Below are 57,671 nucleotides of genomic sequence, written 5' to 3'. Positions count from 1 at the left end.
CCAGATACGCGCGTATCCCGGCCGAGCGGGCCGAGGAATGGAGCCAGCGCATCAACGAACTCATCATGGAATTCGCCGGTGAGCCACGGGGCGGTGACGTCACCTACGGTTTCGTCGCCGGTATCTACCCCACGAGTCGCAAGCGTCTTCCCGAGCCCGACCACGTGTCCGGCGCTGCCCCCGAGCAGCTCCCATGAGTTCCGTCGCCGCCAAGCCTCCCCGCCAACGGCTCGGGACGAACTACTGGCGACTGTTCTCCGCCACCACCGTCTCCAATCTCGGAGACGGCCTGATGACCGTCGCCGTGCCGTGGCTGGCCTCGGCCATCACGCGCGATCCCCTCCAGATCGCTCTGGTCACCCTAGCCACCCGGTTGCCCTGGCTGCTGTTCTCACTTCCCGCCGGCGTCATCACCGACCGCTTCGACCGGCGCCGGCTGGTGGCCTTGATGGATGTGGCGCGCAGTATCGCGATGTTCGCCTTCGCCGTCCTGGTCTTCGCCAACCAGGGCAGCCTTTCCATGCCAGAAGACATCGCCGACGGCACGGCGAGCCCGCCGGGCAATGCCGGCCTGCTCCTGGGACTGTTGTACCTGACCGCCCTGTTGATCGGCTTCGCCGAAGTGCTCAGAGACAACTCCGCTCAGACATTACTGCCGTCGATCGTCGCCAAAGACCGGTTGGAGAAGGCCAACGGCCGGATGTGGGGCGCAGAGACGGTGATGAACAACTTCATCGGCCCGCCCCTCGCCGGCGTCCTGCTGGGCGTCGCCTTCGCGCTGCCGTTCGTCATCAACGCCGGCACGTTCGCGGTAGCGGCGGCCCTGGTCTTCGCCCTCGCCGGAACCTTCGTCCCCAAAGGCCAGACCACGAGTGGACAGATCGCCTGGCGGGCCGAGATCGGCGAAGGGTTCCGCTGGCTGTGGAACCATCAGTTGCTCCGGTCGCTCGCGATCATTCTGGGCGGGCTCAACGCGATGTCGGCCACCTGCATGGCCATCATGGTGCTCTTCGCCCAGGAGATACTCGATCTCGACGCCGGGCGCTTCGGCCTGTTGCTGACCGGTGGGGCCGCCGGGGCGGTAGCCGGCTCACTGCTCGCCGACCGGGTCAGCCGGCGGCTGGGGCCTGGCACGTCCTTGTTCGTGTCCATGATCGGGATGGGCGCCGGCCTCGGCGTCATCGGGCTGCTCTCGATCGGCGCGGCAGTATGGGTGATCATGACCGGGACAGGATTCTTGATCGTCCTGTGGAACATCATCACCGTCTCGTTGCGCCAGACGATCATCCCCGATCATCTGCTCGGACGCGTCAACTCGGTCTACCGGTTCTTCGGATGGGGAACTATCTCGCTCGGCAGTTTGCTGGGTGGTGTGGTCGTGACGATCGGCGAGCCCTTGTTCGGCCGGGAATGGGCACTGCGCGCGCCGTTCCTGCTCGCCGCGGCGATCCATGTCGTCCTGCTGGTCTACGCCCTGCCTCGGATCAACACCGCACAGATCGACGCGGCGAGAGCAGCCGCGGAGAGATCGGAAAGCCTATGACGCACTTCCACGACTACCAGCGCCTGCACCGAGAGCGCACACGCGACCTTCACGACGCCGGGCTGCGGCACATCGCCGCCGAGAAACGACGCCTCGAACGCCGGTTGCTACGGCGCGAACGGCGACGTGCCCGCCTCGCCGCGAAGCTCGTCGAACTGGCACGTGCATGCCGAGCTTGATCATTGTCCTTCTTTAGGCGCTATCACACCTAAAGGAGGACAATGATCAAGGAGGCGTCATTCGCCGAAGGCCGCCGGGAGCGTTTCCTCGTGTGCGCGGCGCAGTTCATCCAGTCCGACACTGAACTGGCCCTGCACGTCCAGCACACCTTCGTCGTCGACCACGCCGATCCGCTCGTACGGGAATCCGCGCGCGCCGCACATCCCGGTGAACCGAACCTCTTCGGGGTGTGGCACGGCGACGATAGCCCGGGCCGTGGACTCCGAGAAGAGGAAGACGAACGGATCGAGCCCGGCCGGCGCCCACACCCGGGCACCGACGCCGTGCCGCAATACCGACTCCACGAGCGCTTGGGCGACCCCGCCATCCGACACGTCATGCGCGGCGGCGATCATTCCGTCACTCGCGGCGCTGCGCAGGATGTCCGCCAGCGCCTTCTCCGCACCGAGGTCAACCGCCGGCGGCAGCCCACCGAGATGCCCGTGGACGACGTTGGCCCACTCCGAACCACCGAACTCGTCACGGGTGTCGCCCAGCAGGTAGATGATGTGGCCAGGCGTCTGGAACCCATGGGGGACCCGGCGGCTGACGTCATCGAGGAGGCCGAGCACGCCCACCACCGGGGTGGGGTGGATCGCGGTCTCCGCGGTCTGGTTGTACAGCGATACGTTTCCACCCGTGACCGGCGTACCAAGGGCCTGGCAGCCATCAGCCAGGCCGCGCACCGCCTCGGCGAACTGCCACATCACCGCCGGGTCCTCGGGCGAGCCGAAATTCAGGCAGTTCGTCACCGCTACTGGGCGAGCACCCGTGACCGCCACGTTGCGGTAGGCCTCAGCGAGCGCGAGCTGCGCCCCGGCATAGGGATCAAGCTTGGCGAACCGCCCGTTGGCGTCGGTCGACATCGCGATACCCAGGCCCGTTTCGGCATCGATGCGCAGCACACCAGCGTCCTCCGGCTGGGCCAGCACGGTGTTGCCTAGCACGTACCGGTCGTACTGGTCGGTCACCCACGCCCGTGAGCACAGGTTCGGCGAGGCAACCATCCGCAGCAGCGTCGAGCGCAGTTCGTCACCATCGGCCGGTCGAGCCAGTCCTGCCGGCGATGCCGCCTGCAGCTCGTCCTGCCAGTCCGGGCGCGCGTAGGGACGCTCGTAGACCGGGCCCTCGTGGGCGACGGTGCGTGGAGGCACATCGACGACGGTCTCACCACGCCACTCGATAGTCAGCCGGTCGGAATCGTCAACCTCACCGATGACGTCGGCCTGGACATCCCATTTCGCGCAGATCTTCATGAACCGCTCGACGTTGCCAGGCTCGACGACCGCCATCATCCGTTCCTGCGACTCGCTCATGAGGATCTCCTCGGGAGCAAGCGTGGAGTCTCGCAGCGGAACCCGGTCCAGGACTACGTGCATGCCGCCGTCGCCGGCACTGGCCAGCTCGGAGGTGGCGCATGACAGGCCAGCACCGCCGAGGTCCTGGATGCCCGCGATGAGGTCTTCGGCGAACAGCTCCAGCGTGCACTCGATCAGCAGCTTCTCCATGAAAGGGTCGCCGACCTGAACACTGGGGCGCTTGGCCGGCCCCTCGGACTCGAACGTCTCCGAGGCAAGTACGGAGACACCTCCGATACCGTCTCCGCCGGTACGCGCCCCGTAGAGGATGACCTGGTTCCCCGGCCCCGACGCGTGTGCGAGATGCAGGTCTTCGTGCCGCATCACACCCACACAGAGCGCGTTGACCAGAGGATTGCCGGCATACGAGGCATCGAACACCACTTCGCCGCCGACGTTCGGCAGGCCTAGGCAGTTGCCGTAGCCGCCGACACCGGCGACGACGCCCGGCAAGACGCGCTGGGTATCGGGCGCGTCCAGCGGGCCGAAACGTAGCGAGTCCATGACGCCGACCGGCCGGGCGCCCATCGCCAGGATGTCGCGGACGATGCCGCCGACGCCGGTAGCAGCGCCCTGATACGGCTCGACGTAGGACGGGTGGTTGTGCGACTCGACCTTGAACGTGACCGCGTAGCCCTGTCCTACGTCGACCACGCCGGCGTTCTCACCGATACCCGCGAGCAGTTTGCCGACCGGCGTCTCCTGCTGGAGTTCCCCGAAACGGCGCAGATGCATCTTGCTCGACTTGTACGAGCAGTGCTCGGACCACATCACGCTGTACATCGCCAGCTCGGAGCTGGTCGGGCGGCGCCCGAGGATGTCACGGATGCGCTGGTACTCGTCTTCCTTCAGACCGAGTTCTTTCCACGGCTGAACCAGGTCAGGTGTCTTTGTCGCGTTGTCAACGGTGTCAATGGTCACGCTCGGAACTCCTCACTCGGCCCTCGCTCGTCGCCTCGCCGTTCCGGTCATGCCGCCAGCACCGACTCCAGTACCGAGGTGAAGAAGCCGAGACCGTCAGTGCTCGGCCCGGTCAGCGCCTCGACCGCGTGTTCCGGATGCGGCATCAGGCCGACCACGTTGCCGCGTTCATTGCGGACACCTGCGATCTCGCGGTACGAGCCGTTGGGGTTGCAGTCGAGGTATCGCGCGACAACCTGTCCCTGGGCTTCGAGGCGGTCGAGGGTGAAATCGTCGGCCACGAAACCACCCTCACCGTTCTTCAACGGGATGACGATCTCCTGGCCCTCGCTGTAGGCCGAGGTCCAGGGTGTAGAGGCGTCCTCGATCCGCAGCTTCTGGTCACGGCAGACGAACTTGCGGTGGTCGTTGCGCACAAGAGCGCCCGGCAGGAGGTGAGCTTCGCACAGCACCTGGAAGCCATTGCAGATCCCGAGCACCGGCATGCCACCCCGGGCGGCATCGATCAGCGGCTCCATGATCGGGGCGAACCGGGCGATCGCGCCGCACCGCAGATAGTCGCCGTATGAGAAGCCACCAGGCAGGACTATCGCATCCACACCCTTGAGGTCGGCGTCTCCGTGCCACAGCGAGACAGCGTCGCCAGCGGCGATCCGCACCGCGCGGATGGCATCGCTGTCGTCCAGCGAACCTGGGAAAGTCACGACTCCGATTTTCACGCTCGGGCTCCTCGTTCGTCCCGCGCTTGTCGCCTCGCCGCTCTGATACCAGCGGTCACGGTTCGACTCTTAGCGAGAAGTCTTCGATGACCGGGTTGGAAAGCAGCGTGGACGCGGCTCGCTCGATCTCTGCGACCACCTCAGGGGTGGCTATCCCCTCGAGTTCGATTTCGAACCGCTTCCCCTGCCGCACCGCGGCAACACCGTCGAAGCCCAGGCGGTTCAGGGCACCGTGTACGGCTTTGCCTTGAGGGTCGAGGATTTCGGGCTTGAGCATGACGTCGACGACGACACGTGCCACGGGCAGACGCTCCTTGCGCGGCTTAAGAGACTTGGGCACAGCAAGGATACGTCAAACGAACGCGTGACCGGTCAGGCGCTCGTAGGCTTCGACATAGCGCGCGCGGGTGCGCTGCACTATCTCATCGGGCAGCGGCGGAGGAGGCTCACCGCTCGCGCGGTTCCAGCCCGACGATGCCGAGGTGAGCCAATCGCGTACGAACTGCTTGTCGAACGACGGCTGAGCGCGGCCCGGCTGCCACGAGTCGAGCGGCCAGAACCGCGAGGAGTCCGGCGTCAGGACTTCGTCGGCCAGCACCACCGTGCCGTCGGCGCGCAGTCCGAACTCGACCTTCGTGTCGGCGAGGACGATGCCACGTTGACGGGCAATCGCCTCACCGCGTGAATAGATCTCCAGGGTCAGCTGCCGTAGCTTGTTCGCGAGTTCCGTACCGGCGGCCTTCTCCACGTAAGAGAAGTCCACGCTCTCGTCGTGTTCGCCGATCTCCGCCTTCGTCGTCGGTGTGAAGATCGGCTCGTCGAGCCGGGAGCCGTCGACCAGACCGGCCGGCAGCGCGATGCCGCTCACGGTTTCGCTCTGCCGGTACTCGACCAGCCCGGAACCGGTCAGATACCCACGTGCGATGCACTCCACCGGCACCATCGTGAGCTTTTCCACCAGGACGCCGCGCCCGGCCACGGCGTCCGGAACGTCGGCGGACACGACGTGGTTCGGCAGCACATCGGCAAGTTGTTCGAACCACCACAACGACATCGCGGTGAGGACGCGTCCCTTGTCGGGAATCGGCGAAGCGAGCACGTAGTCATACGCGGAGATCCGGTCGCTGGCGACGATCAACAGCCTGCTGTTGTCGTCCTCGGGCTCGTATAAGTCACGGACTTTGCCCGAGTAGACGTGCCGGTAGCCCGGAAGCGGCGGTGCAGTCACGCATCGCAGCGTACCGGCTGGCCTGAACGGCCGCCCAAAGCAGGGACGACGCCCGTCCCACTCCTCCCGGGTGCTCGTCTCCGCGCATCGCAAATTCTCGAAATTCGAAACCAGTGGACCAGTATTTGGACATGCCAGATACCATCTCCGGTATGCCACGTTTGTCTCGAGCTTTTCTTGCCAGTCTGCCGATAACCGCACTGCTACTCGTCGCCGCCTGCGGGTCCGACGACGACGGGACCGCCGCATCGTCCGGCGACGACGCGGCCGACTCCACAGTAGACGAAAATGATCAGTGCACGCCGGAAAGCCTCGAGACACTGACGCCCGGCACCCTGACCCCCGCGACCGGACAACCCTCCTACGAGCCGTGGATCGTCGGCAACGAACCGGAGAACGGCGAAGGTTTCGAAGGCGCGGTGACGTATGCGGTGGCCGAACGGCTCGGCTTCACCGCTGACGACGTCACCTGGACTCGGGTCGACTTCAATGCCGCCATCCAGCCCGGGCCGAAAGACTTCGACTTCGCCGTCAGCCAGTTCTCCATCACCGAAGAGCGCAAGGCCGCCGTGGACTTCTCGTCGTCGTACTACGACGTCGCCCAGACGGTGATCGCCGTCGAGGGCAACCCGGCCGCGGACGCGGCTTCGCTCGAAGAGCTCCGTGACCTGCGCCTGGGCGCCCAAGTGGGCACCACGAGCCTGCAGGCGCTGGAATCCGCCATCGAACTCGACAACGAACCGTCGGTCTTCAACACCAACGACGACGCCAAGCTCGCCCTGGACAACGGCCAGATCGACGGACTCGTAGTCGACTTGCCCACTGCGTTCTACATGACAGCAGTAGAGATCGAAAACGGTGTGATCGTCGGCCAGCTGCCGGACGCCGGCGGCGAGCCGGAGCAGTTCGGTCTACTGCTGGACAAGGACAGCGCGCTCACCGAGTGTGTCACCCAGGCCGTGGACTCCCTGCGCGAAGACGGCACGCTCGACGCTCTCAAGCAGGAATGGCTGGCCGAGGTAGCCGACGCGCCAGAACTATCCTGACGGCTAGTTGAGTACCACATCCACGTTCGAGCCGAGCGAGCTCGAGCAGAAACGGCGGCAGTACCGCCAGTCGCGGGCCAGGCGATCGACGGCGGTCGCCCTGCTCAGCACACTCGTGTTCGCCGTTGTCGCCTATCTCACGGTCACCAACGCACCCGGCTGGGAGCGGACCAGAGCTACGTTTTTCGACTTCTCGTACGGCTGGGAGGTCCTGCCGACTGTCCTCGAAGGACTGTGGCTGAATATCCGAGTCCTGGTGGTGGCCGCCGTGGCGGTGGTCGTGGTTGCGCTCGCGCTGGCGCTCTTACGGACGTTGCGCGGGCCGATCTTTCTTCCTTTGCGGCTGATGGCCACCCTTTACACGGATCTGTTCCGCGGCATGCCGCTGCTGATCGTGTTGTACCTCGTGGGGTTCGGTTTGCCGGCGCTGCGGCTCGACTGGGTGCCCAGCAGTGCCGCTGTGCTCGGGACGATCGCGCTAGTGCTCACCTACTCGGCGTATGTCGCGGAGGTGTTCCGAGCCGGAATCGAAGCGGTCCATCCGAGCCAGCGCTCGGCGGCTCGTTCGCTCGGCCTGACCTACCGGCAGACCATGCGGATCGTCGTTTTGCCACAAGCGGTCCGCAAAGTCACACCGCCGCTGCTCAATGATTTCGTGGCACTCCAGAAGGACGTGGGGCTGATCTCGGTACTCGGCGCGGTGGATGCCATCCGGCGTGCCCAGATCGAGGTCGCGCAGACGTTCAACTTCACCCCCTATGTGATGGCCGGGCTGCTTTTCGTCCTGTTGGCTGTACCTTCGGCGCGGATCGCGGACTGGGTGACCAATCGGGCGGCTCGCCGCCAGCAAGCCGGAGGTCTGGTGTGAGTCCGCGCATGCCTGTGTTGTCCATCGACGGGGTCGTCAAGTTCTTCGGGGACCATCAGGTGCTGCGTGGCATCAGCCTGGACGTCGCCGAGCATCAAGTCGTGACCGTGATCGGATCGTCCGGGTCCGGCAAGTCGACACTCATGCGCTGCGTCAACCTGCTCGAGGTGATCGACGACGGCGTGATCAGCCTCGATGGTGAGGACATCACCGATCCTCGGGTCGACCCCGATCACGTTCGCCGGCGGATCGGCGTGGTGTTTCAGGCTTACAACCTATTCCCACACATGACCGTCCTGGACAACATCACTCTCGCCCCCCGCGTGGTCCACGGCGCATCCCGGGATGAGGCCGAGGAACGCGCCCGCGAACTGCTCCAGCGAGTTGGACTGAGCGACAAAGCTGGTGAGTACCCCGACCGGCTGTCCGGAGGCCAGCAGCAGCGAGCGGCCATTGTCCGGGCCCTGGCCACCGATCCGCGGCTGCTGCTCCTGGATGAGATCACCAGCGCGCTGGACCCCGAACTGGTCGGAGATGTCCTGCGTCTCGTCCGGGAACTGGCCGAGCAAGGTATGACCATCCTCATGGCCACCCACGAGATGGGGTTCGCCAAACAGGTGGCCGATCACGTGTGTTTCCTCGACCAAGGTGTTGTCCTCGAACATGGCCCGCCCGCGCAGGTACTCGGCGATCCGATCGAAGCACGCACCAGGCAGTTCTTGGCCCGCATCATCGATGCGGGCCGGCTCTAGCACCCGACGATGGGGACCTGGATATGAATCAGCCGCCCGCTTCCGAGCAAACAGTTCGTACAGCCGACGCTCGGACCACTGCCATGCGCTCCATTCTCGGTGGCATGGCAGCTCAGGTCATCGCTACCGCGACCCGCATGGGCGTCCCCGACACGCTAGGTGATGGCCCGACCGCGGCCGAGGACGTCGCCGAGCGATGCGGCGTACCGTCCCAGTCGATGACTCGACTGCTTCGGGCACTGGCCGCGCTGGGGTTGTGCGCCGAAGACCAATCAGATCAGTTCGCGCTTACCGAAGCCGGGAACCTGCTGCGCCGCGATCACCCTGCCTCACTGCATGGCTTCGCCCGAATGTTCACCGATCCCGTGATGCTGGGCGCATGGAACCGGCTGGACACCGCGATGCAGACCGGCGAACCCCAGTTCAACGATGTCTTTGGCGCGCCCTTCTTCGACCATCTGGCCGGGCAGCCAGAGCTTTCCGCCTTGTTCAACACCTCGATGAGTCAGGCCACCCGTGCCGTTGGTGCCACGCTGCCCGGACATTACGACTTCGGCAGCTACGAGACCGTCGTTGATGTTGGAGGAGGCGACGCAACGCTGTTATCAGCCATTCTGACCAGCCATCCGCACCTCCACGGCACGGTGTACGACACCCCCAGCGGCGCCGCTCAGGCTCCTGACACGCTCGACGAGGCTGGACTCGCGCGAAGAGCTGGTGTCGAACATGGAGACTTCTTCGACAGCGTGCCTCACGGAGCAGACCTCTATCTACTCAAGAGCATCGTCCACGACTGGAACGACGCCGACGCGAGCCTGATCCTTCGGAACTGCCGTGCCGCCGCACCCGAACATGGCCGGCTGCTGATCATCGAGCCAGTTCTGCCAGATGTAGTGCCACCGGATGCCCGGCCCGGTATATACCTCAGCGATCTCAACATGCTCGTGAACCTCGGGGGCCGCGAGCGCACGCGAGCGGAATTCACCGAACTGTGCGCGGGCGCGGGATTCGAGATCACCCGGTTTGTGCCGCTCCCACCAAAGGTGGGCTTCTACATCATCGAGGCAGCACCAAGCCCTCGATAACGCGCCTGGCGATCATGTCTCTGACCGCACTCTATCGGTTGGCTGCGTTGTATTGATCACGCCAGGCCACCCACTCGCGCACCGAATCCAGGTTGAAGTCCGGCCCCGATACGCCGATGGTGAACAATGTGGCGCCGGATTCGATCAGCGGGCGGGCAAACGACGCCGGAGGGGTCTTGCCGAGGGCAGGCACCGCTACTGACCTCTCGATGGTGTTCCGGTCGCGGCGCACATCTACGCAGTGGTCGGCCAGAATCCGGCTCTTACGGACCAACGCGTTCACGTCCGAGAAGCTGTGCCAGATATCGGCGTGCTCGGCGACCATTCGTAATGTCTTACGCTCGCCACCACCCCCGATGAGGATCGGGATGTTGCGTGTGGGAAGCGGATTGAGCTTGCGCCACCGGGCACGAATCCGGGGCAGCGCCTGCGCGAGGTCGGCCAGCCGAGTGCCCGGTGTGCCGAATTCGTAGCCGTACTCGTCGTAGTCTCGCTGAAACCAGCCGGCGCCGATGCCGAGGATCAGCCGGCCGTTGCTCATGTGATCGACGGTACGCGCCATGTCAGCCAGCAGATCGGGATTTCGATAGCTGTTGCAGGTGACGAGGGCGCCGATTTCGGCGCGACTCGTCAACTCGGCCCAGGCACCGAGCATGGTCCAGCACTCGAAGTGCAGACCTTCGGAGTCGCCGCTGAGGGGGAAGAAGTGGTCCCAGTTGAAGATGATGTCAACGCCAGTTTCCTCAGCTTCGACCACCGCCATACGGATCCGCTTGTAGTCCGCGTGCTGCGGCTGAATCTGGACACCGATGCGAATCGGACGGTTCACGCGCTTTGCCCTTTCGTCCGGCTGTGACGACTTCAGATACCTGTGTCCTCACGACCTTACCCACGATCGGTGCCGACATCGGCACCGTATCCGCTGCTCGGAACTCGGTACGGGAGAATAGGCGTCGTGCCCGAGAAATCAGTCGTTCGCAATGTCCTCGCCGCCCGCTACGCCTCACCAGAACTCACCCGGCTCTGGTCGGCAGAACAGAAGGTCGTTCTGGAGCGTCAGCTCTGGTTGGCGGTCTTGCGTACCCAGCGCGACCTCGGTGTGGAGGTCCCCGAGGGCGCCATCGACGCCTACGAGGCGGTACTTCACGATGTAGATCTCGAGAGCATCGCTACCCGCGAGCGGATCACCCGGCACGACGTCAAGGCGCGGATCGAGGAGTTCAACGCCCTCGCCGGATATGAGCATATCCACAAAGGCATGACCAGCCGCGATCTCACAGAGAACGTCGAACAGCTACAGATCCGGCTGTCTCTGGAGCACGTCCGTGACCGGATGGTCTCGACACTCGTGCGGCTGGCAGCCAGGGCCGGCGAATACTCAGACCTGGTCCTGGCCGGGCGCAGCCACAACGTTGCCGCCCAAGCCACCACGTTGGGCAAGCGTTTCGCCACCGCGGCCGACGAACTGCTCGTGGCATACGAGCGGGTGAACGAGTTGATCAGCCGCTATCCGCTGCGGGGGATCAAGGGCCCGGTCGGCACCGCCCAGGACATGCTGAACCTCCTTGGCGGCGACCCGGCGCGCTTGGCCGAACTCGAGCACCGGATCGCGGCTCACCTCGGCTTCACCCGGGTGTTGAGTAGCGTCGGCCAGGTCTATCCCCGCTCGCTCGACCACGACGTATTGTCGGCGCTCGTCCAGGTGGCAGCCGGTCCGTCCAGCCTGGCGGTCACCATCCGGTTGATGGCCGGTCACGAACTCGCCACCGAAGGTTTCCAGGCCGGTCAGGTGGGCTCCAGCGCGATGCCGCACAAGATGAACACCCGCTCCTGTGAACGGGTCAACGGCCTCGCCGTCGTACTTCGCGGATATGCGTCAATGGCAGCGGAGCTCTCGGGAGCTCAATGGAACGAAGGCGACGTCTTCTGCTCGGTGGTCCGCCGGGTCGCATTGCCCGATGGCTTCTTCGCTGTCGACGGGCTGTTCGAGACCTTCCTGACCGTGCTGGACGAGTTCGGCGCATACCCCGCCGTCATCGGCCGCGAACTCGACCGCTACCTGCCCTTCCTGGCCACCACGGCCGTCCTGATGGCGGCCGTCAAGGCAGGTGTCGGGCGCGAGACCGCCCATGAAGCGATCAAGAAGCACGCCGTGGATGTCGCACTAGACATGCGTGAGCGTGGCGCAGAACGCAACGACCTCCTCGACCGGCTGGCGGCCGACACTCGTCTGAACATCAGCCACGACCAGCTCGACGCGCTGGTCGGCTCCCCGCTGACCTTCACTGGCGCAGCCACCACCCAGGTCGCGCAGGTCCTCCAACGGGTAGAGGACGTCGCGGCGGCTTACCCCGAAGCCGCAGCCTATACACCTGCCCCCATCCTCTGACCCGACCCCAGCAGACATACCCAGCAGACATGTCCAGGTAGACAGCTGCGGGTCGTGCGACACCGGAGTGAGACACACACCCCTTCGGGTTCGGTGACATAGACGCCAACTGTTGGCCTCCGTGTCACCGACTTCGAAGTGCGGTAGCCAGGTCTCACGAGTTATCCACAGGCTAGCGACAAGCCCTTGGCCGATGCCGTGGCAGACCGGCATGCTCGGGGCATGGAAGCGGCCTCCTTGATCCTCGAAGCCCGGCACTCCGCCGGCCTGACACAGGTCGAGCTGGCCGCCCGTGCGGGTATCAGCCGGTACACGTTGTCGCACTACGAACGCGGGCGTCGTGTTCCGACGATAGCGACGCTAGAAATAGTGCTGGCTGCCGCCGGGCGACAACTTCGGGTCGACCTCGAGTTGTTGAACGCCGATGTCAGGGCGGCGATCGAGCGCCAGGCCGCGGAGCCGATAGGAGCATGCGAAGCGGCCGCCGCATGGGAGTACTTGACCTGGATGTCCAGGCTGGAATATCGCTTCGAGGGCTTGGCGGCCGCAAATCTCCTGGGCGCACCGGTGCCAGTTGACGTCATTGACATCGGTGTGGCCGACGAGCCGGCCACCTTCGAGGCCTTGGCCCTGTGGTTGCGGGATGAGGCAGGGATGCTCCGCTCACCAGACATGCCGAGGTATGAGATGTGGCATCCGGAGGGCGATCCGAAAACCGCGGGCGAGACCATGACCCGGATCATCGGCGACAGCTGTCCGGACCGATGGTTCTGGATCCGTGCTGGCCTGCATCACATTCGGCTTCGACTTTCACCATCAGCGAGCCTGGCTCGATACGTCCGGCTGAGCACTCCCCATGGATCGATCAAGGTGCAGCCTTTCCATGAGATCGAGAGCCCTGGCGCCAGCCGCGAGGTCGCCCGGGTGTTGGGCGTGATGCGCGACTGGTTGACCGAACAAGCAACCGCGACGGCAGCCACAGCCACCGCGGCAGCCGAGCCAGAACGGCCTACCGGCACGGCTACCGGCCGATGATCAGGCTCATTGCTTCCGAACGCGTCGCAGGATCACGCAACTGCCCGCGTACGGCGCTCGTGACGGTCTTGGATCCGGGCTTGCGGACCCCGCGCATCGTCATACACAGGTGTTCCGCCTCGACGACCACGATGACTCCGGTCGGCTTGAGCAGGTCCACCATAGAGTCCGCCACCTGGGTGGTCAGCCGCTCTTGAACCTGGGGCCGCTTGGCAAACACGTCTACCAGCCGGGCCAGCTTCGACAGGCCGGTGATCCGGCCGTCGTCACCCGGGATGTAGCCGACGTGGGCATACCCGTAGAACGGCACCAGGTGATGCTCACACATGGAGGCCAGCTCGATGTCCTTGACCAGGATGAGTTCGTCGTGCCCGAGCTCGAAAGTCGTGGTCAAAGCCTGTGCTGGGTCCTGGCCGAGGCCACGGAACATCTCCTCATAGGCGCGGGCTACCCGGGCGGGCGTGTCCAGTAGCCCTTCACGCTCGGGGTCCTCGCCGATGCCCGCAAGGAGTTCGCGGACGGCTTGTTCGACCCTCGCGTGATCGAACGCGCCGCCCGCGGCCTGAGCGCGCGCCGGAACCTCGCCCACGAGATCAGCTCCCGGATGTCTCGTCGGCCGACCCGCTCCCACCGAGGCTAGGCTGGTCGGCTCCCACTGTGGCCGTTTCTTCGCTGTGGTCTGCTTCGGAGCCGTTGCTGGAGATCTTCACCGGAACATCGACAGGACCGAGCTCGGACGGCTTACGTGTGGCTGACCCGGTCCAGGCCGGGCGACGCCCGAGTTTGCGGACCTCCAGGAAGAGTTCGGCGACCTCTTCCTTGTTGAGGGTCTCACGCTCGAGCAACGCGACCACCAGCGAGTCGAGGATGTCGCGGTTCTCCACAAGTATGTCGAACGCCTCTTGGTGGGCGGTCTCGATCAGCTTGCGGACCTCTTCGTCCACCTGCCCCGCGACCTCTTCGGAGTAGTCGCGCTGATGGCCCATCTCCTTGCCGAGGAACGGCTCGGAGCTGTCGGAGCCGAACTTGATGGCACCCAGCCGCTCGGTCATGCCGTACTGGGTCACCATCCGCCGGGCCAAGGTGGTGGCTTTGTCGATGTCGTTGGCCGCGCCGGTTGTGGGGTCGTGGAACACGAGCTCTTCGGCTGCTCGCCCGCCCATCATGTAGGCGAGCTGGTCGAGCATCTCGTTGCGCGTGGTGGAGTACTTGTCCTCGTCAGGCAGCACCATGGTGTAGCCGAGCGCACCGCCGCGGGGCAGGATCGTCACTTTGTGAACGGGGTCGGTGTGGTGCAGCGCCGCCGCTACCAGAGCGTGGCCGCCCTCGTGGTATGCGGTGATGCGCTTCTCTTCGTCCTTCATCAGCCGCGAACTCTTCTGCGGACCCGCGATGACCCGATCGATCGCTTCGTCCATGAACTTGGGCGTGATGACCTTGGCGTCGTTGCGGGCACTCAGCAGCGCGGCTTCGTTCAACACGTTGGCGAGGTCAGCACCGCTGAAACCCGGCGTACGGCGAGCGACCGTCATGAGGTCGACATCAGGTGCCAGCGGCTTGCCACGGGCGTGGACCTCGAGGATTTTGCGCCGGCCGTCGAGATCAGGAGCGGCCACGGTGATCTGGCGATCGAACCGGCCCGGCCGCAGCAGCGCCGGGTCGAGAATGTCCGGCCGGTTGGTAGCCGCGATCAAGATCACGTTGGTCTTGACGTCGAAGCCGTCCATCTCCACGAGAAGCTGGTTCAGCGTCTGCTCACGCTCGTCGTGCCCGCCGCCCATGCCGGCGCCACGGTGCCGCCCGACGGCGTCGATCTCGTCGACGAAGACGATGGCCGGTGCGTTCTCCTTGGCCTCCTTGAAGAGGTCACGGACCCGCGAAGCACCTACACCGACGAACATCTCGACGAAGTCCGAACCCGAGATCGAGTAGAACGGCACACCGGCTTCACCGGCGACAGCCCGGGCGAGCAGTGTCTTACCGGTGCCGGGCGGGCCGTAGAGCAGAACACCCTTGGGAATCTTGGCCCCGACGGCCTGGAACTTCGCGGGCTCCTGCAAGAACTCTTTGATCTCGTGCAGTTCTTCGATGGCCTCGTTGGCACCGGCGACGTCGGCGAACGTCGTCTTCGGCGCGTCCTTCGAGGCGAGCTTGGCCTTGTTCTTACCGAACTGCATCATCCGCCCGCCGGCGCCCTGCATGCGGCTGATGAAGAAGATGATCAGCGCGACGAGCAGCAGCAGCGGCAGGACCGTACCCAGCACCGCCATCCATGGGTTGGACTGCGGAATGTCGACGTCGTAGCCCTCGGCCAATGTGCCGTCGCGGGCCTGCTGGCGCAGCTCACTCTCGAGTTCGAGGTCCTGACCCTCGACGTAGTACGCCCAGATCTCTTCGCCGTCGTTGAGGGTCAGCTCGATCCGCTGGACGTCACCACCGATGATCAAGGCCGACGAGACATTGCCGTCCTCGACCTCATGTATCGCGCGGGCAGTATCGACATGCTCCGGGCTGTCGCCATTGGACAGGAAGTTGTTCAGCATGACCGCCACGAGGACGAACATGATGAACCATATCGCCGGTCGGAGAAATCGCTTAGCGTTCATGATGCGGGGTCAGGACCCCGTTCCTCCTGCTGAGTCGGGTCCACCTCCGGCTGGCACGACATAGCGGTAGGCCGCACACATCCCAAGGTGTCGGATCGTTACGACGATACCCTGCACAGCATTGCCGCGACCATTCGCACAGGGCCTTACCCGCACGTCACGAATACATATGGGGCGCGAGGGTCGCGACGACCCGGAGATTGCGGTATCGCTCGGCGTAATCAAGTCCGTAACCCACGACGAACGAGTTCGGGATGTCGAAACCGACGTACTTCACGTCCACGTCGGTCTTCGCCGCCTCCGGCTTGCGCAACATGGTGCAGATCTCCACCGAAGCGGGCCCCCGGGACCGGAGATTGGAGACCAGCCACGAGAGCGTGAGGCCGGTGTCGATGATGTCCTCGACCACGAGGACATGGCGCCCGGAGATGTCCGCGTCCAGATCCTTGATAATCCGCACAACACCACTGGAGCGGGTGCCTGAGCCGTATGAGGAGACGTCCATCCAGTCGATCTCGACGTGACGTGAAAGGTGGCGAGACAAGTCGGCCATCACCATGACCGCACCCTTGAGCACGCCTACGAGCAGTACGTCCTTGCCCTCGTAGTCTCTCTGGATGTCCGCGGCCATCTCGGCCAGCCGACTCTGGATTTCCTGCTCGGAAAGGACGACCTTCTCGAGATCGCCGTCAATATGCTGCGGATCCACGAAAAGAAGCCTGCCATACGGTGCCGCTCCCAGTCTGCCGGGAGTGACATGCCGGCCCGAAACCGGTGCCCGGATCAGGACCCTGGGAGCGGCCCGAAGGTCAGGACGCCGCGTCGCCGGCTCGCCCTGACGGCGCCGGGCAAGTCCACCCCTTTCTGCCCGTGCCACGCCGTGAGCAGCTTGTCAACCGCCTCTGCGTGCGCGGCGGTCAGGTCGGTAGGCGGGCAGCCCGCCGAGATCGCGGCCGTGCGCAGCACCCGCCAGCGCACTGCTTGCGGCAGGCCCGAAAGGTGACCGATGTCATACGCCGAACCCGGCGACGATCCGGGAGCCGGCCGAGTGGCGGCTTGCAGCGCCTGATCAGCGAGCACATCCAAGGCCTCGGCATCGGCCCGGAGCAACTCACCGGTGCGGGCCAGCGCGGCGGTGATACCGGGCCCGAGTTCTTTCTCCAGAACCGGCAGCACACGGTGCCGCACCCGGGCACGGGCATAAGCGGGGTCCACGTTGTGGGGGTCTTCCCATGGCTCCAATCCGGGTGGGACGGCAGCCCGGACGATCCCTCGAGACAGGCGCAACAAAGGACGCCTGTACAGTCCGAGCCGCGTTGCCATCCCCGCCAGCGAACGCGCCCCCGACCCCCGGGCCAGGCCGAGCAGAACTGTCTCTGCCTGATCCTCCAACGTGTGCCCGAGGAACACCGCATCGGCTCCGTGCCGGGTGGCCGCATGGTCGAGCACTGCGTATCGCGCGGAGCGTGCGCTGGCTTCCGGACCGGCCGGACTGCGACCGATGCGTACGTGCACCGTCTCGACCGGCTCGAGGCCCATACCCGCCAGCGCGGCCGCCACCGCGCGGGCCCGATGCGCCGAACCTTCCTGCAGACCGTGATCGACGCTCACCCCGCCCGCGAGGATCCCGGCTCGCGGAGCCTCATGCGCCAGGGCAGCCGCGAGTGATAGCGAGTCGGCGCCACCGGAGCAGGCGACCAGGACGCACGGGCGTTCCAGAGACGCCTCGCGGCGGGCAGCGACCGACGCGTGCTCATTGAGAACATCAGCCAGCTCATCGCGAACGGCGCGCCGTACGAGCAGATGCGGCGCGTCCCCTCGACGTTCAACCACTCACGCCGCGCTTCCGTGTACCCGGTCGACCCATTGCCGCGGTTCTGCGATCTCCCCCGGCGTGGGCAGCGTCTCCGCAGATTCCCAGATCCGGTTGAATCCGTCCATGCCGACGAGCTCGACGACCGCGTTGACGAAGGCGGCGCCGTCGCGGTACTGACGCATCTTCGCCTCCATTCCCAGCACCCGTCGCACAGCGCGGTCAACGCCGGAGTTCCCGCGGCGGCGCTGCTGGAAACGCCGCCGGATGGTGTCGACGGTGGGAATGACCTCCGGTCCGACGCGATCCATCACGACGTCGGCGTGCCCCTCCAGCAACGACATCAACGCGGTGACGCGCTTGACGATCGCCTTCTGCTCCGGCGTCTGTAGAACATCCAAGAGGTTCAGTCCATCGCCCTCCCCCCGCACCGCGCGGATCAAGGCTTGGAGGACTTCTCGGACATTTGCGGTCAGGACGCTGGCGTCCACCTGGGTGGACGCCACGAACTCCTTGATCTCCGCCTTGAGGTGCTCCCGGAGCCACGGCACCGCGGTGAACTGCACGCGGTGGGTCTCCTCATGCAGGCACACCCACAGCCGGAAATCGCGGGGCACAACGTCGAGCTCGCGCTCGACGTGCACGACGTTGGGCGCGACCAGCAGCAGCCGCCCTGACTCAGCCGCTGCGTTGGCGCCGTTGTAGAACGGGTCGAACTGTCCCAGCACCCGGCCGGCGATGAAAGCCAGGAAAGCTCCCGTCTCCATCCCAGTGGCTTTGGGACCGATGTAGTCGAGCGGTCCGAAGCTGCGGCCCTGCCGGGCTTCGTGGATCTTCTCGGTCAGCGGAGCGACGACGGTCCGCAGACTCTCGGTGTTGGCCGTCACCCAACCTCCACGGTCGACGACCATGACCGGCGCGACCACAGCAGACCCGTCGAGACCGGTCACCTCCTGGACATAGCCTTCGGCCTTGCTCGCGAACCTATGCAGTTCCGCGACGGTTTCCTGGGCTTCCATGGCATTGACCTGAGGCCCCGACCCGGCAAGGCGTTTGCCCGTCCTGGCAGCAAGATCCCAATCGACGAGCTCAGGGCCCGAATCGCGAGTCGACATGCCTTCACGCTACGTGAGAGCCGGTTCCTCGACCACCTGCTGTGCCTAGATGCCAGCGTTTCAGGAGACGAGGGCGGCGGCGAACCGGTCCAGCGCTGCCCGCGCGGCAAGTGCGTCGTCAGCGTCGTCGGCCAGGATGGCGAATATGTACGCCGCGCCGTCGGGTGCCACGGCCAGACCGGCCAGGCTGTGCACGCCGGTGAGCGTACCGGTCTTGGCGCGAACGTATCCGGCGCTCCCGTCCGGCGCACGCTCCGCCAGCGTCCCGGTGAAGCCGGCCACCGGCAGCCCGGCCAGCACGGTGCGTAGATCCGGGTGGTCCGGATCAGCCGCCCGACCGAGCGCACTAGTCAGGGCAGCAGCTGTGGCCGCGTTTCCACGGGCTAGCCCGCTGCCGTCACGGATGTCCAGTCCGCCGGGCTCGATGCCGAGCCCGGCTAGCACCTCGACGGTGGCCTCACCAGCTTCGTTCGACGTCGCAGGACGCCCGAGGCCCAACGCCACGTGCCGGCCCAGGACCTCGGCGGCGTCGTTGTCACTGGTACGCATCACGTGCTCCACGATCGCGGACAGTGGCGGCGACGCGACAGCTGCCAGCTCGGGAAGATCGGCTCCGGCGTCGGTCCGCTCTGGCGACGCGTCCGCCACCGGGACGTCGTGATCGGCGAGAAAGCCGGCGAAGAGTTCGGCGGCGCTCAGGGCAGGATCGTCAGCGCGGTCGCGAAACCCCGCTCGGATCCGGCCGCCATCGGCGGCCAATGCGCTCACTGGGGCGACAACGCCATTGGGAACGTAGGTTGGCAGCCAGTCGGGATCGATGGCCGGACCGGTGAACAGGCTGTCGTCGAAGGTCAGCCGCACCGACTCGGCGCCTGTCTCGGCCACCGCTTCCGCGGTAGCGGCGGCCAGCCCTTCGAGGCTCGCGGAGGCAGCGCTCACGGCGCCGTCGTCGGTGGAGGCCAGCATCGGGTCGCCCCCGCCGACGAGTGCGATGGTGACCTCTCCCGCGTCGTCGTCGACCAGCACGGTCTTGGTCTCGAACCGGTGGTCAGGGCCAAGCACGTCCAGAACAGCCACCGACGTGAGGATTTTCATGGTGCTGGCCGGGACGAACGCATCCGTGGCGTTGGACTCGTAGATCGTGGCTCCGGATCCCAAGTCGATCACGACGGCCCCGACGTTTCCCCCGAGCTCGGACGCTCCGGCCAGCGACGCGAGCCGGTTGCTGAGATCGGCGCCGGTGTCGGCATCCGGTCCGGCAGCCGCCAGCACTGCCTCGGCCGGCTCCCACGATGCCGCCAGAGCCTTGTCGAGCTGCTGCGACGCCTTCGGGGGGCCATCCGTGGGCGTCAGCTGGCCGGTGCCCACCAGCACCGCGCTGACCAACACAGCTGTGGCCGCGACGGAAACGGCGACCCACAACTTGACACGACGAGGCTTGGCGCGCCGGAATCGGGCCCGCCCGGGCGGACCGTTCTCATTGCTCATCGTGGCAACTCACAAGATGGTGACGAACAGAACACCCACCAATGATCCGTCATGTGCCAAGGTACGGGACACTGGCATCATGAGCAGCAGCGGCAACCAGAAGGGCGCGACCGTGGAGTTCGACGTCACCATCGAGATCCCGGCAGGCAGCCGGAACAAGTACGAGATGGATCACGACACCGGCCGGATCCGGCTCGACAGGAGGCTGTTCACGTCAACACGCTACCCACACGACTACGGCTTCATCGACAACACTCTCGGGTTGGACGGTGATCCGCTCGACGCCCTGGTGTTCATCGAAGAGCCGACCTTCCCGGGCTGCTTGATCCGCTGCCGGGCAATAGCCATGTTCCGGATGACGGACGAGGCCGGGGGCGACGACAAAGTGCTGTGTGTGCCGTCGGACGATCCTCGCAAAGACCCGTTCATCGACATCGGCGATCTGCCCGAGTTCGATCGCCTCGAGATCCAGCACTTCTTCGAGGTGTACAAGGATCTCGAGCCCGGCAAGTCGGTGGAAGGGGCGTCGTGGGTAGACCGGGCCGCCGCTGAGGAGGAGATCCGCGCTTCTTACGAACGCGCCAAGAACGCAAGTCACTGACGAGGTCGGCCTCATCTGTGCAGTTCGGCACCTTTGAGTATCTTGTCAACCATGTTCTTCGGACCGTGAAGCGCCAGCCCGACCAGGTCCAGCTGGTCGCGGGCGACGGCGCGTACAGCGGCCCGATTGTCACGGTCGTTGCCGGTGGTGAACAGGTCGGCGGTGAAGACCGCGAATCTCAGACCGCGGCTGAGCGCCTTGGTGTGAGCGCTGGTGAGCGTCTCCTTCGAGCCGGAGAAGATCAGCACCGGCTGGCGGAACATGGAGAGATAACGCGTGCCGTCCGCGTCTTCGTACGGCTCACCGATCAGCTCGGTGTCCGCACTGGCCACGCCACTGATCATGAACGCCGTGACATTGAGCCGCTGCCAGGTCTCGAGGTCGTCGCGCAGCAGCACGGCGATCTTCGTGTCGAATCGGATTTGCTCTGCCACCGTACTCATCTCCTACTCGTGCCAATCTGACTTAAAGGGCACCGCCATCCGGGATTCACCGGAAGGCACCGCGGAACCCTGCCTCAACTCTGCTGGCCGCTAACCCTGCCGGTCTTGTACGTTCTTTGCGTGGACGAGGCGGGTTCGCAGCGCGGCCGGCCCACGGCCTGGCGACCGGCGGTGCCCGGCATCGCCGAGGTTTTCCATGCGCATTTCGTCGATCACATCTATCCGGTCCACACTCACAGCGCGTGGACCCTGTTGATCGTCGACGACGGCGCGATCCGCTTCGACCTGGACCGCCAGCAGCACGGCACCGCCGGCTCGATGGTCACCGTGCTGCCGCCTGACGTGCCCCACGACGGCCGCTCGGCCACCGCGCACGGGTTCCGCAAGCGCGTGCTGTACCTGGAGCCGTCCGTCCTGGGCAGCGGCCTGGTCGGCGCGGCCGTGGACTCGCCGGGATTCGACGACGCCGTTCTCTGGCACCGGATCCACCAGCTACATGTGTCGCTGTCACATCCAGGTGATGCCTTCGAGGCGGAGAGCCGACTGGCGTTCATCCGGGAAAGGTTGCGCCGCCATCTGCGCCACCTGGCTCCGGCGGCGACCCGCCGCTACGCGCCCGCCCCGCAGCGCCTCGCCGGGCAGCTACGCGATCTGCTCGACGCGCGGACGACCACCGGGTTGACTCTCGCGGACGCGGCTGAGCACCTGCACGCTCATCCGGCGCACCTGGTGCGCTCGTTCACGATGTCCTTCGGGTTACCGCCACATCTGTACCTGACTGGCCGGCGCATCGACATCGCGCGCAGGCTGCTGCTGGCCGGGCAACGCCCGTCGGAAGTCGCCCTCGCGGCCGGCTTCTACGACCAGTCCCATTTCACTCGCCACTTCAGACGATACGTGGGCACCACTCCGGCCCGCTTCGCATCCGGCCGGGACTCGGCTCAGATTCACACCCGGCCGTAGAAAGCCGGGTCACGCCAGTAGAAGACGCTCTGGACCTCGACGTTCTTGCCCGGGCGGGGAGCGTGGATCATCTGCCCGCCACCGATGTACAGGCCGACGTGATACACCCCTGATGCCTGACCGTTGTCCGACCAGAAGATCAGGTCTCCGCGCTCGATCTGCGAATAGGGAATCCGGGTGACCTGCTGGGCCTGTGCAACGCTCCAATGCGGAAGGCTCTTGCCTCCGGCTTGCCAGGCGCGCATCGTCAATCCGGAGCAGTCGAAGCCATGTGGACCGGATCCACCCCACTCGTACGGCTTACCGATCTGCTGCCTGGCGTACTCGATGGCGGCCTCGGCCCCGTCAGGTTGTTGCGGCGGCTGTGTCGGAGTGGGGGTGGGCGTCGGAGTCGGGGTGCGCGTGGGGGTCTGGGTGGGCGTAGGCGATTGTGTCGGAGTCGGAGTCGGGGTTGACGTGGGTGTGGGCGAGGAGGACGGTGTCTGGGTCGGCGTCGGCTCGTTTCGGTCTTCGTCGGAGTCTTCGTCCGGATCGCTGGTCGGCTCCCGGGTCGGCTCGGTGGTTGGCTGCGGGTCCTCCACCTCTTCCCGGTCTTCCCGGTCTTGCCGGTCTTCCCGAGCCTCGCGCTCACGCTCAGCGGCTTCCTCGTCCGCGATCGCTTGCTGACGCTCTTCTTCGAGGGCCACAGTGGTTCCACGCGCGGCCGCCAGTTCGCCGATCAGCTCCTGCCGCTCGGCCTCCGCCGCGGCTGCGGCCGCCTCGTGCTGTTCGGCCAACCGCGCGGCAGCTTGGAACGCTTCCTCCGCCGCTTCCGTGGCACGCTGGCGCTCTTCCAGAGCCAACTGGGCGTCGGCCGCGGCTTCTTCGGCAATCGCGGTCTTGACCGTCGCCCGCTGGAACGCGCCGGCCTGTGACTCCGTGACGGAACGGAACGCGGCGAAGCTGTCGTAGAGCTCGGTGCTGTCCTCGGCCGACAAGATGATGCCGATGCGGGCCAGGTCGCCGCCTTGCCGGTAGGAAGCAGCCACCACCTGGCCGAGCACGTCGCGAGCTTCCTCGGCTCGGTCCTCGGCGCGTTCAGCGTTACGCCGGCTGCTGTCCTCGGCTTCTTCGGCCTCCTCGAGAGCCAACCGGGCGCCGTTGTAATTCTCACCCGCCTTGGCGACATCCACTCGCAGCTGGTCGAGTTCGGCGTTGATCGACGCGAGGCGTCCCTCTGTCGCGGCTACCGCATGCTCGGCCTGACGCTCGGACTCGCGCGCGTCGTCAATGTCCTGCTCCGTGGGGAAGCTCCGCTCCGCAGCGGCCGGGACGATGACAGGCGCCACAACAAGACCCGCGAGCACGCTGATGAACACGCCACCCACCACAGGCGCCCAGGTCTTGTTGCGACTACGCACGTGACCGACCTCCCCGCTATCAGACGTCACAGGGGATGAGCCTAACCACTCTCATCACATCAGGGAACACAGACCACAAGATTCTCACAAGCCACTCGGCGTGTCGCCTTGACGAAGAACATGCGTGTAATTATGAAAGGCCAGGCCCTGCCCACGAACGCGCAGCGGCGCACCCACAAAGGCGCCATCTCACATACTGAGAAAATCCCGGCGCAACAGCGGCGACAACACCAGGACACTACGGGTTCGCGCTACAAACGGCTCGGCCGAGACCTGACTCAGAACGCGCTCGAAGTGCTGCATGTCGGCAGCGAAGACATGCAGCAACGTGTCGGCATCGCCGGTCACGGTGAATGCCTCGACCACCTCGGGATATGTCTCCACCCGCCGGAGGACCTCCGCACCGGACGTGCTCCGGTTACAGAACAGTTCGACGTAAGCCTCGGTGGTCCAGCCCGTCGCGGCGGGGTCAACCCGCACGGTGAACCCACTGATCACGCCGCGGTCGCGGAGCCGGTCGATCCGCCGCTTGACCGCCGGAGCGGAAAGGTTGACCTCAGCGCCGATCGTGCCGTAACTGGCCCGCCCGTCCGCCATCAGAAGTTGGATGATGCGGCGGTCGATCTGGTCGAGTTCCACTGGGACATCGTCCAGCAACCGGCTCGCCCACGCAAGATTCGAGCGTGTCAGCATCAGAATGCGCAAGAAATCGCCCCCATGTATGCAACAGACGAGTATCGCGTTGCACCACCGGCGCCGCTTAAGTTCTTCACGTGACCAGCATCGAATCGCGGCACTACGTCATGTGCCCCCCAACGCATTTCGCCGTGACCTACGCCATCAACCCCTGGATGGACCCGGGGCAGCCGGTGGACAGGGACTTAGCGGTGGCGCAATGGACGACCTTGCGCGAGGCCTACACGGGTCTCGGTCATCGAGTCGATGTCATCGATCCCGTTCCGGGCCTGCCCGACATGGTGTTCACCGCAAACGGAGCGTTCGTCCTCGGGCGCCGGGCTCTGGGCGCCCGGTTCCGCGAAGAAGTCCGCACTCCAGAAGCGCCTGTTCACCGGGAATGGCTGACCAGCCGCGGATTCGACGTACATGTCCCACAGGCGATCAACGAAGGCGAGGGCGACCTCGCCTGGACCGGCAAGCACATCCTGGTGGGGACCGGATTCCGTTCCAGCCCGGAGGCACTGGCGGAGATCGCTTCCGTCTTCGGTGTGCCGGTTATCGCGCTCGACCTGGTCGATCCTCGCTTCTATCATCTCGACACCGCGCTGACCGTGCTCGATGAACACACGATCGCGTACTTCCCACCGGCGTTCTCTGCCGCCAGCTGCCGGCAACTCGACGCGCTCTACCCGGACGCAATCGTCGTCGGCGAAGAGGATGCCATGCACCTTGGCCTGAACGCGACGAGCGATGGGCAGAACGTCGTCATGGCGGCGCAGGCCAAGAAGATGGCCGATCAGCTCGCCGAAAGAGGGTTCATTCCGGTCCCGGTCGATGTTTCTGAGCTACTCAAGGCCGGCGGCGGAGTCAAATGCGCCACCCTTGAACTACACACGTAGACGAGGAGCACGACGATGACCGATCTTCAGCGCAGCGCCGAGCTTATTTCCCTGACCGAGCGCAGCACGGCCCACAACTACCACCCGCTGCCCGTCGTGATCTCCGAGGGTGACGGTTCGTGGGTGACCGACGTGGACGGCCGCCGATACCTCGATTGCCTGGCCGCGTATTCCGCGGTGAACTTCGGCCATCGGCATCCGCGCATCGTTGACGCGGTACGTGCACAGCTCGAGCGTGTGACGCTGACCAGCCGCGCTTTCCACCACGACGTGCTCGGCCCGTTCGCGAGGGAACTCGCCGATCTCGCCGGCAAGGATCTCGTGCTGCCGATGAACACCGGAGCAGAGGCCGTCGAAACCGCGCTGAAGGTGGCGCGTAAATGGGGTTATGAAGTAAAAGGCGTACCAGAAGATCAAGCCACGATCGTCGTCATGGACGGCAATTTCCACGGCCGGACCATCAGTATCGTGAGCTTCTCGACAGATCCGGTCGCCCGCACTAATTTCGGTCCCTTTACGCCGGGCTTCCGGGTAGTCGAATATGGCAACCCGCCCGCCTTGGCCGACGCGATCGACGACACTACTGTGGCCGTACTCATCGAGCCAATCCAAGGCGAAGCCGGCGTCGTTGTTCCGCCTGCTGGATATCTGTCGCAGGTGCGCCAGCTCTGCGACGCACGACAGATGTTGTTCATCGCAGACGAGATCCAATCCGGGTTGGGCAGGACCGGCACCACGTTCGCTTGCGAGCATGAGGATGTCGTTCCCGATCTCTACATTCTGGGCAAGGCACTCGGCGGCGGGATCGTGCCGGTGTCGGCGGTCATCGGCGACGCCGACGTGCTCGGTGTCATCCATCCTGGCGAGCATGGCAGCACCTTCGGCGGCAACCCGCTGGCATGTGCCGCCGGCCGGGCCGTCGTCGACATGCTGACGACCGGTGACTGGCAGCGCACTGCCACCGAGCTGGGGCAGCACCTGTTCGAAGGGTTGGGCCGGCTGGCCGACAAGGGCATGATCGATGTCCGGGGCCGCGGCCTGTGGGCGGGGATAGATATCGATCCGGATCTGATGACCGGGCGCGCGGCATGCGAGGCGCTTCTCGCCGAGGGAATTCTGGCGAAGGACACCCACGGTTCGACCATCCGATTGGCGCCGCCTTTGGTCATAACGCCCGAGGAGATCGACATGGTCATCGACGCACTCTCCCGAGTTCTCACAGCTAAATAATGCAGTGTTTGAATCGGCTCCCCAGACGTCTTAGACAGCGGCCGAAGCAGTGTTATCGGTACCCCAGATGACGTTCGGCGACCGTACCGAGTAACGTGGGAAATGTGGGGAAAGAATCCAAGCAGAGTGTTTCGGTTTTCCAAGTCAACCCGACGGTATGGGCGCAAGCTCTCGACCTTGCCGACGGCGATGGCCGCCGCATTGAGATACGCGGCGAATTCGATGTGGTCGTCCACAACGAGCCACTGCCGCCGAGCAAACGCATGACCTACGCAGCAGCGGAATGAAATCGGTTTGAGAGGTCACTGACCTCTCAAATCCCCGTGGTTCCCGCCAAGCCAGGCGCCCGGCGGACCACACCGGCCCGCTCGGATCAGGCCTGGGTGGAATCCCGCATGGCCTCCCGGTAGCGGTGAGCCACGAGATCGACGACCGCAGGATGAATCCCGATGGGCGGGGCAACGACGTCGGCACCCACATCGGCCAGCCGGCGGAGAAAAAGCCCGGGCGCCAGCAGATAGGACGCGACCCCCACCCGCTTGAATCCGGCGTCACGCAGAGTGCGAACGGCATCGCCGACCGACGGCTCGGCCGTGGTGACGTATGCCGCCACCACCTCCCGATCGAGAGCCGCGGCCAGCTTCGCGGCAGCCACCTCCACCTCACGGAGGGCGTTGCGATCCGCCGAACCCGCGGCGGCCATCACCACGGCATCAGGCAGTTCTCCCTCCGAACGCAGGCGGTCGGCTACAGCCTCGACAACGGCATCGTCCGGACCGAGGGCCGGCGTCACGACGGCGCGCCCACCAGTCGATTCCACGGCTGCGGGTACGTCGGAACGCACGTGGTAGCCCGAGGCCAGGAACATGGGGACCACCACCGGCGTGCCCGGCACCTCGGCAAGGACTTCATCGAGCATCGGCCCAATGACGTCGACGTAGGCGATCCTGACATCGACGCCCGGTACCCGGGTGCGGACTTCTTCGAGCAGCTTCTCCAACACGACGGGCCCTTCCGGGTCCCGCGTGCCGTGTGCGACTGCGACTAAGGGCCGGACACTCTCATTCATGATCCCAGCATGCCAAACCACACGTGGCTGAGGGATTGGTGTCGCCATAGCGACACCAATCCCTCAACCACCAAGGTTGATCGGCTCGCCGTACTTGTCAGCGGCCGACTCCGGCTCGTACGCCAACCGGTAGCCCCGCTTCACCACGGTCTGGACCACCTTCGAACCGAGTACACCCCGTAGCCGGGTGATCGCCATCTCGACGGCATGCTCATCGCTCCCGCCACCGGGAAGCACGCCGAGCAGCTCGGCCCGGGAGACCACCACGCCGGGCCGCCGGACCAGCTCGCGCAGCACAGCCATCGGGCCAGGCGGGAGCTCGCGCGCCGTCGCGTCGACCAGGACCGCGTGACCACGGATCTGGATATCGTGCCCGGCCACTCGCAAGGTACGGCAGCGCGCGGGCAACTCCGCGACGATCTCCCGGACCAGCGCACCCAGCCGGGCCCGCTGCGGCTGGGTGGTCGTGATGCCGATTCGCTCCAGGCGGGCCGCCGTCACGGGGCCCACGCACGCGGGCACGACGTCAGCGCGGAACGCCGAAACGATCTCTTCGGTCATGCCGGCCTTCTCGGCCAGGGACATCAAACTCGCCACGGCCGGCGCGCTGGTGAATGCCACACAGTCGACGCCGCGCGACACGACTGATTCGATGAGACGTTCCAGCGGCGCGACATCATCCGGCAGCACCCAGCGGTACACGGGCACGGGCACCACCGTGGCGCCGGCCGCTTCCAGCGCGTCGGTGAAGTCCGGCAAGGGCTCGCCATGCAACTGCACGGCGATTCGCCTGCCTTGCAAGTCCTGCGCCAACAGGTGGTCGAGAACCTCGGCGGAAGACTCCGACGCCGGAGACCAGTCGTCGACCAGACCAGCAGCACGGATCGCGCCGCGGGTTTTCGGCCCCCTAGCCAGCAGGGTGGCCGAGCCCAGCCGGTCCAGTAGCGGCTCACCGAGGCCCCAGCCGTCGGCCGCCTCCATCCAGCCGCGGAACCCGATGCCCGTGGTGGCGACCGCGATGTCGGGCGGGTGATCCACACACTCCTTGGTGGCCGCCAACAACTCCGCGTCGTCGTCCAGCGGAACGATCCGGATCGCCGGAGCCTGGACGACCCGTGCGCCGCGTCGCTCCAGCAACGCACCGAGCTCCTCCCGGCGACGTGCCGCCGTCAGCGCCACCGTGAATCCCTCCAACGGCAAGGCCGCCGTCATGAGACCGCCACATCGGACCCGCGGCCGGTGGCATCGACCTGGCGCGGAGGCGTCGTGCCCGGAACAAGCACCTCGATCCGTCCTTCCCGCACGCGGGCGCCGAACGCCTGCACACCGATGACCGGGTTGTCCAGGCACTCCCCCGTACGGAGGTCGAATACCTCCTTGTGCATGGGCGAGGCCACGGTCGGGATATCTCCGCGGGTTCCGATGATCCCCCGCGACAGCACGTACGCTCCAGAGAATGGATCCCGGTTGGACAGGGCGTACACGTCGCCGCCGTAGGTCCGGAACACGGCGATCTGCTGACCGTCCACCAGCGCGGCGACACCGCGCTCCGGCGCCAGCCGCTCGTCCTCGCACACTGCGTGCCACTGGTTGTGTCCTGCAGAGGGAGCGTTCGGGGCCACATTGTGCAGGACGCTGTGGAGGGCTTCCAGGTCGGTTGTCATCGGCGCATCACCTCGAGTGTCGGGCCCGCGATCGGCACCGGATCCGCGGGCTGGTCGGCGGGACGGATCTGGTCGCGCTCGGTGACGAACTGGATGCTCGGGTCCGGCACGTCCGGCGCATTCACGAAGGACACGAATCTGCTGAGTTTCTCTTCGTCCTCCAGGACCGCCGCCCATTCGTCGGCATAGGTGTCGACATGGGCATACATCGCGGCGTCGAGATCGCCGCAGATGCCGAGCTCGTCGTCGACGATCACCCTGCGCAGGTAGCCCAGCCCGTCGCCGTGCTCGTCGTTGAGCGCCTCCAGCCAGGCCGACGTCCGCTGCAGCCGGTCGGCGGTACGGATGTAGAACATGAGGAAGCGGTCGATCAGCCGCACGAGCTCGTCACTGCCGAGATCCGAGGCGAACAGCTCCGCATGCCGGGGCGTGAAACCGCCGTTCCCACCGAGATAGAGGTTCCAGCCGGTCTCGCTGGCGATCACCCCGAAGTCTTTCCCCCTCGCCTCCGCACACTCCCGGGCACATCCCGAGACACCGGCCTTGATCTTGTGCGGTGACCGCAGCCCGCGGTATCGCAGCTCCAGCATGATGGCCAGCGACGTCGAGTCCTGCACTCCGAACCGGCACCACGTGGAGCCCACGCAGGATTTCACCGTCCGCAGCGCCTTGCCGTAGGCGTGGCCCGACTCGAACCCGGCATCCACCAGCCGCCGCCAGATGGCCGGCAGCTGGTCCACCCGGGCGCCGAACATGTCGATGCGCTGGCCACCGGTGATTTTGGTGTACAGACCGAAGTCGCGTGCGACCTCACCGATCACGATGAGCTTTTCCGGAGTGAGTTCACCTCCGGGAACCCGGGGTACCACCGAGTACGTGCCGTTGCGCTGGATGTTCGCCAGGAACCGGTCGTTGGTGTCCTGCAGCGCCGCCTGCTCGCCGTCGAGAATATGCCCGGATCCCAGGCTGGCCAGGATCGACGCCACGGCCGGCTTGCAGATGTCGCAGCCGCGGCCCCGGCCGTGCCGGGTGATGATCTCGCTGAACGTGCGGATGCCCGTGGCCCGGATGACATCGAACAGCTCGGCCCGGCTCAGGTCGAAATGCTCACACAGCGCGGTGCTCGCCTCGACGCCGGACTGTGCCAGCAACGTCTTGATGAGCGGCACACAGCTCCCGCACACGGTTCCCGCCTTGGTGCACGCCTTGACCGACGCGACATCACAGCAGCCCTCGTCACCAATCGCCGAGCGGATCGCCCCGGCGCTGACGTTCTGGCACGAGCACACCTGGGCGGTGTCGTCCAGACCCGACGCGGCCGGACCGGCCATCAGCAGCTGTTCCGGTGCATCCTGCAGCGGCCGGCCGACCATGGTCCGCAACGCGGCATACAGCGAGGCGTCCCCCACCAGCACGCCACCCAGCACCGTCGAGGCGTCGTCGGTCACCACCAGCTTCTTGTACACACCGCCGACCGGATCGGCGTAGACCACCTCGAGCGCGCCCGCCGCCGCGCCGTGTGCGTCACCGAAGCTGGCGACATCCACCCCGAGCAGCTTCAGCTTGGCCGACGTGTCACATTCGGTGAACACAGCCGCCCCACCGACTACCCGGTCGGCCGCGACCTCGGCCATCTCGTAGCCCGGCGCCACCAGGCCGTAGATCTTCCCGCCCGCCAGGGCACACTCCCCGACAGCCCAGATCGCCGGATCGGAGGTGCGGCAGCCGTCGTCGACGACGATGCCGCCGCGCTCGCCGACGTCCAAGCCCGCGTCTCGAGCCAGCTGGTCACGTGGCCGGATGCCGGCGGAGAAGACGACCATGCCCACCTCGATCGGATCCGCGTCGGCGAACACCAACCGCAGCCGGCCGCCGTCCAGCTGCTCGATCCGTTCGGTGGCCGTGCCCGTATGCACACTCAGCCCGAGATCCTCGACCTTGCGGCGCAGCATCTCCCCGCCGCCCTGGTCGACCTGCGCCGGCATCAGGCGAGGCGCGAACTCGACGACGTGGGTGTCGACACCCAGCGAACGCAGCGCGTTGGCCGCTTCCAGCCCCAGGAGACCACCGCCGATCACGACGCCCGTCCCAGCGACGCCCGCACGTTCCCGGATCGCGTCCAGGTCGTCGATGGTGCGGTAGACGAAGCAACCGTCCAGGTCCGCACCGGGAACCGGAGGCACGAACGGCGACGATCCCGTGGCCAGGACGAGGGCGTCGTAGCCGACGACGCGACCGGCCGCCGTGGTCACCGTCTTCGCGTGCCGATCGATCGATGCGACTGCCTCGCCGACGTGCAGGACGCAGCCGTCGTCGTAGCAACCGTCCGGCACCACGCAGAGTTCTTCCTCGCTGGTCCCGGTCAGGTACGACGTCAGCGCCACGCGATCGTAAGCCGGTCGCGGCTCTTCGCCCAGAACGGTGATCCGCCAGCGACGGTCCACGTCCCGTTCCCGGACCGCCTCCACGAGCCGTTGGCCGACCATTCCGTTGCCGACCACCACCAGCCGGTGTGTCGCGTCCTGGCTCATGCCGGTACCTCCACGAGTTCGGTTGTCTCCGCTCTTCCGGCAGCGTTGGTGCCGGAAGGTCCGGCGGTTCCCGCAGTGGCCGCGACGAGACCCGCGACATCGTCGCGGCAGCCTCCGCATCCTGTCGTCGCGCGGGTGCACATCGCGATCTCGGCGACGGTGCCCGCTCCGTCGGCGCAGGCCCGGCGGATCTGACCGGCCGTCACGGTGTTGCAGCGGCAGATCACCGAGTCGTCGGCGAGATCAGCTGGATCTGTCACCGCGACCCCGTCCGCGACCCCGGGGAAGATCAGCGCCCTTCGGTCGGCCGGGATCCGGCCGGCCCGGTCGAAGAGCTGGGTGACGGTCCCGACGGTCTCGGCGCCCCCGAGCATGATGGCGCCGGTGATCCTGTCGTCTCGGATGACGATCTTCTGGTAGAAGCCGCGAGTGGGGTCGGCGAAGCGGAGCACTTCGAGCCCCTCGTCGGTCGCGTCGGGGATGTCGCTGACGTCGGTCTCGCCCATGGCGGCCAAGTCGACGTCGGCCGCCTTCAGCCGGGTGACCAGCTGGGAGCCGCGGTAACGGGCAGCGCCGCCGGTGAGCACGTCCGCCAGCACGCCGGCCTGTTCCCACGCGGGCGCCACGAGGCCGTACACCTGACCGTCGTGTTGGGCGCATTCGCCGATCGCATGGATCCGCGGATCACTCACCGAGGTCATTTGGTCGTCGACGACGACGGCCCGGTCCACGCGCAATCTGGCCGCCCGCGCCAGCCCCGCGTTCGGGCGCACACCACAGGCGACGATCAGCAGGTCGGCCGCGACCCTGGTGCCGTCGTCGAGGACAAGAACCCGCTGGCCGGCGACATGATCGAAGGCCTTCGCCTGCGCCTCCAGCCGGACCCGCACCCCGACCTTGCCCAGCGTCCGCTCCAGAACTCGCCCGGCGTCAAGGTCCAGCTGGCGTTCCATCAGCCGGTTCACGGGGTGGACCACCTCGACCTCGACGCCACGTCCAGCCAGCCCGCGTGCCGCTTCGAGTCCCAGCAGCCCGCCCCCCAGCACTACGGCGCGCCGCGGTCCGTCCGGGCGGCTGTTCCCGCGGGACGAACTCAGCCTGGCCATGATGTCGCGGCAATCTTGCAACGTGCGGAAGACCGCCACGTCGCGATCCAGCTCGTCGCCGTCCACCACACCCTCGATCGGGGGCACCCACGGACGGCTGCCGGTGGCGAGCACCAGATGGTCGTAGCTGACGTATCGTCCCTCGCTGGTCAGCACCCGCCCGCGTTTCCGGTCGATGTGCTCCACCTCGACACCCAGCTGGAGATCGATGTCCTCGGCGGCGTACCAGGCCGACGGGACCATCTCGGTGTCCTCCGGAGTCAGCGAACCCGCCAGCACGGATGACAAGAGCACCCGGTTGTACGCGGCTTCGCGCTCCGCGCCGAGGACCGTCACGTGAAACTGCCGCAGCGGGTCACGTGTGCGTAGCTCCTGGACGAAGCGCGCCCCCGCCATGCCGTGTCCGACAACGACGATCTTCTTGCTCATATTCACGACGTCCCTCCCGCGGGTTCGAGCCGAACTGCGCATACTTTGAACTCGGGCATCTTCGACGTGGGGTCCAGCGCCGGGTTGGTGACCCGGTTGACCGCCTGTTCTCCGCCCCAGTGGAACGGCATGAACACGGTGTCGGCGCGGATCGAGGTGGTCAGCAGCACCCGGGCGAGTGCGTCACCACGCCGGCTGCGGACCCGGACCAGATGACCGTTGGCGAAGCCGTTGTCCGCCGCGAGGTCAGGGTGCATCTCCACCCGCGGCTCCGCGGCCCCTTCGGCCAGCGCTTCCACCCGGCGCGTCTGGGTACCGCTCTGGTAGTGCTGCAAGATCCGCCCGGTCGTGAGGTAGATCGGATATTCCGGGTCGACGTCCTCGGCCACCGCGCGGTGATCGACCGCTACGCAGCGCGCCCGGCCGTCGGGGGTCGGGAAAGTGTCCCTGAACAGCCGCGACTCACCCGGCTCACGCTCGGAGGGGCACGGCCAGAAGACGCCACCCTCCTCGTCGATGCGATCCCACGTGATGCCGGAGTAGTCGGCTACGCCGCCGGCGCTGGCACGGCGCAGCTCGTCGAATACGACTCTGGGATCCGGCGAGAACTTGTCCCCGTGTCCGAGCCGGGCAGCGAGTCCGGACAAGACCTCCAGTTCAGTACGGACACCTGGTGGCGGGTCCACGGCTGCACGACGGCGGATCACCCGCCCTTCCAGGTTGGTCATGGTGCCGTCCTCCTCGGCCCACTGCGTCACGGGCAGCACGACGTCGGCCAGCGCCGCCGTCTCCGACATGAACAGGTCGCAGACAACGAGCTGGTCCAGCCCGGCCAACCGCTCGGCGACCCTCCGTCCGCGCGGTGAGGAGACGACGAGGTTGGATCCGTGCACCAACAGCGACCTCGGGCCGTCCTCAGTGCCCAGAGCCTCGATGAGTTCGTACGCGGACGGGCCAGGCCCAGGCAGAGTGTCGGGCAACACACCCCAGACCTCCGCCACGTGGTCGCGCGCGACGGGGTCGTCGATCTTGCGGTAACCGGGAAGCTGGTCCGCCTTCTGCCCGTGCTCGCGTCCGCCTTGTCCGTTGCCCTGGCCGGTGATACACCCGTAGCCGCTGCGCGGCCGGCCGGGCAGACCCAGCGCCAGGCTGAGATTGATCAAGGCGGTGACCGTGTCGGTCCCCTTGCTGTGCTGCTCGGCGCCGCGCGCGGTCAGGATCACAGCGCCGCGTCCGTCCCGGCCGGTGGCCAGCGCGCGTACCACCGTGCGCTGCACGGCCACCGGCACTCCGGTGATCCGCTCGACCCGTTCCGGCCACCATCCGGTCACCACCCGCCAGACGTCGTCGAATCCCGTCGTCCGGTTCTCGATGTAGGCCCGATCGACGTGCCCGTCGGCGACGGCGATGTGCAGCAGCCCGAGCGCGAGCGCCAGGTCGGTGCCGGGCATGAGCTGGATATGCGTGGTGGCTTGCTCGGCGGTGACCGTGCGCCGCGGGTCGGCCACGATCAGCGTGCCGCCGTTGTCCTTGACCGCGTTCAAGTGCTGCATGAACGGTGGCATCGTCTCCGCGACATTGCCACCCATGACGAGCACTGTCCCGGTCTCGGCGAGGTCCGGCAGCGGGAACGGCAGTCCCCGGTCGATGCCGAACGCACGGTTCGACGCGGCTGCGGCGGACGACATGCAGTACCGGCCGTTGTAGTCGATGTTCTTCGTCCGCAGCGCAACCCGGGCGAACTTGCCGAGCTGGTAGGCCTTCTCGTTGGTGAGACCGCCGCCACCGAAGACGGCGACAGCATCATGGCCGTGGGCGCCTTGGACGGCCCGGATTCCATCGGCGACCTTGTCGAGAGCGGTCTCCCAGGACACCGGCCGGAACGGTTCCGAGCGGTGGTCGCGCAGCAGGGGCATGGTCAGCCGCTGCGGCGATGTCAGCAGCTCCGCGGCGGTCCATCCCTTCTGGCACAGTCCACCGCGGTTCGTCGGGAAATCGCGCGGAGTGACCTCGACGTGCGCCCGCGGCCCGCTGAGCGTCATACCGCACTGCAATGCGCAATACGGGCAATGGGTGTCCACCTTTGCGATGGTGTAAGCACTGGGTTTCTCTGGCGCGTCTCCGGTGTTACCGGCGGAATAAATGCCATGCACGACGATCAGCTCCCGAGGGTGAGGATCGGTCCGGCGCTGAATCACCCGGAGACGTTCCTAGATGTCGACCATGGAGAGGTTGGGCGCACGCTGGATCATGAACGTCCGCCGCCGGTAGTGCCACCAGGTCAGCAGGATGCACGTCGCGTAGAAGACCAGGAACAGCCCGAACGCGGTGGCTATGCTGCCGGTCGCCACCTCGCCGTCACTCAGCAGCTCCAGCACACCGAAGGTCGCGACGACGAGAAAGCCGCCGAAGGCTCCAACCGCCGACGACAGCCCGATGACGGCCGCGGCCTCGGTCCGGCCCCGGGCCAGCGCCGCATCGCGTGTCTCGGTCGCCGCGCCCTCCGCTTCCAGCACCGCCTGCCGCTGGAAGATCATCGGGATCATGCGGTACGTGGATCCGTTGCCGATACCCGTGGTGACGAACACCAGGAGGAAGGCTCCGAGGAACAGTGGCCACGACCCCGAGTTCACGGCCGTGATGACCACCACGGTGCCGGCTGCCATCGCCACGAAGTTCCAGAACGTGACCCGGGCGCCACCGAGGCGGTCGGCGAGCCAGCCACCGAACGGGCGGGCCACCGATCCGATCAGCGCTCCGAGGAAGGCGAAGTTCGCGATGCTGACATGCGGGAACTGCAGTCCGATGAGCAACGGGAACGCCGCCGAGTAGCCGATGAACGAGCCGAACGTCCCGACATAGAGCCAGGACATCACCCAGGTGTGCTTGTGCCGTACCACTTTGATCTGCTCGCTGAAGCTCGCGAGCGAAACCGACAGGTTGTTCATGAAGAACCATGCACAGCCGGCCGAAACGAGGGCCAGCAGCCCCCACACGTAGCCGGCGCGAGCCAGATCGACACCGCCGGCCGACGCCGCGACCAGACCGAACAGTCCGCCTGCGCCGACGATCACCGGCAGCCCGAGTTGGATGATGCTGACGCCGATGTTGCCGCCCGCCGCATTGAGGCCGAGCACCAGACCCTTCTTCCGGTCCGGGTAGAAGAAGCTGATGTTCGTCATGCTGGACGCGAAGTTCCCGCCGCCGACGCCAGCAGTCGCGGCGATGAGTAGGAACGCCCAGTACGGCGTCGAGGGGTTGCTCACCGCCACTACGAGCAAGAGCGTGGGCAACAGCAGGAACAGGCCGCTGACCACCGTCCAGTTCCGGCCGCCGAATTTCGGCACCGCGAAGGTGTACGGGATCCGCAGCGTCGCACCGATCAGGTTGGGCACGGCTACCAGGAAGAACAATTGAGCCGCGCTGAATCCGAAGTTGTAGTGTGCGACCAGAACAGCGGCCGAGATGCTCCAGAGCAGCCAGACGGAGAACGCGATGTTCTCCGCGAAGACCGAGACGATCAGGTTGCGCCGCGCTACCTTCTTGCCGTGGCGCTCCCAGAACTCTGGATTCTCGGGGTCCCAGTGCTCGATCCAACGCGAACCGCGTCTGGTGCGCGCGGCCGGATGTTCCCGAATGAGGGTCTGCGTCATCATCGCCTCCGCTGAGCCAGATGCTGGAGCTATTTCCGTGGCGGCGACACTGCGGCCCGGGAAGCCGGACGAAATGTTCGAATGGCCCGGTTGGAAACGACGATATGGATGTCGCGTTACAAGCCCGTCGCATGCGTAACGCGCGGATGTCACAGTCTTCTCACCCGGCGCGCTCCGGCTCTGTGAGACGGATCGTCTTCGCAGGTCATACTTGATCTTCAGCACCCCGCGGATCGGTAGTACGATGCCGCCTTCAGCACATACTGTGGTGGGCTGTGAGTAAGTCTTATCCACCGGCTGGTCCGCCTCCGCCTCCCCCTCCCGCGGCGTCGGCCTCCTCCAACAAGTCGGTCGACCGGTTCGGCCGCCCCCTCCGCGACCGCGCACGCCGCGCTTTCACCGGTTCCGGACCGCCCACCGTCCCCATCGCGCTGCCGCCGCCCAACAGCGGGCTCGCGGCCGAGGTCGAGCGATCGGTACTCGATCTGGTCCTGCGCACCGGCGAAGCACTGATCACCACCGGGGCGCCGGTCGCCGACACAACGGCCGCCCTGCTCCGGCTCGCCGCGGGGTTCGGCGTCACGTCTTGCCAGGTGGACATCACGTTCGTGTCGATCACCGTGTCCATCGACCGAGACGACGATCCGATCACCAAGGTGCGCGTCATCAGTGTTCGCACAGCGGACTACAGCCGCCTGGCCGACCTCATGGAGATGGTCGACGCGGTTGACCGCGGAGAACTCGACCTGAATGGGGCACGCGAGCGGCTGGATGAGATCCGCAAGACGCCGCACCCATACCGGCGGTGGGTGGTCACGCTCGCGCTCGGCGCCATGGCCGCCGGGGTGGCGATCCTGCTGAATGGCTCCTGGCTGGCCGCCGCGATCGCCGCGGCCACCACGATGATCATCGACCGGACGCTGCGCTGGCTGCGGCACAAAGGCTTGCCGTACATGTTCCAGCAGGCCATCGGTGCCGGCATTGCCACGGGGGTAGCGCTCTTCCTGAACTGGGGCCGTTCCACTTTCGATTGGTCACCGCAGCTGATCGCGCCGTCGCTCGTCGTGGCAGCCGGCATCGTCGTCCTTCTCGCGGGGCTTTCCCTGGTCGGCGCCGCGGAAGACGCCATCTCGGGCTTCCCGCTCACCGCCGCGGCACGATCATTCGAGGTCGCGCTCTACACCATCGGGATCGTCGTCGGCGTCGGCTTCGTCCTGGATCTCGGTCACCGGATCGGTGTGCCTCTGCACATCACCGATCACAGTGCGTTGAGCACACCCTTCGGGGTTCAGGTTCTGGCCGGGGGTGTCATCGCGGGCGCGTGGGGACTGGCGTCATACAGTCGCCTCCGCACGGTCGGGGTGGCTTCCGCGGTAGGCGCTGTCTCCGCTGGGGTGTTTCTCATCGTGAACGACTTCGGCCTAGGACCAGCCGGCTCGTCCTTCGTCGCCGCGCTGGTGGTTGGTGTCCTCGCCGCCGGAGTGGCCGAGCGCCTGGGCGCCCCCGCGCTGGCCGTCTCGGTCTGCGGTATCACCCCGCTGCTGCCCGGACTGCTCATCTACCAGTCGATGTTCACGATGGTCGATGCCGACGACCTCGTGGCCGGTGCGGGCATGTTGTTCGGCGCGCTAGGCGTGGGGCTGGCGCTGGCCGCCGGCGTGACGCTCGGGGAGTTCTTGGCGAGCCCGCTGCGTACCAGGATGGACCGCTGGCAGCGCCGAGTACTGCAACGAGCCCGCGGCAGCCGCACTTAATTTCCCATGCCGAGCCAATCTCAGAGGGTCCGCACCCCGACGCCCTCCCCGGTGATCGTCAGTACGTTGTGGTTGTTAGCCCGCGACCACGGCATACTGATGATCACCTCACAGCGACCACAACGCACTGACGATCACCGGGTGGGCAGGGAGGCGAGTTCCGTCAGCCCACCTTGCCGCTGATGTAGTCCTCGGTCCGGCTGTCGGACGGATTGGTGAAGATCTTCGCGGTGTCGTCGTACTCGATCAACTCTCCCCACCGGCTCTTCTCGTCCGCCGTGAGCTCCACCATGAGGAAAGCCGTCATGTCGGAGACCCGGGCGGCCTGCTGCATGTTGTGCGTCACGATGACGATCGAGAAACGCTCCTTGAGCTCCAGCATCAGGTCTTCGATCCGTCCAGTGGATATCGGGTCCAGCGCGGAACACGGCTCGTCCATCAAGATCACATCCGGTTCGACCGCGATACATCGGGCGATACAGAGTCGCTGCTGTTGACCGCCGGACATGCCGTAGGCGTTGTCGTCGAGCCGGTCTTTCACCTCGTCCCACAACCCGGCCCGGCGAAGCGCGGTCTCCACGATGTCGTCCATGTCGCCTTTCATCCCAGTTGTGCGTGGGCCGAAGGCGACGTTGTCGTAGATCGACTTGGGGAAGGGGTTCGGTTTCTGGAAGACCATGCCGATGACCTTGCGAACCTGGACCGGATCGACCTTCGGTCCATAAATGTCCTCGCCGTGGTAGAGCAGCTCGCCCTCGACACGAGCACTCGGAATGAGGTCGTTCATTCGGTTGAGTGAGCGCAGAAGTGTGCTCTTGCCACACCCGGACGGTCCGATCAACGCGGTGATGTTCTTGTGGAAGATGTCGATCGACACGTCGTGGACCGCGCGTGAGTCTCCATACGACACCGAAACGTGGTTGAGTTCGAACGTCTTCTCTCGATGCTCGACGTCGCCACGCTGCCGGAACTCTTCCGGGCGTACCGAGATCTCGGCATGTTCTTGCACTCGGGCGGCCTCCTTGCTCTTGCCAGCCTCGCGTGGCTGGGGACGCGTGATCTCCTGCGTCAGGTTGTCGGTCACCGGAAGGCACCTACCACTTCTGTTCGAAACGGTTGCGTAGCCAGACCGCAAACGAGTTCATGACCAGCACCAATGCCAGCATGATCAGCACCCCTGCGGCCGCCAGCACTTGGAATTCCTCTTGCGGACGACCAGCCCAGTCGAAGATCTGGGTCGGCAGGGTCGTGAAGCCCGGATCGAAGAAGCTCGGGTCGAAGGTCACAAACGTGACAGCCCCCACAAGGAGCAGTGGCGCAGCCTCTCCGACCGCCCGGGCGACGGCGAGGATGACCCCGGTCAGGATTCCAGACATCGCCGCCGGCAGCACCTGACGCCAGGTGGTCTGCCATTGGGTAGCCCCGAGCGCGAGTGAGCCCTCACGAATCGACGGCGGCACGGCACGCAGTGCCTCCCGCGCGGCCAGAATCACGGTGGGCAACACGAGCAATGCGATGGTGAGCGCGCCAGCTGCTGGAACGAACCCGAGGCCCAACGGCTGACGGACGATGAACGCCAGCCCCAGGATGCCGAACACGATCGACGGCACACCGGCGAGATTCTGGATGTTCAGCTCGAACAGCCGGTTCCACCAGCGAGACTTGTCAGCGTATTCCTCCAGATATACCGCGGCGCCCACGCCCAGCGGCAGGATGAGCACGATGACACCGCCGATCACCAGGAGGGAGCCGAGGATGGCCGGCCGGTACCCGGCCTGCTCGATGTTCAGCGTCGATGGTCCCGCGGTGAACAGCGCCGTGTTGAGCCGAGGTGAACCTTCGACGAACGCCCAGATGACCATCGTCGCGAGCCCGGCGATGGCAACCGACAGACCGAGCAGGAGCACCGCCTGGAAGAGCCGGTTGCTGATCCTGTCACCACGGGAACGAGCCCCGAGAACACTCTCGGTAGTGGCGCGCGCACCTGCCACGGCAAGCCGGGTACGTGCCGTGCGAGGCGGGGCCTTCTCATCGGTGGACATCTACTCGTACACCTCACGGAAACGACGGACCAAGCGGATGGCGAAGAGGTTCATGATCAGGGTCATGACGAACAGCAGGGCACCGACCGCGAAGATCGTGTAGTACGCGATCGTTCCGAACGCGATCTCACCGGTCGCCGTCTGACCGATGTACGCGGTCATCGTCTGGGAGGACGCCGTGGGATCGCCGGTGATCTGTGCCCGGGCGCCGCCGGCCAGCAGCACCACCATGGTTTCGCCGATGGCGCGAGACACCGCCAGCACCACGGCCGCGACTATCCCGGAGATGGCAGCCGGAAACACCACCCTCAGCGACACCCGGAGTTTGCTCGCCCCGAGGGCATAGGCTCCTTCGCGCAAACCTCGCGGAACGGCACGCATCGCGTCGTCGGAGATCGACGCGACCAGCGGCACGATGAGCAGGCCGACGGCGATACCGGCCACGCCGATCGAGTGGACACCGCCCCAGTCGAGGAACGGCAGGACGTCTGCGACCAGCGGCCGGAGGAACATCAAGGCGAACAGGCCGATGGCCACGGTCGGGATGCCTTCGAGCACCTCCAGCATGGGTTTGATGGTCTTGCGAACCCGATTCGGCGCGTATTCGCTCAGGTAGATCGCCGAGGCCAGCCCCACCGGGACGGACACAGCCAGCGCCCAGAACACGATGTTGAGCGTGCCGGTGACGATCGGCAGCACTCCGAAGTGTGAGGGCGAGAACGACGGAGCCCACGTCGTACCGAAGAGGAACTCGTGGACCGGGACCTCCCGGAAGAAGTCGATCGCACCGAACGCCAGCGAGAGGACGATCCCAGCGGTGACCAGGACCGATAGCCCTCCGCAGGCGCCGAGGAAGACCTTGATCGCCTTCTCGCCGTACCTAGGGCTGGGCGCCTCCAGCGACCGGCGCGGAGACTCCGCACCGGCGCTGGAGGCATCGATGACGCCACGCATGGCCATCGTCGGCCGTCAGCCGCCGACCAGGGTCTGAACCTGGGCGCGGGCTTCGTCAGCCTGCTCGTCGGTCATGCCGATGAAGCCGGCCGCCGCGGCGATGGAATCGGCGTTGTTGATGAAGTACTCGATGAACGCCAGCACCTCAGGCTTCTCCAGAGCGGTGTCCGACGGGTAGATGTACAGCCCGCGGCCGAGCGGCGTATAAGAGCCGTCCTGCACAGTTTCCACGGAAGGCGCGACGCAGCCGTCGCCCCCGTCGATCTCGAGTGCCTTCACCCGGTCCTGATTCTCCACGTAGTAGGAGAAGCCGACGTAGAACATGCCGCCGGCCGAACCTTCGACGCCGATGATGCCGGTGTTGTCGTCTTCACCGATGTTGTTGTAGTCGGTGCGCTGCGCACCGCTTTCACCGTTGATCGCCTCGGTGAAATAGTCGAACGTACCGGAGTCCGTGCCTGGCCCGTAGAGGTCGAGGTCGGCGTCGAAGTCGATACCGTCGATCTCGTCCCAACGGCTGACATCCGAGTCGGGAGCCCACACCTGGCCGAGCTGTTCCGTGCTCAGGCACTGCACCGGATTGTCCGGGTGGACGAGCACCGTCAGCGCATCGTTGGCGACGGTGAGACCTTCGTACGCGATCCCGTTGCCGTCGCAGATATCGGCTTCCTCATCCTTGATCGTTCGCGAAGCCTCGGAGATGTCGGTCTCGCCGTTGCAGAACTTCTCGAAGCCACCGCCGGTGCCGGAAGTGCCGACGGTCACCTGGACGCCAGGGGTCTCCATCATGAAGAGCTCCGCCGCGGCCTCCCCCAAGGGAGCAACCGTGCTCGAGCCATCAACCACGACCGAGCCGGAAAGCTCACCGTTGGCTTCGGGCGACTCCTCGTCGTCCTCGTTGTCGTCCTGCGTCTGCTCGCTGGACGAGTCGTTCTCGGTCGTGCTGGTGTCGTCACCGTTGTCGTCGCCACCACAGGCGACCAGGACGAGTGCCGCAGCACTGACGACGGCAAGCGGCGCCAGTCGTCGACGAGCAGTGCTGATCTTCACGTCGGATGTCCTTCCGGATCGGGTCGGTCTTTCGCTTGTTCGCTGACAGCGCCGACGCTAAGCAGGCGAAGTGACACCGTTCCCGGATACGAGTGAACGCACCATGAATGGACGCGATGGAATGTGTGGCATATACATGTCCGCGTGCCGACGTCCAGGTGAACAACGCCCGTATCCGCTTGCGGAGGACACCTGCGGGGACTCGGCTACCTGCCGGTTTGTACCGATCCGGCCATGACACATAACGTATCAGCCGATGCTGACATCAGTGGACGTTGATATGAGTTCGACTCGCCCCGTCGAATGGCTACGAATACTGGCCGACCCATTGCGCCTGCAAATCGTTGAATTGCTCGCCCGAGAGGCGCTGTGTACCTGTCATATCGTCGAGATGACCGGCGCTCGTCAAACCAATGTCTCCAATCATCTGAGGCTGATGCGCCAGGCCGGCATCGTCGAGATCGAGCCCCACGGGCGCTACACGTACTACCGGCTCAGTGCCGGCGTTGTCCGGCAGCTTGCCGGATATCTCCAGGCATTGGCTGCGGCAGCGGCCATCGTCGACGAGGCTGACGTGCGGAGGCCGTGCCCGTGAGCGCCCACCCCTCGAACAGCTCTGAGACGTCCATCGAAGCTCCTGTTCTGGCCCGGCTTTCCACTCTGGACCGGTACCTGCCGTTGTGGATCGCCGCCGCGATGGCTACGGGCCTGCTCCTCGGCAACGTCGTCCCGGGACTGGACGAAGCACTGGACGCCATCAAGATCGGCTCGGTGAGCTTGCCGATCGCCATCGGCCTGCTGGTGATGATGTATCCGGTCTTGGCGAAAGTGCGCTACGACGAAGCCCGTCAGGTCACTGGCGAGCGTAAGTTGCTCGTGACGTCGATCGTGCTCAACTGGCTCGCCGGGCCGGCCCTGATGTTCGCGCTGGCATGGATCTTCCTGGCCGACCTGCCGGAGTACCGGACCGGCCTCATCATCGTCGGGCTCGCCCGGTGCATCGCGATGGTGCTGATATGGAACGATCTCGCATGCGGCGACCGTGAGGCAGCCGCCGTGCTGGTCGTCGTCAACTCGGTCTTCCAGATCATCGCGTTCTCCGCATTGGCATGGTTCTACCTGCAGACGCTGCCTGGCTGGCTCGGGCTGGAGACCACCAGCGCCGGCTTCTCCGTCTGGACCATCGCGGCGATGGTGCTGGTCTTCCTCGGGATACCGCTGCTGGCTGGATATCTCAGCCGCACCGTAGGAGAGCGGGTCAAGGGCCGCGACTGGTATGAGAACCGGTTCCTGCCGAAAGCGGGGCCATGGGCGCTCTACGGGTTACTGTTCACCATCGTCGCGCTGTTCGCGTTGCAAGGGGACACGATTGTCGGCAATCCGCTCGACGTGGCCCGGATCTCACTGCCGCTGCTGGCGTACTTCGTGCTCATGTTCGCCGGCTCCTTCCTGGCCGGGTACCGGCTGGGGTTCGGCTACGAGAAGACGACGACGCTCGCATTCACCGCTGCCGGAAACAACTTCGAGCTGGCCATAGCCGTATCGATCGGCGTCTTCGGAGTGACCAGCGGGCAGGCTCTGGCCGGCGTGGTCGGCCCGCTGATCGAAGTGCCCGTGCTCGTGGGGCTCGTTTACGTCGCGCTGTGGGCTCGCCGCAGGCTGTATCCGCATGAGCAGGCGCTGAGCCAAGTGTGAGTCGCCTCAACTCTGTCATCCGGTCATGGACATCTGGTTGGATGAGGAAATGGAGCACGCGAAGGCGCGTACCGCGGCGATCATCGGCGCTGGCCCGGCCGGCTTGTACTTGCTGGCCGAGTTGCTCGAGGCTGGGACCTTCCGCCGGATCGACGTGTTCGAAGCCGCCCCCGCGCCGTTCGGCCTGGTGCGCTACGGCGTAGCTCCAGACCATCCCAAGACCCGCGGCATCTCCCGAGTGCTGGCCCAAGGCTTCGAGACCACAGAGGCCCGATACTTCGGCAACGTCACCGTCGGCAAGGACGTCACGCTGGAGGAACTCCGCCGGTCGTACGACGCGGTGGCCGTCTCGACCGGGATGCGAGGTGATCGCCGGCTTAACATCGCCGGCGAGGATCTCCCCGGCTCGATCGGGGCATCGGAGCTCGTCGCTTGGTACACCGGACACCCGGCAGCGCCGAAGATCAGTCTTCCCGAGCACCTGCGGACCGCCGTCGTGATCGGCGCCGGCAACGTCGCGCTCGACATCGCCCGCATCCTGGCCCGCGATGCGGAGAGCCTCGTCCCCACCAGCATGCCGCGTGCCGTAGTCGACGCGCTGAAGGCCAGCACACTCCGCGACGTTCATGTCGTCGCCCGCCGTGGACCGGCCCAGGCGAAGTTCACCTCGCCCGAGTTACGCGAAATCGGCAAGCTGGACGACGTCGATGTCGTGATCGATCCCGCCTGTTTGAAACTCGAGGCAGAGGACCAGGCGGAGATCGACACCCGGCGCCAGGCCAAGACCATCGTCAAGGTCACCACCGAATGGGCACAACGTCCGGCCACCGACGCAGCACGGCGGATCCACTTCCACTTCTGGCGCCGGCCGGTCCGGATCCTGGGCGACACCGCCGTCGCCGGCGTCGAACTCGAGCCAACCCGCCCGGGCACGGCTGGGCCACTCCACCTCACCGCAGAGTTGCTGATCCGGGCGATCGGGTACCGGGGCAGCCCGATTCCAGGGCTGCCGTTCGATGAGGCCACCGGCACGGTGCCGTCAGATGACGGCCGTGTGGTCGACCATTCCGGGCCGGTTGCTGGCATCTACGTCACCGGATGGCTGCGCAGGGGGCCCACGGGCGTGATCGGCACCAACCGCCCCGACGCCGCCGAAGTCGCGGAGTCGATCCTCGCGGACATGCCGGACAGAAACGCACCTGGCGGATCGCCGGAGGATGTCGAGCTGCTGCTCGCCTCACGTGGAGCCGACCGGCTCACCTGGGACGACTGGCGCCGCCTGGAAACCTACGAGACCGAGCTGGGGCAGGCGCAAGGCGGCGATCCGATCGTGGTCGACGATGTCGAGACAGTGCTTCGGGTCATCGCCCACGGAGAATCCTAAGAACCCGCGCGAATAGGGGGAGTCGCCGGGCTCCCCAATTCGCGCGGGTTCTAAGACGCTGTTCTTGCGTCGAGTCGCGAGTAGGGTGTCGGTTTGAAACGACTCAATCAACCTCCAACCGCACACCCCACCGGAGTTTGAGCATGCCGACCGAACCTCGCACCGTCCTCTATGACAATCCCCTCCGCAGCGCCGCTGACCTGAGCCATTTCACACTCGAAGGTGATGGCGCGCTCAGCTTTCCGCTGGAACGGCTCCGCCTGGAAAGCACTCGGTCCCCCGACGACGGACAGCAAGCCAACATCGTGTTGTGGTGCCCGGAGGAACTTCCGGGCGACGTGTCGATCTCATGGGACTTCTGGCCGGTCCGTGAGCCTGGTCTTTGCATCCTGTTCTTTCACGCCAGGGGCCACGACGAGCGCGACCTGTTCGATCCGTCGCTGGCACCGCGCACCGGGCCGTACGAGCAGTATCACCACGGGGACATCGACGCTTATCACGTCTCGTACTACCGGCGCATGTGGCCCGCCGAGCGGCGCTTCCACACGTGCAACCTGCGCAAAAGCCATGGATTCCACCTCGTCGCCCAGGGGCCCGATCCGCTCCCAGGCGTGTCGGATGCGGCCGGCCCCTATCGCATGCGGCTCGACATCCGTGACGACCACATCACGTTCACCATCGACCACATGACCGTCTTTCACTGGCACGACGATGGCACCGTGGGCGGCCCTCCCATTCGTGGCGGAAAGGTCGGTTTCCGGCAGATGTCGCCCATGATCGGGGAGTACGCCAACCTGCGGATCGCGACCTGGTAGGCACCGGAGTCGTTGACTTTTGAGACGTTTCAAAGTTACATTCAGCGCCACGTTTTCGACGACGACGATGGGGTGACCGGCAGATGTCCGTTCGCAGTGCACTCCCGAGTTCGGTGGTGTGACGCTATGACGGAGCATTGGACCAGCCGCCTGCATTCGACTTGTTCAGTGCTCGCATGGTGCGCCCTGATCAACGTCCTGGTGTTGGCGTTCACCGTCCTCGGCGGCGTGATCTTCGGAATCGGACCCGCCCTTGCCGCGGCATTCACCCTGACCCGCCGCTACATCCAGGGATACGGAATCCGAACGGTTCGCGACTTCGCCACGATCTGGCGCCGGGAACTGTTCCGCGGCACCGCCGTCATGCTGCCCGTGCTGGTGGTGACCATGACCCTGTGGAGCAACTACTCGCTCTTCACCGGCCTCGGCCCGGACGCAAGCGCCGCCCGCCTGGCCACCCTCGCAGCGCTCGTCGTTCTCGCCGGCATCGCCGCGTACGTGGGCCCGATGTACGCACATTTCGACCTGCCACTGCGGATGTACGCGTGGCAGGCGAGCCGCTTCGCGCTCGCATACCCCGCATCCACGATCATCCTGCTGTTCGTCCTGGCCGCGACCACCTTCGTCACGGCCGTGTTCCCGGTGCTCCTGCTGACGATCTCAGCTGGTGCGTGGATCTATCTCAGCACCTGGCTGTGCCTGCGCTTCTTCGCCGAGAACGACGCCAAGCTGGCCGACCAGACACTCGCCGGGCCACCCGCCGACCAGCGGATACTCCCGGCCGAGCCGTTGCGGATCCACTGAAGACCAATGCCCCTACGTTCTCGCCCAATGAACTGTCGCCGACGGAAACCGCTTACCAACCTCGGCACCAAGCTCTTCGACCCGGCTGCCAGCACCGCTGGATGACGGTCAACGACGACCCGCCCCCTCACGAAAGGCCGAAACGATGAGATCGACCGTTCGCAACATTCGCACGTCCCTCGTGACCACGACTGCCCTCGCACTGGCTGTTGCCGGATGCGGCTCCGACGACAACGGCGGGGCCGGTGAAGGCGGACTCGACACGATCACCCTGATGGCCCTCTCCTGGAGAGCCAAGCTCCGGCACCGGACGGCGAGTTGCACCAAGCGATCGAGGAGTACACCGGCAAGACGCTCGACATCACCTGGGTGCCGAACTCCAACTACGGCGACCGACTGTCAGTGGCCATGGCATCGGACAACATTCCGCAGGTGATGGTCGCCAGCAAGATCCCGGCGTTCGTCCAGTCCGCTGAAGCCGGCGCCTTCTGGGACCTCACCGACATCCTGGATCAGTATCCGAACCTGACGGCGGAGAACGAGCAGATCCTGCTCAACTCGTCGATCAACGGCCGCAACTACGGAGTCTTCCGGCTGCGAGACGAGATGCGCACAGCGGTGGTCATCCGCAAGGACTGGCTCGAGAATCTTGGACTCGACCTGCCGGAAACGGTGGACGACCTCTACGAGCTGGCCCGCGCGTTCACCGAAGACGACCCGAACGAGAGCGGCGAAGACGATACCTACGGCATCATCATTCCGCAGTGGCCAGGCGGTTATGCCACGGCCAGTCCTTACGACGTCATCGAGACGTGGTTCGGCGCGCCGAACGGATGGGGCGAGCGGGACGGAGAACTCGTGCCCGGGTTCGACACCCCCGAGTTCCTCGAAGCCAACCGTTTCGTCAAGGACATGATCGACCAGGAGTACATCAATCCTGATTTCGCCACGATGGACAGCGCGAACTGGAACGATCCGTTCTTCAACGGCCGCGGCGGCATCATCATCGACGTCAGCTCCCGGGCCGGCGTCCTCATGGACCTGTTCAAGGACGCCGATTCGGACGACTACGGCGACTACGTGACGATGGCCGGCAACTTGATCGGACCGGACGGCGAGCGTTACTCCTACCCCACGGTCGGCTACAACGGCTTCCTGGCCATCTCCCGGCAGAGTGTTCGCACCGAGGAAGAACTGCACGAGGTCCTGTCATTCCTCGACACCCTCAGCGCAAAGGAAGGCCAGATGCTGCTCAACAACGGCATCGAGGGCCGCAACTTCGAGGTCGAGGATGACTTCGCCGTGCCGATCGAGGGCGACTCGGAAGCCGAAGTGATCCGCAACGACGTCACGTCGTTCGCTCAGCTGGGCACACAGAGCAACGGCTATCTCGCTTACAGCCTTCTTCCCGATGGTGAACCCGAGCGCGAGCTGTGGGACCACCGCTGGGAACTGCACGAGCGCGACATGGAGACCGCGGTGCACAACCCGGCGCAGGCGCTGCTCTCTGACACCTACGTGCAACGCGGCGCGCAGCTGGACCAGATCATCGCCGACGCACGGATCAAGTACCTCGCCGGCCAGATCGATGAAGACGGCCTCGAAGACGAGATCGAGCGCTGGTACCGCGAGGGTGGCCAGCAGGTGGTCGACGAGATGAACGAGCTCTACGCCCAGCTGGACTGATACCCCACGGTGATCGGCGGGGCAGCCGGTGTTGGGCACGACCCGCACCCGCTGCCCCGGCCGATCCCGCTGCCGCGAAACCCAGCTGTCGATCACCGAAAGAGGAGGCGCAGTGACTGTTCAGCCACCCGTCGCGCCCGTTCCTGGCGCGGGTTCGCCGAGCTCCACCGCGAGTAGCGCCGCAGTTGGCGAGGCCACCACCGGCTCGGCCGTTTCCGCACCCGGCACTCGTGGGCGAGGCGGAGGCAGCGGACGCAGACCGCGTGGCCGCCGTGGCGATCGGCGACCCCCGGCTCGTCCTGCGGCCCCGCTGCGTATCCGTATTTTCCGGTATCGATGGCTGTACCTGCTCATACTTCCCGGCGTCGTGTATTTCGCCGTCTTCAAGTACGCGCCCATGTACGGCGTCACCATCGCCTTCCAGGATTACCTGCCGTTCCTGGGTTTCTCCGACAGCCCGTGGGTGGGCCTCAAGCATTTCGAGGCGTTGTTCTCCAGCCCGGACTTTCCCCGCGTCCTCGGAAACACGCTGATCCTCGCCGCGCTGCACGTCGTCTTCGTCTTCCCGGCGCCGATCATCGTCGCTCTTCTGCTCAACGAACTCCGGCTCTCCGTGCTCAAACGGGCCATCCAGTCGTCCATCTACATCCCGCATTTCCTGTCGTGGACGATCGTCGCCTCGCTGACGTACTTACTGTTCGCGATGGACATCGGCCCGGCAACGCAGCTACTCAACACGATCACCGGGGAACGCCTCGACGTCCTCAGCGACCCGGACTGGTTCCGGCCGCTGATCATCATGCAAACGCTCTGGAAAGCCACCGGGTGGGGCACCATCATCTACCTCGCCGCGCTGGCCAGTGTGGATCCAAACCTGTACGAGGCTGCGCGGATCGACGGCGCCAACCGCTGGCAGCAGATGTGGCACATTACGCTGCCGGCCATCCGGAGCACCGTCGTGGTCATGGCGATCTTGACGGCCGGAAATCTGCTCGACACCGGCTTCGAGCAGATCTACCTCATGACCAACGCCTTGAATCGCTCCGTGGCCGAGGTGTTCGACACCTATGTCTACTTCATGGGCATCACACAAGGCGCCTACAGCTACTCGACAGCTGTGGGCCTGTTCAAGGCCGTCGTCGGAATCATCTTGATCTTCGGGGCGAACTGGCTGGCCCGTCGTTTCAAGCAGAACGGTCTGTTCTAGGTGAGGCGGAGGCGAACGATGAAAAGCACCCTTGGCAGCAAGATCTTCGACACGATCAACATCGTGGGCCTCGTGGGGCTGGCCGCGGTGACGGTCTTGCCGTTCTTTTATGTCATCGCGGGCTCCTTCGCCAGCGAGTCGGAGATCACCGCACGCTCGTTCTTTCTCTGGCCGCATCAGTTCGTCACCGACTCGTACGACTACATTTTCGCGACGAACACGTTCCTGCGCAGCCTGATCGTGACGATATGCGTCACAGCGGTGGGCACGGTGATTCAGGTGGCTCTGACGCTCACCATGGCCTATCCACTGTCCAAGCGCTACCTTCCCGGCCGGAACATCATGCTCAACCTGGTGATCTTCACCATGGTGTTCAGCGGCGGGATGATCCCCACCTACCTGATCGTGCGCGAGCTGGGCATGCTCAACACGTACTGGGCGCTGATCCTGCCGCTGGCCATCAATCCGTTCTACCTGATCATCGTGAAGAACTTCTTCCAGGAGCTTCCGGAAGAGCTGCAGGAGGCCGGCCGCATCGACGGCTGCAGCGAGATCGGCGTGTTCTGGCGCATCGTGCTGCCGCTTTCCAAGCCGATCATCGCGACGTTCGCGCTGTTCTACTCGGTCGCCATCTGGAACGACTTCATGTCCCCGCTGCTCTACATCGACGACACGTCGAAGTGGACCCTGCAGATGTTCGTCCGCCAGGTGACGGTCTCCGCGGACATGGCCAACACAATGGGGCAGCTGGATCCCAACTACATACCGCCGGAGCAGGGCTTGAAGTTCGCCGTGATCGTCGTCGCGACGGTGCCGATCCTGCTCTTCTACCCGTTCCTGCAGAAACACTTCGCCAAAGGCATCCTCATCGGCTCGGTCAAGGGCTGAGGCGCAACGCTCGTCGATGGGGTCTCTCCTCGCCCAGCAGACTCGGTCGGAGAGAGGCTTCGCCAACGACCTCCCTCGCTGATGCCCACCACGCCATGGAGAGTCCCCATCCACGCGCGTTGTGTGACTCGGCTCCCCCCAGGACAGGAGTACATGTGCTCACGAACACACCGACGACGGTCCGCTGGCTCACCTCCGCCCGGCCCACCGGCACCACCTGGGGCGTGCCGTGGCCGCGGGGGGTCGTGCCCGGGGGCTCGTCCTTCGGGCTTCGCCGCGACGACAGTGCCGGCGTTCCGGTGCAGAGTTGGGTGACAGCGACCTGGCCGGACGGCTCAGTCAAATGGTCTGCGCACGCGATGTCGCCGCAACCCGACCCGAGCCCGTCGTACCAACTCGTGCCCGGCGGCGCCCCAACCCAGCCGGATACACCGGTCACCGTCACGACAAGCGGCGCCGGCGTCGTCGTCGACACGGGCGTGGTCACCTGGACCGTCGACCGCGTCGGCTCCGTCCTGCTCAGCTCGGCCAGCCGGGACGGGCAGGTGGTCGCTCGAGACGTACGCCTGACCAGCCTGTGGCAGGCGGAACCAACAGCCGATGACGGCGGCTCCGCTGTCCGGGAGGAGCTGTCCGGCCGGGTCGAATCGGTCACCGTCGAGCAGGAGGGGCCGATCCGGGCTGTCCTGCTCCTCGAGGGCCGGCACACCAGCGACGGCGACACTCGGGGCGGCCGGGGTCCTTGGCTGCCGTTCTCGGTCCGCCTCTACTTCTACGCGGGAAGCGACGACGTGCGGGTCGTGCACACCGTCATCTGGGATGGCGCGGCGGAGCAGGACTTCCTCGCCGGCCTCGGACTACGGGCCGACGTGCCGATGCGCGACGAGCCGCACGACCGCCACGTTCGCCTGGCCGGCCCAGCCGGCGCGGACCATCGGCCGGGATTCCACACCGAAGCTGTCCGCGGTATTACGGGGCTGCGGCGCGACCCCGGCGAGCAGTTCCGCGCCGCACAGGTCGACGGACGCCCTTGTGGCCCGGTCCAGGACTGGGATACCGCGGTGTCCCAACGAGCCCATCTGATCCCTACGTGGAGCGACTGGACTCTCGAACAACCCAGCGCCGACGGCTTCACACTCCGCAAACGCACCGCTCAGGACACCGGATGGGTCACCATCCCAGCCTCCACCCGGGCCGCTGGATACGCCTACGCCGGAGGTGTGAGCGGCGGGCTGGCGATCGGCCTGCGCGACTTCTGGAAGGCGCACCCGACCCGGCTCGACATCCGGGGCGCCGCATCGGACACAGCTACCGTCACCGCCTGGATGTGGTCGCCGTCGGCTCCGGCTATGGATCTTCGCTTCTACCACGACGGCCTCGGCCAGGACACCTTCGCCGAGCAGCTCGAGGGTTTGGAGATCACCTACGAGGATTACGAGCCGGGCTTCGGCGATCCGCACGGGGTCGCCCGCACCCACGAACTGGTCTTGCGCGCCTACGCCGCCACACCCCCGAACGACGAGCTCGCGAGCCACGCGGCCGCGCTCAACGACCCGCCCCTTCTTGTGCCCAGCCCCGCTCGCCTGCACAGTGCGGGTGTCTTCGGCGATTGGGCTCCGGCCGACCGCTCCACACCCGAGCGAGCGGCCATCGAGGACCGGCTGGATTTCCTCGTCGACTTCTACATCACTCAGCAGGAACAACGCCGGTGGTACGGGTTCTGGCACTACGGCGACGTCATGCACACCTACGACCCCGACCGGCACCAGTGGCGCTACGACGTCGGCGGGTACGCGTGGGACAACTCCGAACTCTCCCCTGACCTCTGGCTCTGGTATCAGTTCCTGCGCACCGGACACCCACATGTGTTCCGGCTAGCCGAAGCGATGACACGGCACACCGGCGAAGTCGACGTCTATCACCTGGGCCGGTGGGCAGGGTTGGGCTCCCGGCACAACGTGCAGCATTGGGGCTGCAGTTGCAAGCAGCTCCGCATCTCCAATGCCGCCTACCGTCGCTTCTTCTACTACCTCACGGCCGACGAACGCACCGGCGATCTCATGCGTGAGCAGGCGAGCGCCGAGCGGACGTTCGTCGCGATAGACCCGGCCCGAAAGGTCCGCGGGGACGTCTACACACCGGACCCGTCCGCGTTGTCAGTCGGACTCGGGACCGACTGGGGCGCACTGGCGGCTGGCTGGCTCACCGAATGGGAACGCACCGGCGACGACGCCGTCCGGGACAAACTGCTGGCCACGATGGAGGACATCGGCACACTGCCCAACGGATTCCTGACCGGCGACGCCCGGCTTGACCTCACCACTGGCCGGCTCGATGTCACGCGTGAACAGATCGCGGTCTCTCACCTTTCCGCGGTGTTCGGCCTGGTCGAGGTCTGCTCAGAACTCATCTCGCTGACCCGGGGCACCTCGCTCGAGGTTCCGGAGTTCGAGGAAGCGTGGCTGCAGTACTGCCGACTCTATCTCGCCTCGGCGGAAGAGCAGGAGAGCAAGCTCGGCCTCCGGCTACGCGGCATCTCGCTGATCCAGGCACACAGCAGGCTCACCGCGTACGCGGCGGCACACGACGGCGATCCGGAGCTGGCCGAGCGCGCGTGGGAGGCGTTCCACCACGACATCGGCGATCAGCTCAACACCAACCCGTTGCAGCGCACCGCCCAGTGGTCGACGACGCGGATCGATGGTTCCGGTGTGCTCACGCCCGTCGACGAAGCGCCGTTCGTGTCCACCAACGACGCCTCCCAGTATGGTCTGGCCGCGATCCAGAACCTCGCGCTCATTCCGGACCATCTCCGATGACATTCTTCCCGCGGCCTGAGGCCGCGGAGCGTTCCTGAACACGGCCCTACTCAGGAACGTCGATGCGGGGCCGGTCGCTCGTTCCTCGACGTGAGCGCCTGGTTCGTATCCGTGCCGTCGTCGCCCCCGCCGTCGTCGCCGCCCCCGTCATTGCCGCCGTCGTCCGTGCCGCCGTCGTCGCCGCCGCCGTCATTGCCGCCGTCGTCGCCGCCATCCCATTCGTCGCCGCCGTCGTCGCCACCGTTCTCATCGGCACCGCCCTCATCGGCACCGCCGTCGTCGCCACCGTTCTCATCGGCACCGCCGTCGTCGCCACCGTTCTCATCGGCACCACCGTCGTCGCCGGAGTCGTCGCCACCGTTCTCATCAGCGCCGTTCTCATCGGCGCCGCCGTCGTCGCCGGAGTCGTCTCCGCCCTCGTCGCCGCGGCCGGAGTCATCGCCACCGCCGCCACCGCCGCCTCCGCCGCCTCCGCCGCCACCGCTGGGCGGAGCGGCCGGGACGTAACCATTGACGTTGGCTCGCTCCGGGAACTCCTCAGGCGGAATACCGTCCAGTGCCGCACGCATGAAGGCGGTCCATGTCCGCGCCGGATACTGACCGGCGAAGAAGACATCCATCCCTGCCACGCCGCGCAACGATTCAGTGCCGGCCTCGGCACCTTCACCGCGGAAGTACGCCACGGTGGTGGCCAGCTGGGGGGTGTAGCCGGCGAACCACGAGGTCAAGTCTTCGTGAGTACCTGTCTTGCCGGCGACCGGGCGGCCGAGGTTCAGGTCGCGGACCGTCTGCCCGGTGCCGCGCCAGCTCTCGATCACCTGCGTGAGCGCGTACGTCACATCGGCGGTGATGTCGGCATCGAACACGCGCTGCGTCTCGATCTCCCGCTCGTACAGCACCTCGCCGGAGCTATCGACCACCTCCGAGACCGTGTACGGCTCCGCGTGGATGCCCTGTGCGGCGAGCGTGGCGTATGCCTCGGCCATCTCAAGCGGGGTCAGGGCAGCGATACCGAGCGTGACCCGCGGGTTGGCCTCCAGGCCGGGTGCGTCCTCCGGAATACCCGCACGCACGAGCGCGTCCACGACCGTCTGTGAATTGATCGTCCAGGTCAGGTCCACGAACGCGGTGTTCACCGAACGTTCCATGGACTCCAGCAGGTCCACGGACCAGCCCCAGGACTGATCCCCCTGGTTGCGCACTGGCGGCCCCAGGTCCACCTGCTCGTACGGCGAGTTCCCAGCGAACCTGCTGGTCAGCGCATAGCCTTCTTCGAGCCCCGCAACCAGGGTGAAGGGCTTGATCGTGGAGCCGGGCTGAATCCGGGCCAATGCGTCGTTGCGGCTTTGCTCAACCGCGTCGGGGCCGCCGTAGATCGCGGCGATACCGCCGTCGCCGGGCTTCACGGAGGCGAGTCCGACGTTCACCCGCTCGGCGTCCTCGGTGGGGCGCTCTTCGTCGACCGCCCGGACAGCGGCCCGCTGCGCCTGGGCGTTGAACGACGTCGTGACCCGAAGCCCACCGGTCTCGATCTCGGCCTCGTCGAATCCGAGCTCGAGCAGCTCGTCGCGGACCATTGTCAACAGGTATCCGTGCGGGCCACCGAGGCGATTCTGCCGGTTCTCCGGCTCGATCTCGGGCGGCTCGGTCTCGGCGGCGGTCTGTTCGTCGATGGCTCCGGTGACCACCATGCCGTCGAGCACGTAGTCGAAACGCTGCTCGAACCGCGTCGCGTTGTCCTCGCTGACCGCTGGGTCGTAGCGGGCGGGTGAACGCAAGATCGTGGCGAGCGCGGCGCTCTGAGCCAGATCCAGCTCGGACACATCGGTCCCGAAATACGCTTGGGAGGCGGTCTGCACACCGTAGGTGCCGCGGCCGAACCAGATCGTGTTCAGATAGTTGGTCAGGATCTGGTCTTTGTCAATGTCCTGATCGATCTTGACCGCGATGACGATTTCCTGGAGCTTACGGCTCCAGGTCTGGTCCTGGGTGAGGTAGTAGTTCTTCACGTACTGCTGAGTGATCGTGGACCCGCCTCCGGCGGAGGCACTGCCGCGAATCTGGTCCCACGCCGCGCGGCCGATACCCGTGACGGAGAAACCGGGGTTGTCGTAGAACGACCGGTCCTCGGCAGCTACCACCGCCTGCTTGAGGGTCTCCGAAATCTGCTCGGAGTCCACCGTCTCCCGATTTTCGGCACTGAAGCGGCCCAGCTCGTTCTCGCCGTCGTCGTGGTAGATGATCGTCGACTCGGACGTCGAGAAGTCGTTCGCCTCCGGGACGTCGATGGTCACGAACGCGACGGCCACCGCGACGCACATGGCGAGGATCAGTCCCAGGAAGTAGAGGAGGAACGCCTTCCACGTGACGAATCGCCGCCAGCCCCTCTTGCGAGTGCTGGTAACGCGATATTTCGGGCCTGACTTGGTCAGGCCCGTTTCAGGGGCCGATTCTTCGCTCATTCTCCGTCGATGGTATTCGGGTCCACGCTCAAGTCATGCCTGGAAGCGGGAAGTAGTGGTCAGACTCACGTCCATCAACGCGATTCAGGCGCTCTGAAGTTCCGGGACGGCGCGTTTTCGCTCGATCCCGCGGAAAATGGCTAGTTGAACTCAGCCGCGAGACTATTTCCGGCCTCTCGGAACCACCTCGACCATCTCGTCGTCTTCGGTCCTGAACCACTTGATCAAAAGTCTGTCCATCCGCGCTCGCCCTGGTCCCAGCAGAACAACGGCAGCACAAGCAGCCGCCAGCACGAGCACGAACTCGAAGCCGTTGTCGGCGACGAACGGCCCGTTGTCCAGATGCACGAACACCAGGGCGCCGACCATGGTGCCGGAGAACGCCGCCGCGACCACCCTGGTGAGGATCCCCAGGCCCAGCAAGCCGCCACCGACCAATTCCAAGACGGCGACGCTCGGCGCGGTGATCTCCGGGAACGGGACGTTCAACTCGACGAACCAATCCGTGGTTCCGTCGATGGTCCTGTCGTAGAACTTCTGCCAGCCGTGTGCGACGAAGACCGTCGCCAGGGCAAGACGGAGCAACAGACAGGCCGCATCGTGGAGAACACGCGATGGGGTCATGATCGTATTGCACAACGAGAAGGCTGGCCTCGTGGCGCTACGACACGCGCATCGAGACCGGAATGTCGTTTCCTTGCGTGCTTGCGCCCCCGGAGATCCGCAGCGCCGTCACGAGTTCACGGTAGAGCTCGTCGGTGGCCAGCAGGTCTTCGTGCGTTCCGGTGTTCCGTACGGCGCCGGCATCCATCAGGATGATCTGATCGGCGTCGACGACCGTGGACAGCCGGTGCGCGATGGTGACCACCGCGCCTTTACGGGCCAGGTGATGAAGACCGACGGCTACCGCGGCCTCGGTGAGCCCGTCCAGCTGAGCCGTGGCCTCGTCCAGCAACAGGATGTCCGGCTGGGCTACCAGCGCCCGGGCCACCGCGACGCGCTGACGCTCACCGCCGGACATCGTGCTCGGCGAAAGCTCGCTGTCGAGTCCGGCCTCGAGCTCTCGCGCCCGTTCATCCAGCCGTACCGTGGCCAGGGCTTCCCAGAGGCGTTGCTCGCCGGCGTCCGGCGCCGCATACGCCAGGTTCTCCCGTAGCGTTCCGGGCACCAGGGGCGCGTCCTGCTCGACGTAGGCGATCCGGCGCCGGAGTTCGGCCAGGCTCCATTCCTCGTAAGGCCGCCCGTCGAGCCGGAGCTGGC

At 65.9% G+C, this 57,671-nt stretch carries 52 protein-coding genes (2 of these 52 cut by a window edge); 24 read left to right on the top strand and 28 right to left on the bottom strand.

What is annotated here, in order from left to right:
* The 3 genes in view from F7O44_RS27385 to F7O44_RS27375 are tightly spaced (each overlapping or abutting the next) and all read left to right on the top strand, a layout consistent with a single transcriptional unit that may run on beyond the window.
* On the top strand, positions 1 to 197 hold the 3' end of the coding sequence (locus tag F7O44_RS27385; RefSeq protein ID WP_162453501.1) for a winged helix-turn-helix domain-containing protein. Its footprint begins 436 nt before the window's first position; only the last 197 of its 633 coding nucleotides appear in the window; its start codon lies off the left edge, out of view; the stop codon is at positions 195 to 197.
* A complete protein-coding gene (locus tag F7O44_RS27380) occupies positions 194 to 1,543 on the top strand; it encodes an MFS transporter (protein ID WP_162453500.1) in 1,350 nt (449 codons plus the stop codon). The genes F7O44_RS27385 and F7O44_RS27380 overlap by 4 nt, the downstream gene beginning before the upstream one ends.
* Positions 1,540 to 1,722 (top strand): hypothetical protein, encoded by a 183-nt coding sequence (locus F7O44_RS27375; RefSeq protein WP_162453499.1) that lies wholly within the window; start codon positions 1,540 to 1,542, stop codon positions 1,720 to 1,722. Before F7O44_RS27380 ends, F7O44_RS27375 begins: the two co-directional genes overlap by 4 nt.
* Positions 1,723 to 1,779: 57 nt before the next feature.
* On the opposite strand, the gene purL is transcribed toward F7O44_RS27375, so the two are convergent.
* From purL to F7O44_RS27355, 4 genes are read right to left on the bottom strand one after another with little or no spacing between them, the layout of a single operon-like run.
* A complete protein-coding gene (gene purL / locus F7O44_RS27370) occupies positions 1,780 to 4,041 on the bottom strand; it encodes a phosphoribosylformylglycinamidine synthase subunit PurL (protein WP_162453498.1) in 2,262 nt (753 codons plus the stop codon).
* Positions 4,042 to 4,088: 47 nt separating this feature from the next.
* Positions 4,089 to 4,760 (bottom strand): phosphoribosylformylglycinamidine synthase subunit PurQ, encoded by a 672-nt coding sequence (purQ, locus tag F7O44_RS27365; RefSeq protein WP_162453497.1) that lies wholly within the window; start codon positions 4,758 to 4,760, stop codon positions 4,089 to 4,091.
* 55 nt (positions 4,761 to 4,815) lie between these two features.
* Positions 4,816 to 5,061, bottom strand: a complete 246-nt coding sequence (gene purS, locus F7O44_RS27360) for a phosphoribosylformylglycinamidine synthase subunit PurS (RefSeq protein ID WP_162453496.1) — start codon at positions 5,059 to 5,061, stop codon at positions 4,816 to 4,818.
* A gap of 51 nt (positions 5,062 to 5,112) precedes the next feature.
* The gene (locus tag F7O44_RS27355) at positions 5,113 to 5,988 is read right to left on the bottom strand and encodes a phosphoribosylaminoimidazolesuccinocarboxamide synthase (protein WP_343073930.1); all 876 of its coding nucleotides are present in this window, start codon (positions 5,986 to 5,988) and stop codon (positions 5,113 to 5,115) included.
* 152 nt (positions 5,989 to 6,140) lie between these two features.
* Between F7O44_RS27355 and F7O44_RS27350 the strand changes: the two genes are divergently transcribed.
* Genes F7O44_RS27350 through F7O44_RS27335 form a run of 4 tightly spaced genes read left to right on the top strand, consistent with a single transcriptional unit; the run spans position 6,141 to position 9,739 of the window.
* The gene (locus tag F7O44_RS27350; protein ID WP_162453494.1) at positions 6,141 to 7,034 is read left to right on the top strand and encodes an ABC transporter substrate-binding protein; all 894 of its coding nucleotides are present in this window, start codon (positions 6,141 to 6,143) and stop codon (positions 7,032 to 7,034) included.
* 7 nt (positions 7,035 to 7,041) lie between these two features.
* Positions 7,042 to 7,902 (top strand): amino acid ABC transporter permease, encoded by an 861-nt coding sequence (locus F7O44_RS27345; RefSeq protein ID WP_162453493.1) that lies wholly within the window; start codon positions 7,042 to 7,044, stop codon positions 7,900 to 7,902.
* Positions 7,903 to 7,910: 8 nt separating this feature from the next.
* Entirely contained in the window at positions 7,911 to 8,654 is a 744-nt protein-coding gene (locus F7O44_RS27340; RefSeq protein ID WP_162453492.1) for an amino acid ABC transporter ATP-binding protein, read from the top strand.
* Positions 8,655 to 8,677: 23 nt separating this feature from the next.
* Positions 8,678 to 9,739: a methyltransferase gene (locus F7O44_RS27335; protein WP_162453491.1), complete on the top strand. Its 1,062-nt coding sequence runs from the start codon at positions 8,678 to 8,680 to the stop codon at positions 9,737 to 9,739.
* A 31-nt stretch (positions 9,740 to 9,770) separates the two neighbouring features.
* Here the strand turns inward: F7O44_RS27335 and F7O44_RS27330 are convergent, their stop codons facing one another.
* Positions 9,771 to 10,568 carry an LLM class F420-dependent oxidoreductase gene (locus tag F7O44_RS27330; RefSeq protein WP_162453490.1) on the bottom strand — a complete coding sequence of 266 codons (798 nt, stop codon included), beginning with the start codon at positions 10,566 to 10,568 and terminating at the stop codon, positions 9,771 to 9,773.
* A gap of 126 nt (positions 10,569 to 10,694) precedes the next feature.
* On the opposite strand from F7O44_RS27330, the gene purB reads away from it, so the two are divergent.
* Both purB and F7O44_RS27320 read left to right on the top strand, forming a co-directional pair.
* On the top strand, positions 10,695 to 12,128 hold the full coding sequence (gene purB, locus F7O44_RS27325) for an adenylosuccinate lyase (protein ID WP_162453489.1): 1,434 nt from the start codon (positions 10,695 to 10,697) through the stop codon (positions 12,126 to 12,128).
* A 222-nt stretch (positions 12,129 to 12,350) separates the two neighbouring features.
* A complete protein-coding gene (locus F7O44_RS27320; protein WP_162453488.1) occupies positions 12,351 to 13,163 on the top strand; it encodes a helix-turn-helix domain-containing protein in 813 nt (270 codons plus the stop codon).
* Here the strand turns inward: F7O44_RS27320 and folE are convergent.
* The 6 genes from folE to dacB form a co-directional block, all read right to left on the bottom strand.
* Entirely contained in the window at positions 13,150 to 13,752 is a 603-nt protein-coding gene (folE, locus tag F7O44_RS27315) for a GTP cyclohydrolase I FolE (protein WP_162453487.1), read from the bottom strand. The genes F7O44_RS27320 and folE overlap by 14 nt on opposite strands.
* A 4-nt stretch (positions 13,753 to 13,756) precedes the next feature.
* Positions 13,757 to 15,769 (bottom strand): ATP-dependent zinc metalloprotease FtsH, encoded by a 2,013-nt coding sequence (ftsH, locus tag F7O44_RS27310; protein WP_162453486.1) that lies wholly within the window; start codon positions 15,767 to 15,769, stop codon positions 13,757 to 13,759.
* A gap of 157 nt (positions 15,770 to 15,926) precedes the next feature.
* A complete protein-coding gene (gene hpt, locus F7O44_RS27305; protein ID WP_162453485.1) occupies positions 15,927 to 16,478 on the bottom strand; it encodes a hypoxanthine phosphoribosyltransferase in 552 nt (183 codons plus the stop codon).
* Between the two features lie 74 nt (positions 16,479 to 16,552).
* Positions 16,553 to 17,602, bottom strand: a complete 1,050-nt coding sequence (tilS, locus tag F7O44_RS27300; RefSeq protein ID WP_222851758.1) for a tRNA lysidine(34) synthetase TilS — start codon at positions 17,600 to 17,602, stop codon at positions 16,553 to 16,555.
* On the bottom strand, positions 17,603 to 18,697 hold the full coding sequence (locus F7O44_RS27295; protein WP_162453484.1) for a zinc-dependent metalloprotease: 1,095 nt from the start codon (positions 18,695 to 18,697) through the stop codon (positions 17,603 to 17,605).
* A gap of 60 nt (positions 18,698 to 18,757) precedes the next feature.
* Positions 18,758 to 20,185, bottom strand: coding sequence for a D-alanyl-D-alanine carboxypeptidase/D-alanyl-D-alanine endopeptidase (gene dacB / locus F7O44_RS27290; protein ID WP_162453483.1), 1,428 nt, complete (start codon positions 20,183 to 20,185; stop codon positions 18,758 to 18,760).
* Between the two features lie 112 nt (positions 20,186 to 20,297).
* On the opposite strand from dacB, the gene F7O44_RS27285 reads away from it, so the two are divergent.
* Positions 20,298 to 20,786: an inorganic diphosphatase gene (locus F7O44_RS27285; protein ID WP_162453539.1), complete on the top strand. Its 489-nt coding sequence runs from the start codon at positions 20,298 to 20,300 to the stop codon at positions 20,784 to 20,786.
* A gap of 11 nt (positions 20,787 to 20,797) precedes the next feature.
* Here F7O44_RS27285 and F7O44_RS27280 read toward each other — a convergent pair whose 3' ends face one another.
* Positions 20,798 to 21,229: a DUF2000 domain-containing protein gene (locus F7O44_RS27280; protein WP_162453482.1), complete on the bottom strand. Its 432-nt coding sequence runs from the start codon at positions 21,227 to 21,229 to the stop codon at positions 20,798 to 20,800.
* A 120-nt stretch (positions 21,230 to 21,349) separates the two neighbouring features.
* Here F7O44_RS27280 and F7O44_RS27275 point away from each other — a divergent pair, with 120 nt between their 5' ends.
* The gene (locus F7O44_RS27275; protein ID WP_162453481.1) at positions 21,350 to 22,192 is read left to right on the top strand and encodes a helix-turn-helix domain-containing protein; all 843 of its coding nucleotides are present in this window, start codon (positions 21,350 to 21,352) and stop codon (positions 22,190 to 22,192) included.
* Here the strand turns inward: F7O44_RS27275 and F7O44_RS32145 are convergent.
* Positions 22,177 to 23,592 (bottom strand): NlpC/P60 family protein, encoded by a 1,416-nt coding sequence (locus F7O44_RS32145; RefSeq protein WP_162453480.1) that lies wholly within the window; start codon positions 23,590 to 23,592, stop codon positions 22,177 to 22,179. The two genes, F7O44_RS27275 and F7O44_RS32145, sit on opposite strands and share 16 nt — an antisense overlap.
* 189 nt (positions 23,593 to 23,781) lie before the next feature.
* Positions 23,782 to 24,285: an Lrp/AsnC family transcriptional regulator gene (locus F7O44_RS27265; RefSeq protein ID WP_162453479.1), complete on the bottom strand. Its 504-nt coding sequence runs from the start codon at positions 24,283 to 24,285 to the stop codon at positions 23,782 to 23,784.
* Between the two features lie 80 nt (positions 24,286 to 24,365).
* On the opposite strand from F7O44_RS27265, the gene ddaH reads away from it, so the two are divergent.
* From ddaH to F7O44_RS27250, 3 genes are all read left to right on the top strand, one after another.
* Positions 24,366 to 25,169: a dimethylargininase gene (ddaH, locus tag F7O44_RS27260; protein WP_222851757.1), complete on the top strand. Its 804-nt coding sequence runs from the start codon at positions 24,366 to 24,368 to the stop codon at positions 25,167 to 25,169.
* Positions 25,170 to 25,184: 15 nt separating this feature from the next.
* Positions 25,185 to 26,399 carry an ornithine--oxo-acid transaminase gene (rocD, locus tag F7O44_RS27255; protein ID WP_162453478.1) on the top strand — a complete coding sequence of 405 codons (1,215 nt, stop codon included), beginning with the start codon at positions 25,185 to 25,187 and terminating at the stop codon, positions 26,397 to 26,399.
* Between the two features lie 104 nt (positions 26,400 to 26,503).
* Positions 26,504 to 26,686: a hypothetical protein gene (locus tag F7O44_RS27250; protein ID WP_162453477.1), complete on the top strand. Its 183-nt coding sequence runs from the start codon at positions 26,504 to 26,506 to the stop codon at positions 26,684 to 26,686.
* Between the two features lie 86 nt (positions 26,687 to 26,772).
* Here F7O44_RS27250 and F7O44_RS27245 read toward each other — a convergent pair whose 3' ends face one another.
* From F7O44_RS27245 to F7O44_RS27215, 7 genes are all read right to left on the bottom strand, one after another.
* Positions 26,773 to 27,468: a sirohydrochlorin chelatase gene (locus F7O44_RS27245; protein WP_162453476.1), complete on the bottom strand. Its 696-nt coding sequence runs from the start codon at positions 27,466 to 27,468 to the stop codon at positions 26,773 to 26,775.
* Between the two features lie 63 nt (positions 27,469 to 27,531).
* Positions 27,532 to 28,680 (bottom strand): uroporphyrinogen-III synthase, encoded by a 1,149-nt coding sequence (locus tag F7O44_RS27240; protein ID WP_162453475.1) that lies wholly within the window; start codon positions 28,678 to 28,680, stop codon positions 27,532 to 27,534.
* The gene (gene nirD, locus F7O44_RS27235) at positions 28,677 to 29,132 is read right to left on the bottom strand and encodes a nitrite reductase small subunit NirD (RefSeq protein ID WP_162453474.1); all 456 of its coding nucleotides are present in this window, start codon (positions 29,130 to 29,132) and stop codon (positions 28,677 to 28,679) included. Before nirD ends, F7O44_RS27240 begins: the two co-directional genes overlap by 4 nt.
* Positions 29,129 to 31,663: a nitrite reductase large subunit NirB gene (gene nirB / locus F7O44_RS27230; protein WP_162453473.1), complete on the bottom strand. Its 2,535-nt coding sequence runs from the start codon at positions 31,661 to 31,663 to the stop codon at positions 29,129 to 29,131. The genes nirD and nirB overlap by 4 nt, the downstream gene beginning before the upstream one ends.
* On the bottom strand, positions 31,660 to 33,198 hold the full coding sequence (locus F7O44_RS27225; RefSeq protein ID WP_162453472.1) for an FAD-dependent oxidoreductase: 1,539 nt from the start codon (positions 33,196 to 33,198) through the stop codon (positions 31,660 to 31,662). The genes nirB and F7O44_RS27225 overlap by 4 nt, the downstream gene beginning before the upstream one ends.
* Before the next feature lie 2 nt (positions 33,199 to 33,200).
* Positions 33,201 to 35,342 (bottom strand): molybdopterin oxidoreductase family protein, encoded by a 2,142-nt coding sequence (locus F7O44_RS27220; RefSeq protein ID WP_425501448.1) that lies wholly within the window; start codon positions 35,340 to 35,342, stop codon positions 33,201 to 33,203.
* A 66-nt stretch (positions 35,343 to 35,408) separates the two neighbouring features.
* On the bottom strand, positions 35,409 to 36,854 hold the full coding sequence (locus F7O44_RS27215; protein ID WP_425501447.1) for an MFS transporter: 1,446 nt from the start codon (positions 36,852 to 36,854) through the stop codon (positions 35,409 to 35,411).
* A gap of 272 nt (positions 36,855 to 37,126) precedes the next feature.
* Here F7O44_RS27215 and F7O44_RS27210 point away from each other — a divergent pair, with 272 nt between their 5' ends.
* The gene (locus tag F7O44_RS27210) at positions 37,127 to 38,605 is read left to right on the top strand and encodes a threonine/serine exporter family protein (RefSeq protein ID WP_222851755.1); all 1,479 of its coding nucleotides are present in this window, start codon (positions 37,127 to 37,129) and stop codon (positions 38,603 to 38,605) included.
* A gap of 163 nt (positions 38,606 to 38,768) precedes the next feature.
* Here the strand turns inward: F7O44_RS27210 and pstB are convergent, their stop codons facing one another.
* The 4 genes from pstB to F7O44_RS27190 form a co-directional block, all read right to left on the bottom strand.
* Complete coding sequence (gene pstB, locus F7O44_RS27205; protein ID WP_343073932.1) at positions 38,769 to 39,596, bottom strand: phosphate ABC transporter ATP-binding protein PstB; 828 nt, start codon at positions 39,594 to 39,596, stop codon at positions 38,769 to 38,771.
* Between the two features lie 103 nt (positions 39,597 to 39,699).
* A complete protein-coding gene (pstA, locus tag F7O44_RS27200; RefSeq protein WP_162453470.1) occupies positions 39,700 to 40,647 on the bottom strand; it encodes a phosphate ABC transporter permease PstA in 948 nt (315 codons plus the stop codon).
* On the bottom strand, positions 40,648 to 41,601 hold the full coding sequence (gene pstC / locus F7O44_RS27195) for a phosphate ABC transporter permease subunit PstC (RefSeq protein ID WP_222851754.1): 954 nt from the start codon (positions 41,599 to 41,601) through the stop codon (positions 40,648 to 40,650).
* A 15-nt stretch (positions 41,602 to 41,616) separates the two neighbouring features.
* Complete coding sequence (locus F7O44_RS27190) at positions 41,617 to 42,651, bottom strand: phosphate ABC transporter substrate-binding protein PstS family protein (RefSeq protein WP_162453469.1); 1,035 nt, start codon at positions 42,649 to 42,651, stop codon at positions 41,617 to 41,619.
* 256 nt (positions 42,652 to 42,907) lie between these two features.
* On the opposite strand from F7O44_RS27190, the gene F7O44_RS27185 reads away from it, so the two are divergent.
* From F7O44_RS27185 to F7O44_RS27145, 9 genes are all read left to right on the top strand, one after another.
* Entirely contained in the window at positions 42,908 to 43,246 is a 339-nt protein-coding gene (locus F7O44_RS27185) for a metalloregulator ArsR/SmtB family transcription factor (protein WP_162453468.1), read from the top strand.
* The gene (arsB, locus tag F7O44_RS27180) at positions 43,243 to 44,346 is read left to right on the top strand and encodes an ACR3 family arsenite efflux transporter (protein ID WP_343073929.1); all 1,104 of its coding nucleotides are present in this window, start codon (positions 43,243 to 43,245) and stop codon (positions 44,344 to 44,346) included. The genes F7O44_RS27185 and arsB overlap by 4 nt, the downstream gene beginning before the upstream one ends.
* 25 nt (positions 44,347 to 44,371) lie before the next feature.
* A complete protein-coding gene (locus F7O44_RS27175) occupies positions 44,372 to 45,730 on the top strand; it encodes an FAD-dependent oxidoreductase (RefSeq protein ID WP_162453467.1) in 1,359 nt (452 codons plus the stop codon).
* Between the two features lie 143 nt (positions 45,731 to 45,873).
* On the top strand, positions 45,874 to 46,545 hold the full coding sequence (locus F7O44_RS27170) for a DUF1961 family protein (RefSeq protein WP_162453466.1): 672 nt from the start codon (positions 45,874 to 45,876) through the stop codon (positions 46,543 to 46,545).
* Between the two features lie 126 nt (positions 46,546 to 46,671).
* The gene (locus F7O44_RS27165) at positions 46,672 to 47,349 is read left to right on the top strand and encodes a YesL family protein (protein ID WP_222851752.1); all 678 of its coding nucleotides are present in this window, start codon (positions 46,672 to 46,674) and stop codon (positions 47,347 to 47,349) included.
* A gap of 318 nt (positions 47,350 to 47,667) precedes the next feature.
* Positions 47,668 to 49,035: an extracellular solute-binding protein gene (locus F7O44_RS27160; protein WP_222851751.1), complete on the top strand. Its 1,368-nt coding sequence runs from the start codon at positions 47,668 to 47,670 to the stop codon at positions 49,033 to 49,035.
* 310 nt (positions 49,036 to 49,345) lie between these two features.
* Complete coding sequence (locus tag F7O44_RS27155) at positions 49,346 to 50,242, top strand: ABC transporter permease (RefSeq protein ID WP_343073931.1); 897 nt, start codon at positions 49,346 to 49,348, stop codon at positions 50,240 to 50,242.
* Between the two features lie 18 nt (positions 50,243 to 50,260).
* Positions 50,261 to 51,130, top strand: coding sequence for a carbohydrate ABC transporter permease (locus F7O44_RS27150; protein ID WP_162453465.1), 870 nt, complete (start codon positions 50,261 to 50,263; stop codon positions 51,128 to 51,130).
* Between the two features lie 95 nt (positions 51,131 to 51,225).
* Positions 51,226 to 53,949, top strand: a complete 2,724-nt coding sequence (locus F7O44_RS27145) for an exo-rhamnogalacturonan lyase family protein (protein ID WP_246221507.1) — start codon at positions 51,226 to 51,228, stop codon at positions 53,947 to 53,949.
* Positions 53,950 to 53,999: 50 nt separating this feature from the next.
* Here the strand turns inward: F7O44_RS27145 and F7O44_RS27140 are convergent, their stop codons facing one another.
* From F7O44_RS27140 to F7O44_RS27130, 3 genes are all read right to left on the bottom strand, one after another.
* Complete coding sequence (locus F7O44_RS27140; RefSeq protein ID WP_162453463.1) at positions 54,000 to 56,411, bottom strand: transglycosylase domain-containing protein; 2,412 nt, start codon at positions 56,409 to 56,411, stop codon at positions 54,000 to 54,002.
* A 162-nt stretch (positions 56,412 to 56,573) separates the two neighbouring features.
* The gene (locus tag F7O44_RS27135) at positions 56,574 to 57,035 is read right to left on the bottom strand and encodes a DoxX family protein (RefSeq protein WP_162453462.1); all 462 of its coding nucleotides are present in this window, start codon (positions 57,033 to 57,035) and stop codon (positions 56,574 to 56,576) included.
* Positions 57,036 to 57,072: 37 nt separating this feature from the next.
* Positions 57,073 to 57,671, bottom strand: partial view of an ABC transporter ATP-binding protein gene (locus F7O44_RS27130; RefSeq protein ID WP_162453461.1) — the 3' end only. It continues 1,258 nt past the right edge of the window; 599 of the gene's 1,857 nt are visible here — the last part of the coding sequence; its start codon lies off the right edge, out of view — the gene reads right to left on this strand; its stop codon occupies positions 57,073 to 57,075.

Origin of the sequence: Phytoactinopolyspora mesophila, assembly GCF_010122465.1 — a bacterium.
GTDB classification, from domain to species: domain Bacteria; phylum Actinomycetota; class Actinomycetes; order Jiangellales; family Jiangellaceae; genus Phytoactinopolyspora; species Phytoactinopolyspora mesophila.
This window is presented reverse-complemented; position numbering and strand designations above follow the sequence as displayed.

Coding starts and splice junctions, on each gene's coding strand:
- pstA (WP_162453470.1), bottom strand. CDS start 40,647: ATGTCCACCGATGAGAAGGCCCCGCCTCGCACGGCACGTACCCGGCTT.
- F7O44_RS27225 (WP_162453472.1), bottom strand. CDS start 33,198: ATGAGCAAGAAGATCGTCGTTGTCGGACACGGCATGGCGGGGGCGCGC.
- F7O44_RS27215 (WP_425501447.1), bottom strand. CDS start 36,854: ATGATGACGCAGACCCTCATTCGGGAACATCCGGCCGCGCGCACCAGA.
- F7O44_RS27375 (WP_162453499.1), top strand. CDS start 1,540: ATGACGCACTTCCACGACTACCAGCGCCTGCACCGAGAGCGCACACGC.
- F7O44_RS27320 (WP_162453488.1), top strand. CDS start 12,351: ATGGAAGCGGCCTCCTTGATCCTCGAAGCCCGGCACTCCGCCGGCCTG.
- F7O44_RS27135 (WP_162453462.1), bottom strand. CDS start 57,035: ATGACCCCATCGCGTGTTCTCCACGATGCGGCCTGTCTGTTGCTCCGT.
- F7O44_RS27245 (WP_162453476.1), bottom strand. CDS start 27,468: ATGAATGAGAGTGTCCGGCCCTTAGTCGCAGTCGCACACGGCACGCGG.
- F7O44_RS27175 (WP_162453467.1), top strand. CDS start 44,372: ATGGACATCTGGTTGGATGAGGAAATGGAGCACGCGAAGGCGCGTACC.
- pstC (WP_222851754.1), bottom strand. CDS start 41,601: ATGCGTGGCGTCATCGATGCCTCCAGCGCCGGTGCGGAGTCTCCGCGC.
- F7O44_RS27335 (WP_162453491.1), top strand. CDS start 8,678: ATGAATCAGCCGCCCGCTTCCGAGCAAACAGTTCGTACAGCCGACGCT.
- F7O44_RS27280 (WP_162453482.1), bottom strand. CDS start 21,229: ATGAGTACGGTGGCAGAGCAAATCCGATTCGACACGAAGATCGCCGTG.
- rocD (WP_162453478.1), top strand. CDS start 25,185: ATGACCGATCTTCAGCGCAGCGCCGAGCTTATTTCCCTGACCGAGCGC.
- F7O44_RS27170 (WP_162453466.1), top strand. CDS start 45,874: ATGCCGACCGAACCTCGCACCGTCCTCTATGACAATCCCCTCCGCAGC.
- F7O44_RS27295 (WP_162453484.1), bottom strand. CDS start 18,697: ATGTCGACTCGCGATTCGGGCCCTGAGCTCGTCGATTGGGATCTTGCT.
- F7O44_RS27140 (WP_162453463.1), bottom strand. CDS start 56,411: ATGAGCGAAGAATCGGCCCCTGAAACGGGCCTGACCAAGTCAGGCCCG.
- F7O44_RS27350 (WP_162453494.1), top strand. CDS start 6,141: ATGCCACGTTTGTCTCGAGCTTTTCTTGCCAGTCTGCCGATAACCGCA.
- dacB (WP_162453483.1), bottom strand. CDS start 20,185: ATGAGCAATGAGAACGGTCCGCCCGGGCGGGCCCGATTCCGGCGCGCC.
- F7O44_RS27240 (WP_162453475.1), bottom strand. CDS start 28,680: ATGACGGCGGCCTTGCCGTTGGAGGGATTCACGGTGGCGCTGACGGCG.
- ftsH (WP_162453486.1), bottom strand. CDS start 15,769: ATGAACGCTAAGCGATTTCTCCGACCGGCGATATGGTTCATCATGTTC.
- F7O44_RS27340 (WP_162453492.1), top strand. CDS start 7,911: ATGCCTGTGTTGTCCATCGACGGGGTCGTCAAGTTCTTCGGGGACCAT.
- F7O44_RS27185 (WP_162453468.1), top strand. CDS start 42,908: ATGCTGACATCAGTGGACGTTGATATGAGTTCGACTCGCCCCGTCGAA.
- F7O44_RS27380 (WP_162453500.1), top strand. CDS start 194: ATGAGTTCCGTCGCCGCCAAGCCTCCCCGCCAACGGCTCGGGACGAAC.
- F7O44_RS27150 (WP_162453465.1), top strand. CDS start 50,261: ATGAAAAGCACCCTTGGCAGCAAGATCTTCGACACGATCAACATCGTG.
- F7O44_RS27165 (WP_222851752.1), top strand. CDS start 46,672: ATGACGGAGCATTGGACCAGCCGCCTGCATTCGACTTGTTCAGTGCTC.
- F7O44_RS27265 (WP_162453479.1), bottom strand. CDS start 24,285: ATGCTGACACGCTCGAATCTTGCGTGGGCGAGCCGGTTGCTGGACGAT.
- nirB (WP_162453473.1), bottom strand. CDS start 31,663: ATGAGCCAGGACGCGACACACCGGCTGGTGGTGGTCGGCAACGGAATG.
- F7O44_RS27145 (WP_246221507.1), top strand. CDS start 51,226: ATGGAGAGTCCCCATCCACGCGCGTTGTGTGACTCGGCTCCCCCCAGG.
- nirD (WP_162453474.1), bottom strand. CDS start 29,132: ATGACAACCGACCTGGAAGCCCTCCACAGCGTCCTGCACAATGTGGCC.